This window comes from Bradyrhizobium lablabi (assembly GCF_018131005.1).
GTDB classification, from domain to species: domain Bacteria; phylum Pseudomonadota; class Alphaproteobacteria; order Rhizobiales; family Xanthobacteraceae; genus Bradyrhizobium; species Bradyrhizobium lablabi_D.
The window spans coordinates 1-55,917 of record NZ_JAFCJK010000013.1 but is presented as its reverse complement, the minus strand read 5'-3'; the positions used below and the strand labels follow the sequence as shown (position 1 = coordinate 55,917).

General features: G+C 64.0%; 55 protein-coding genes (1 of these 55 only partly in view). 42 read left to right on the top strand and 13 right to left on the bottom strand.

Annotated features, from left to right (window positions below):
- The 11 genes from JQ553_RS30030 to JQ553_RS29980 all read left to right on the top strand — a co-directional run.
- Window positions 1–1,046 carry the 3' portion of a zinc-binding dehydrogenase gene (locus tag JQ553_RS30030; protein ID WP_212503676.1) on the top strand. The gene continues 91 nt to the left of window position 1, outside the view, so 1,046 of the gene's 1,137 nt are visible here — the last part of the coding sequence; its start codon lies off the left edge, out of view; the stop codon is at window positions 1,044–1,046.
- A gap of 176 nt (window positions 1,047–1,222) precedes the next feature.
- A complete protein-coding gene (locus JQ553_RS30025) occupies window positions 1,223–1,774 on the top strand; it encodes an NADPH-dependent FMN reductase (protein ID WP_212503675.1) in 552 nt (183 codons plus the stop codon).
- A 155-nt stretch (window positions 1,775–1,929) separates the two neighbouring features.
- Window positions 1,930–2,247: a septum formation initiator family protein gene (locus tag JQ553_RS30020; RefSeq protein ID WP_212503791.1), complete on the top strand. Its 318-nt coding sequence runs from the start codon at window positions 1,930–1,932 to the stop codon at window positions 2,245–2,247.
- A gap of 159 nt (window positions 2,248–2,406) precedes the next feature.
- Window positions 2,407–3,423 (top strand): pyruvate dehydrogenase (acetyl-transferring) E1 component subunit alpha, encoded by a 1,017-nt coding sequence (gene pdhA / locus JQ553_RS30015; RefSeq protein WP_212503674.1) that lies wholly within the window; start codon window positions 2,407–2,409, stop codon window positions 3,421–3,423.
- A 48-nt stretch (window positions 3,424–3,471) separates the two neighbouring features.
- Entirely contained in the window at window positions 3,472–4,857 is a 1,386-nt protein-coding gene (locus tag JQ553_RS30010) for a pyruvate dehydrogenase complex E1 component subunit beta (protein WP_212503673.1), read from the top strand.
- A 5-nt stretch (window positions 4,858–4,862) separates the two neighbouring features.
- Complete coding sequence (locus tag JQ553_RS30005) at window positions 4,863–5,168, top strand: DUF5076 domain-containing protein (protein ID WP_212503672.1); 306 nt, start codon at window positions 4,863–4,865, stop codon at window positions 5,166–5,168.
- A gap of 2 nt (window positions 5,169–5,170) precedes the next feature.
- Entirely contained in the window at window positions 5,171–6,523 is a 1,353-nt protein-coding gene (locus tag JQ553_RS30000; protein ID WP_212503671.1) for a pyruvate dehydrogenase complex dihydrolipoamide acetyltransferase, read from the top strand.
- A 49-nt stretch (window positions 6,524–6,572) separates the two neighbouring features.
- On the top strand, window positions 6,573–6,782 hold the full coding sequence (locus JQ553_RS29995; RefSeq protein ID WP_312015212.1) for a hypothetical protein: 210 nt from the start codon (window positions 6,573–6,575) through the stop codon (window positions 6,780–6,782).
- A 17-nt stretch (window positions 6,783–6,799) separates the two neighbouring features.
- Window positions 6,800–8,221: a dihydrolipoyl dehydrogenase gene (lpdA, locus tag JQ553_RS29990; RefSeq protein ID WP_212503669.1), complete on the top strand. Its 1,422-nt coding sequence runs from the start codon at window positions 6,800–6,802 to the stop codon at window positions 8,219–8,221.
- A gap of 162 nt (window positions 8,222–8,383) precedes the next feature.
- Complete coding sequence (locus JQ553_RS29985) at window positions 8,384–9,625, top strand: threonine synthase (RefSeq protein WP_212503668.1); 1,242 nt, start codon at window positions 8,384–8,386, stop codon at window positions 9,623–9,625.
- A 56-nt stretch (window positions 9,626–9,681) separates the two neighbouring features.
- Entirely contained in the window at window positions 9,682–10,653 is a 972-nt protein-coding gene (locus JQ553_RS29980; RefSeq protein WP_212503667.1) for a tripartite tricarboxylate transporter substrate binding protein BugD, read from the top strand.
- Between the two features lie 7 nt (window positions 10,654–10,660).
- Here JQ553_RS29980 and JQ553_RS29975 read toward each other — a convergent pair whose 3' ends face one another.
- Window positions 10,661–12,889, bottom strand: coding sequence for a lytic transglycosylase domain-containing protein (locus JQ553_RS29975; protein ID WP_212503666.1), 2,229 nt, complete (start codon window positions 12,887–12,889; stop codon window positions 10,661–10,663).
- 217 nt (window positions 12,890–13,106) lie between these two features.
- Between JQ553_RS29975 and JQ553_RS29970 the strand changes: the two genes are divergently transcribed.
- The 3 genes from JQ553_RS29970 (at window position 13,107) to JQ553_RS29960 (ending at window position 16,825) form a co-directional block, all read left to right on the top strand.
- A complete protein-coding gene (locus tag JQ553_RS29970) occupies window positions 13,107–13,967 on the top strand; it encodes an SMP-30/gluconolactonase/LRE family protein (RefSeq protein ID WP_212503665.1) in 861 nt (286 codons plus the stop codon).
- 307 nt (window positions 13,968–14,274) lie between these two features.
- Window positions 14,275–15,999, top strand: coding sequence for a dihydroxy-acid dehydratase (ilvD, locus tag JQ553_RS29965; RefSeq protein ID WP_212503664.1), 1,725 nt, complete (start codon window positions 14,275–14,277; stop codon window positions 15,997–15,999).
- Window positions 15,986–16,825: a tetratricopeptide repeat protein gene (locus JQ553_RS29960; RefSeq protein WP_212503663.1), complete on the top strand. Its 840-nt coding sequence runs from the start codon at window positions 15,986–15,988 to the stop codon at window positions 16,823–16,825. Before ilvD ends, JQ553_RS29960 begins: the two co-directional genes overlap by 14 nt.
- Window positions 16,826–16,938: 113 nt before the next feature.
- Here the strand turns inward: JQ553_RS29960 and xth are convergent, their stop codons facing one another.
- Complete coding sequence (xth, locus tag JQ553_RS29955; RefSeq protein WP_212503662.1) at window positions 16,939–17,730, bottom strand: exodeoxyribonuclease III; 792 nt, start codon at window positions 17,728–17,730, stop codon at window positions 16,939–16,941.
- 155 nt (window positions 17,731–17,885) lie between these two features.
- Between xth and JQ553_RS29950 the strand changes: the two genes are divergently transcribed.
- From JQ553_RS29950 to JQ553_RS29940, 3 genes are read left to right on the top strand one after another with little or no spacing between them, the layout of a single operon-like run.
- Entirely contained in the window at window positions 17,886–19,016 is a 1,131-nt protein-coding gene (locus tag JQ553_RS29950) for an efflux RND transporter periplasmic adaptor subunit (protein WP_212503661.1), read from the top strand.
- 4 nt (window positions 19,017–19,020) lie between these two features.
- Entirely contained in the window at window positions 19,021–22,149 is a 3,129-nt protein-coding gene (locus tag JQ553_RS29945) for an efflux RND transporter permease subunit (protein WP_212503660.1), read from the top strand.
- A gap of 2 nt (window positions 22,150–22,151) precedes the next feature.
- Window positions 22,152–22,988: an amidohydrolase family protein gene (locus JQ553_RS29940; protein WP_249144692.1), complete on the top strand. Its 837-nt coding sequence runs from the start codon at window positions 22,152–22,154 to the stop codon at window positions 22,986–22,988.
- A gap of 6 nt (window positions 22,989–22,994) precedes the next feature.
- On the opposite strand, the gene erpA is transcribed toward JQ553_RS29940, so the two are convergent.
- Window positions 22,995–23,324 (bottom strand): iron-sulfur cluster insertion protein ErpA, encoded by a 330-nt coding sequence (erpA, locus tag JQ553_RS29935; protein WP_212503659.1) that lies wholly within the window; start codon window positions 23,322–23,324, stop codon window positions 22,995–22,997.
- A gap of 146 nt (window positions 23,325–23,470) precedes the next feature.
- Here erpA and JQ553_RS29930 point away from each other — a divergent pair, with 146 nt between their 5' ends.
- From JQ553_RS29930 to surE, 12 genes are all read left to right on the top strand, one after another.
- Window positions 23,471–24,679 (top strand): deoxyguanosinetriphosphate triphosphohydrolase, encoded by a 1,209-nt coding sequence (locus JQ553_RS29930; RefSeq protein ID WP_212503658.1) that lies wholly within the window; start codon window positions 23,471–23,473, stop codon window positions 24,677–24,679.
- A 9-nt stretch (window positions 24,680–24,688) separates the two neighbouring features.
- On the top strand, window positions 24,689–26,485 hold the full coding sequence (argS, locus tag JQ553_RS29925) for an arginine--tRNA ligase (RefSeq protein ID WP_212503657.1): 1,797 nt from the start codon (window positions 24,689–24,691) through the stop codon (window positions 26,483–26,485).
- 118 nt (window positions 26,486–26,603) lie between these two features.
- Window positions 26,604–28,091 (top strand): SPOR domain-containing protein, encoded by a 1,488-nt coding sequence (locus JQ553_RS29920; RefSeq protein ID WP_212503656.1) that lies wholly within the window; start codon window positions 26,604–26,606, stop codon window positions 28,089–28,091.
- A gap of 46 nt (window positions 28,092–28,137) precedes the next feature.
- Entirely contained in the window at window positions 28,138–29,160 is a 1,023-nt protein-coding gene (nagZ, locus tag JQ553_RS29915) for a beta-N-acetylhexosaminidase (protein ID WP_212503655.1), read from the top strand.
- Complete coding sequence (locus tag JQ553_RS29910; RefSeq protein WP_212503654.1) at window positions 29,157–29,984, top strand: ScpA family protein; 828 nt, start codon at window positions 29,157–29,159, stop codon at window positions 29,982–29,984. Before nagZ ends, JQ553_RS29910 begins: the two co-directional genes overlap by 4 nt.
- A 21-nt stretch (window positions 29,985–30,005) precedes the next feature.
- The gene (scpB, locus tag JQ553_RS29905; protein ID WP_249144690.1) at window positions 30,006–30,770 is read left to right on the top strand and encodes an SMC-Scp complex subunit ScpB; all 765 of its coding nucleotides are present in this window, start codon (window positions 30,006–30,008) and stop codon (window positions 30,768–30,770) included.
- 146 nt (window positions 30,771–30,916) lie between these two features.
- Window positions 30,917–31,150: a twin-arginine translocase TatA/TatE family subunit gene (locus tag JQ553_RS29900; RefSeq protein WP_212503652.1), complete on the top strand. Its 234-nt coding sequence runs from the start codon at window positions 30,917–30,919 to the stop codon at window positions 31,148–31,150.
- A 157-nt stretch (window positions 31,151–31,307) separates the two neighbouring features.
- Window positions 31,308–31,832, top strand: coding sequence for a Sec-independent protein translocase protein TatB (tatB, locus tag JQ553_RS29895; RefSeq protein WP_212503651.1), 525 nt, complete (start codon window positions 31,308–31,310; stop codon window positions 31,830–31,832).
- Window positions 31,829–32,629 carry a twin-arginine translocase subunit TatC gene (gene tatC, locus JQ553_RS29890; RefSeq protein WP_212503650.1) on the top strand — a complete coding sequence of 267 codons (801 nt, stop codon included), beginning with the start codon at window positions 31,829–31,831 and terminating at the stop codon, window positions 32,627–32,629. The genes tatB and tatC overlap by 4 nt, the downstream gene beginning before the upstream one ends.
- Before the next feature lie 194 nt (window positions 32,630–32,823).
- A complete protein-coding gene (gene serS / locus JQ553_RS29885; RefSeq protein WP_212503649.1) occupies window positions 32,824–34,155 on the top strand; it encodes a serine--tRNA ligase in 1,332 nt (443 codons plus the stop codon).
- Window positions 34,156–34,167: 12 nt separating this feature from the next.
- Window positions 34,168–34,620 carry a hypothetical protein gene (locus tag JQ553_RS29880; protein WP_212503648.1) on the top strand — a complete coding sequence of 151 codons (453 nt, stop codon included), beginning with the start codon at window positions 34,168–34,170 and terminating at the stop codon, window positions 34,618–34,620.
- 43 nt (window positions 34,621–34,663) lie between these two features.
- Window positions 34,664–35,431 (top strand): 5'/3'-nucleotidase SurE, encoded by a 768-nt coding sequence (gene surE / locus JQ553_RS29875; protein ID WP_212503647.1) that lies wholly within the window; start codon window positions 34,664–34,666, stop codon window positions 35,429–35,431.
- A gap of 112 nt (window positions 35,432–35,543) precedes the next feature.
- On the opposite strand, the gene JQ553_RS29870 is transcribed toward surE, so the two are convergent.
- Window positions 35,544–35,921 (bottom strand): response regulator, encoded by a 378-nt coding sequence (locus tag JQ553_RS29870; protein WP_212503646.1) that lies wholly within the window; start codon window positions 35,919–35,921, stop codon window positions 35,544–35,546.
- A 409-nt stretch (window positions 35,922–36,330) separates the two neighbouring features.
- On the opposite strand from JQ553_RS29870, the gene JQ553_RS29865 reads away from it, so the two are divergent.
- Both JQ553_RS29865 and JQ553_RS29860 read left to right on the top strand, forming a co-directional pair.
- Entirely contained in the window at window positions 36,331–36,951 is a 621-nt protein-coding gene (locus tag JQ553_RS29865; protein ID WP_409363101.1) for a protein-L-isoaspartate(D-aspartate) O-methyltransferase, read from the top strand.
- Window positions 36,952–37,060: 109 nt separating this feature from the next.
- Complete coding sequence (locus JQ553_RS29860) at window positions 37,061–38,410, top strand: peptidoglycan DD-metalloendopeptidase family protein (protein ID WP_212503645.1); 1,350 nt, start codon at window positions 37,061–37,063, stop codon at window positions 38,408–38,410.
- A gap of 135 nt (window positions 38,411–38,545) precedes the next feature.
- Here JQ553_RS29860 and JQ553_RS29855 read toward each other — a convergent pair whose 3' ends face one another.
- A complete protein-coding gene (locus tag JQ553_RS29855; protein ID WP_212503644.1) occupies window positions 38,546–39,517 on the bottom strand; it encodes an ATP-binding protein in 972 nt (323 codons plus the stop codon).
- Window positions 39,518–39,713: 196 nt separating this feature from the next.
- Between JQ553_RS29855 and yajC the strand changes: the two genes are divergently transcribed.
- The 5 genes from yajC to JQ553_RS29830 are packed head-to-tail and all read left to right on the top strand — an operon-like array spanning window position 39,714 to window position 44,000.
- Window positions 39,714–40,073 (top strand): preprotein translocase subunit YajC, encoded by a 360-nt coding sequence (gene yajC, locus JQ553_RS29850; protein WP_212503643.1) that lies wholly within the window; start codon window positions 39,714–39,716, stop codon window positions 40,071–40,073.
- Window positions 40,074–40,112: 39 nt separating this feature from the next.
- Window positions 40,113–41,714: a protein translocase subunit SecD gene (gene secD, locus JQ553_RS29845; RefSeq protein ID WP_212503642.1), complete on the top strand. Its 1,602-nt coding sequence runs from the start codon at window positions 40,113–40,115 to the stop codon at window positions 41,712–41,714.
- A 10-nt stretch (window positions 41,715–41,724) separates the two neighbouring features.
- Window positions 41,725–42,750, top strand: a complete 1,026-nt coding sequence (gene secF / locus JQ553_RS29840; RefSeq protein WP_212503641.1) for a protein translocase subunit SecF — start codon at window positions 41,725–41,727, stop codon at window positions 42,748–42,750.
- A 6-nt stretch (window positions 42,751–42,756) separates the two neighbouring features.
- Window positions 42,757–43,140: an Mth938-like domain-containing protein gene (locus JQ553_RS29835; RefSeq protein ID WP_212503640.1), complete on the top strand. Its 384-nt coding sequence runs from the start codon at window positions 42,757–42,759 to the stop codon at window positions 43,138–43,140.
- Window positions 43,137–44,000, top strand: a complete 864-nt coding sequence (locus JQ553_RS29830; RefSeq protein ID WP_212503639.1) for a squalene/phytoene synthase family protein — start codon at window positions 43,137–43,139, stop codon at window positions 43,998–44,000. The genes JQ553_RS29835 and JQ553_RS29830 overlap by 4 nt, the downstream gene beginning before the upstream one ends.
- On the opposite strand, the gene JQ553_RS29825 is transcribed toward JQ553_RS29830, so the two are convergent.
- The 4 genes from JQ553_RS29825 to JQ553_RS29810 all read right to left on the bottom strand — a co-directional run bounded on the left by JQ553_RS29825 (window position 43,997) and on the right by JQ553_RS29810 (window position 47,182).
- Window positions 43,997–44,332 carry a DUF1488 family protein gene (locus JQ553_RS29825; RefSeq protein ID WP_249144689.1) on the bottom strand — a complete coding sequence of 112 codons (336 nt, stop codon included), beginning with the start codon at window positions 44,330–44,332 and terminating at the stop codon, window positions 43,997–43,999. The two genes, JQ553_RS29830 and JQ553_RS29825, sit on opposite strands and share 4 nt — an antisense overlap.
- Window positions 44,333–44,381: 49 nt before the next feature.
- A complete protein-coding gene (locus JQ553_RS29820) occupies window positions 44,382–45,485 on the bottom strand; it encodes a serine/threonine protein kinase (protein WP_212503638.1) in 1,104 nt (367 codons plus the stop codon).
- 5 nt (window positions 45,486–45,490) lie between these two features.
- Window positions 45,491–46,924 (bottom strand): methylenetetrahydrofolate--tRNA-(uracil(54)-C(5))-methyltransferase (FADH(2)-oxidizing) TrmFO, encoded by a 1,434-nt coding sequence (gene trmFO / locus JQ553_RS29815; protein ID WP_212503637.1) that lies wholly within the window; start codon window positions 46,922–46,924, stop codon window positions 45,491–45,493.
- A 105-nt stretch (window positions 46,925–47,029) separates the two neighbouring features.
- Window positions 47,030–47,182, bottom strand: coding sequence for a DUF1127 domain-containing protein (locus tag JQ553_RS29810; protein WP_016846063.1), 153 nt, complete (start codon window positions 47,180–47,182; stop codon window positions 47,030–47,032).
- A 785-nt stretch (window positions 47,183–47,967) separates the two neighbouring features.
- Here JQ553_RS29810 and JQ553_RS29805 point away from each other — a divergent pair.
- Window positions 47,968–48,231 (top strand): hypothetical protein, encoded by a 264-nt coding sequence (locus JQ553_RS29805; protein ID WP_212503636.1) that lies wholly within the window; start codon window positions 47,968–47,970, stop codon window positions 48,229–48,231.
- Between the two features lie 62 nt (window positions 48,232–48,293).
- Here the strand turns inward: JQ553_RS29805 and JQ553_RS29800 are convergent, their stop codons facing one another.
- Entirely contained in the window at window positions 48,294–49,106 is an 813-nt protein-coding gene (locus JQ553_RS29800) for a lytic transglycosylase domain-containing protein (protein ID WP_212503787.1), read from the bottom strand.
- A gap of 234 nt (window positions 49,107–49,340) precedes the next feature.
- Entirely contained in the window at window positions 49,341–50,246 is a 906-nt protein-coding gene (locus JQ553_RS29795; protein ID WP_212503635.1) for a DUF2189 domain-containing protein, read from the bottom strand.
- Window positions 50,247–50,551: 305 nt separating this feature from the next.
- On the opposite strand from JQ553_RS29795, the gene JQ553_RS29790 reads away from it, so the two are divergent.
- Window positions 50,552–50,980, top strand: a complete 429-nt coding sequence (locus JQ553_RS29790; RefSeq protein WP_212503634.1) for a DUF3597 domain-containing protein — start codon at window positions 50,552–50,554, stop codon at window positions 50,978–50,980.
- An 81-nt stretch (window positions 50,981–51,061) separates the two neighbouring features.
- On the top strand, window positions 51,062–51,856 hold the full coding sequence (locus JQ553_RS29785) for a fumarylacetoacetate hydrolase family protein (RefSeq protein WP_212503633.1): 795 nt from the start codon (window positions 51,062–51,064) through the stop codon (window positions 51,854–51,856).
- Between the two features lie 9 nt (window positions 51,857–51,865).
- Here JQ553_RS29785 and JQ553_RS29780 read toward each other — a convergent pair whose 3' ends face one another.
- On the bottom strand, window positions 51,866–52,138 hold the full coding sequence (locus JQ553_RS29780; RefSeq protein ID WP_212503632.1) for a GNAT family N-acetyltransferase: 273 nt from the start codon (window positions 52,136–52,138) through the stop codon (window positions 51,866–51,868).
- Between the two features lie 264 nt (window positions 52,139–52,402).
- Between JQ553_RS29780 and JQ553_RS29775 the strand changes: the two genes are divergently transcribed.
- From JQ553_RS29775 to JQ553_RS29765, 3 genes are all read left to right on the top strand, one after another.
- Window positions 52,403–52,804, top strand: a complete 402-nt coding sequence (locus JQ553_RS29775; protein WP_212503631.1) for an SPW repeat protein — start codon at window positions 52,403–52,405, stop codon at window positions 52,802–52,804.
- Window positions 52,805–53,110: 306 nt separating this feature from the next.
- The gene (locus JQ553_RS29770; protein WP_212503630.1) at window positions 53,111–54,754 is read left to right on the top strand and encodes an acyl-CoA synthetase; all 1,644 of its coding nucleotides are present in this window, start codon (window positions 53,111–53,113) and stop codon (window positions 54,752–54,754) included.
- 4 nt (window positions 54,755–54,758) lie between these two features.
- Window positions 54,759–55,616, top strand: a complete 858-nt coding sequence (locus JQ553_RS29765; RefSeq protein ID WP_212503629.1) for a PCC domain-containing protein — start codon at window positions 54,759–54,761, stop codon at window positions 55,614–55,616.
- A gap of 88 nt (window positions 55,617–55,704) precedes the next feature.
- Here JQ553_RS29765 and JQ553_RS29760 read toward each other — a convergent pair.
- A partial coding sequence (locus JQ553_RS29760) for a hypothetical protein (RefSeq protein ID WP_212503628.1) occupies window positions 55,705–55,917 on the bottom strand: 213 nt, incomplete at its 5' end.

Here is a 55,917-nt window from a genome sequence, read left to right as displayed (position 1 = left end):
AGCCCGAGCCCAATGAGGTCGTGGTCCGCGTCGAGGCGACGCCGATCAATCCGTCCGACCTCGGGCTTCTGGCCGGTCCCGCCGATTTGTCGACCGCGAAGGTCTCGGGCACCCGCGAACTGCCCGTCGTCACCGCCAAGGTGCCAGAGGCTGCGATGGGTGCGATGGCCGCGCGGCTCGACGAGTCGATGCCCGTCGGCAATGAAGGCGCAGGCGTCGTGATCAAGACCGGTTCGTCCGATGCCGCGAAGACACTGATGGGCAAGACCGTCGCGATGATCGGCGGCGCGATGTATGCGCAGTATCGTACGCTGCGGGTCAATGAGTGCCTGCCGCTGCCGGATGGCACCAAGCCGGCTGAAGGGGCATCCTGCTTCGTCAATCCGCTCACGGCGCTCGGCATGACCGAGACCATGCGGCGCGAAGGCCACAAGGCGCTGGTGCACACCGCGGCGGCGTCCAATCTCGGCCAGATGCTCAACAAGATCTGTCTCAAGGACGGCATCGGGCTCGTCAACGTCGTGCGCAGCAAGGAGCAGGCCGACATTCTGCATGGGATCGGTGCCAAGCATGTCGTCGATTCCACCGCGCCTGGTTTCATGGATCACCTTACCAATGCGCTGGTGGAGACGGGAGCGACAATCGCTTTCGATGCGATCGGCGGCGGCAAGCTCGCGGGCCAGATCCTGGTGGCAATGGAGGCCGCGATCAACAAGACCGCCAAGGCTTACAGCCGCTACGGCTCGAGCGTGCACAAGCAGGTCTATGTCTATGGCAGCCTCGACAACCGCGCGATCGAACTGCCGCGCGGCTTCGGCATGGCCTGGGGTGTCGGCGGCTGGCTGCTGTTTCCGTTCCTGATGAAGATCGGCCCGGAAGCAGGCGCCAAGCTGCGCCAGCGTGTGGTGGCGGAGTTGAAGACCACTTTCGCGAGCCATTACACCAGGGTGGTGTCGCTGCAGGAAGCGCTACAGCTCGAAAACATGGCCGTCTATTCCAAGCGCTCGACCGGCGAGAAATTCCTCATCAACCCGAACAAGGAATGATGACGAGTCTGTGAACGGCCGTCCCGCGAGGGACGGCCTGTCACGGCGCCATCCATCAAATCTGCAAATGGTGGATTTACAAATTTGCACTGTTCATGCACTTGCATCTTTATTGCTGGGCCGGTAGCTGAAAGGGACAGAATCCAGTTTCACAACGAAGACTCCGAGGCAATCCCATGGCTCACAGCATCGTCACAATCGTCGGCAGCCTGCGCAAGGAGAGCTTCTCGCTCAAGGTCGCCAGGGCAATCGCCAAGCTTGCGCCGACCTCGCTGAGGCTCGACGTCACCACGCTGCACGAGATTTCCTTCTTCAATCAGGACCTCGAAGCGGCGCCGCCGGCGGACTGGCTCGCCTTCCGCGAGAAGATTCAGAAGTCGAACGGCGTGCTGTTCGTCACTCCCGAATACAACCGTTCGATTCCGGGCGTGCTGAAGAACGCGATCGATGTCGCCTCGCGTCCCTACGGCAAGAGCTCGTTCAACGGCAAGCCGACCGGCATCGTCTCCAGCTCGCCGGGGCCGCTCGGCGGCGTCAGCGCCGCCAAGCACCTGCAGAACATCCTTCCGGGCATCGCGGGTCCTATCCTGCAGCAGCCGGAAATCTACTTGAATGGTGTCGGTGACGCTTTCGACGACAAGGGAGAGCTCACCAAGGAGGCGCTGAAGACCGTGTTGCAGCAGTACATTGCTGCGTTCGCGGCTCATGTCGAGGCGCACAACAAATAGGCGAGGCCAGGAGCCTTTAGATCATGATGCGATTATGTGGATCGCATCATGATCTCTCTCTTTGTTTGAGCATGATCCCCGCAAACGCTGCGCGCCCTTTCGCACCATGCTTTGGATTAGGAGTCCATTAACCAGGCCGCCCCATGGTGTCGGCCATGGTTTCCCGCACACGACTCAAGTCGATCCTGACAGGGCTCGCCCTCTATACGATAGCCGCCCTCATGGTCAGCTATTTCGGGGTCAATGCGTATACCGGCAAATACGGTCTGAACGCGCGTCAGGAGCTCGACCAGGAAATCGTCGCTCTGACGTCGGAGCTGGCGCGGCTGAAACAGGAGCGGGCCGAAGGAGAGCAGCGCGTGTCGTTGTTGCGGTCCGACCGCGTTGATCCGGACATGCTGGACGAACGCGCGCGCTTCCAGCTCGACTACGCCAGCCCGCGTGATCTGGTCCGGATCAACAAGGCGAATTGACGCGTCTTCAAATTTCAAAATGTGTCGCGCTCCATCACAAAAATGTCGCGCCGCGTTGCAGTGCGGCATAGCAATAGTCCGTCCCGCGAATGCAATCCTTTAAAGGCGATTTGAGTTGGGCTAGAGAGGGTTCATTGGCTCCTCTCATCCGGAATTGTCATGGCCGCACCCAAGAAAAGCGTCGCGAAAGAATCAGGGCAGGAGGCGAGCTCTCCCCCCGAATTCACCAGGGAACAGGAACTCAAGGCGCTGCGTGACATGCTCTTGATCCGGCGCTTTGAAGAGAAGGCCGGACAACTCTACGGCATGGGCGCAATCGGCGGCTTCTGCCATCTCTATATCGGACAGGAGGCCGTCGTCGTCGGCATGCAGATGGCCTTGAAGCCGGGCGACGAGGTCATAACCGGCTACCGCGATCACGGCCACATGCTGGCCTGCGGCATGGACGCCAAGGGCGTGATGGCCGAGCTTACCGGGCGCCGCGGCGGCTACTCCAAGGGCAAGGGCGGCTCCATGCACATGTTCAGCATGGAAAAGAACTTCTTCGGCGGTCACGGTATCGTTGGCGCGCAGGTGTCGCTCGGCACCGGCCTTGCCTTCGCCAACCGCTATCGCGGTAACGATTTCGTCAGCGTGACCTATTTCGGCGACGGCGCCGCCAACCAGGGACAGGTCTACGAGAGCTTCAACATGGCCGAGCTGTGGAAGCTGCCGGTGATCTACGTCATCGAGAACAACCGCTACGCCATGGGCACCTCGGTGTCGCGCGCTTCCGCGCAGCAGGATTTTTCCAAGCGCGGCGTCTCCTTCAACATTCCGGGCAAGCAGGTTGACGGTATGGATGTCCGCGCCGTGAAGGCCGCGGCCGACGAGGCCACCGCCTGGTGCCGTGCCGGCAAGGGGCCCTTCATCCTGGAAATGCAGACCTATCGCTACCGCGGCCACTCGATGTCCGACCCCGCGAAGTACCGCACCCGCGAGGAAGTCGAGAAGGTCCGCCACGACCAGGATCCGATCGAACAGGTCCGCAACCGCCTGCTCGCGGCAAAAGTGAGTGAGCAGGAGCTGAAGGCGATGGACGCCGAGGTGCGCGACATCGTCAACGCCGCTGCCGACTTCGCCCAGCACGATCCCGAGCCCGATCCGTCGGAGCTCTATGCCGACATCTACCGCTGACCCACCGCCGCTCAGAAGAAACTTCAAGAGCGATTTTCGGGAGCCGATATGCCCATTCAAGTGCTGATGCCCGCGCTGTCGCCCACCATGGAGAAGGGCAACCTCGCCAAATGGCTGAAAAAGGAAGGCGAGACCATCAAATCCGGCGATGTGATCGCCGAGATCGAGACCGACAAGGCGACGATGGAAGTCGAGGCGACCGACGAAGGCACGCTCGGCAGGATCCTGATTCCGGAAGGGACCGCTGACGTGGCGGTGAACACGCCGATCGCCACCATCCTTGCCGATGGCGAAAGCGCCGCCGACCTCGCCAAGGCGCCTGCGCCGGCGAAGGCCGAGGCGGCGCCCGCCGAGGCAAAGGCCGAAGCGCCCGCGCCCAAACCCGCGGCGCCTGCACCGGCCGCCCCCGTCGTCGCCGCGGCGCCCGATCCCGAAGTGCCCGCCGGCACCGAGATGGTCACGCAGACCATTCGCGAGGCCTTGCGCGACGCGATGGCCGAGGAGATGCGGCGTGACCCCGATGTCTTCATCATGGGTGAAGAGGTCGCGGAATATCAGGGCGCCTACAAGGTGAGCCAGGGCTTGCTGCAGGAATTCGGCGCGCGGCGCGTCATCGACACGCCGATCACCGAGCACGGCTTCGCCGGCGTCGGCATCGGCGCGGCCATGGCGGGGCTGAAGCCGATCGTCGAGTTCATGACCTGGAATTTCGCCATGCAGGCGATGGACCAGATCATCAACTCGGCCGCCAAGACACTCTATATGTCCGGCGGCCAGATGGGCTGCTCGATCGTGTTTCGCGGTCCGAACGGTGCCGCCGCGCGCGTCGCCGCCCAGCACAGCCAGGATTATGCTGCATGGTATTCGCAGGTCCCGGGCCTGAAGGTGATCGCGCCGTATTCCGCGGCCGACTACAAGGGCCTGCTGAAGGCCGCGATCCGTGATCCCAATCCGGTGATCTTCCTCGAGAACGAGGTGCTGTACGGCCATAGCGGTGAGGTACCGAAGCTCGACGATTTCGTGGTGCCGATCGGCAAGGCGCGGGTGGCACGCGCGGGCAAGGATGTCACGATCGTCTCGTGGGCGATGGGCATGAGCTATGCGTTGAAGGCCGCCGACGAACTTGCCAAGGAAGGCATCGAGGCCGAGGTGATCGATCTGCGCACCATCCGTCCGATGGACACCGAGACGATTGTCGCGTCGGTGAAGAAGACCGGCCGTGCGGTCACGGTCGAGGAGGGCTGGCAGCAGAGCGGTGTCGGCGCCGAGATCGCCGCGCGGATCATGGAGCATGCCTTCGATTATCTCGATGCGCCGGTCACACGGGTCTCCGGCAAGGACGTGCCGATGCCCTATGCCGCCAATCTCGAAAAGCTCGCCTTGCCATCGGTTGCCGAGGTGGTCGCGGCCGCCAAGGCCGTGTCCTATCGGTAGAGCCCATGGCCGGTCCCAAGGAGCAGCCGCTGCCGCCCGACGTGATAGGTCGCGACGATGCGATCGAGGTGCTGCGCGCTTTCGTCGTCGATGGCGGCCTGTCGATCGCGTTCCAGCGCGCTTTCGAGGACCCGGACATGTGGGGGCTGATGCTCGTCGATATCGCTCGCCATGCCGCGCGCGCCTATTCGCGCGAAAGCGAATACACCGAGGACGAGGCGCTTGCGCGCATCGTCGAAATGTTCGAAGCCGAAATCGCCCGGCCGACAGACATGGGCAAGACCATGCCGCGGTCGCAAAAAGGTCACTGACGATGCCGATCAACATTCTCATGCCCGCGCTGTCCCCGACGATGGAAAAGGGCAACCTCGCCAGGTGGCTCAAGAAGGAAGGCGACGCGGTCAAGTCCGGCGACGTCATCGCGGAAATCGAGACTGACAAGGCGACGATGGAGGTCGAGGCGGTCGACGAAGGCACGATCGCGAAGATCCTGGTGCCCGAGGGCACACAGGACGTCGCCGTCAACGATGTCATCGCCGTCATGGCCGGCGATGGCGAGGATGTGAAGGCGGCAGCCAGCGCAGGCGCTGCGCCCGCGACAAAGCCCGCCGAGGCAGCGAAGCCGGCGGCTGCACCGGCGCCGGCCGCCGCACCTGCGCCTCCGGCCAAGCCCGCCGCCGCACCTCCGCCTGCACCTCTGGCCGCTGCCGCGCCGGCGGCGCGGGCCAATGGCCACGCCCGGATCTTCTCGTCACCGCTGGCGCGGCGTCTGGCGAAAGAGGCCAGCATCGATCTGGCGCGCATCACCGGCACCGGTCCGCATGGCCGCGTCGTCGCCCGCGACGTCGAGAGTGCGAAGTCCGGCAAGGGGGGCCTGAAAGCACCGGCTGCCGCACCCGCGGCCGGGCCGAGCATCGCGCCGTCGATGTCGGACAAGCAGATCCTGGCGCTGTTCGAGGAAGGCTCCTACGAGGTCGTGCCGCATGACGGCATGCGCCGCACTATCGCCCAGCGCCTGACCGCGTCGGTGCAGAGCGTGCCGCATTTCTACCTCACCATCGACTGCGACATCGGCAAGCTGCTCGCCGCGCGCGAGGAGATCAACGCCGCCGCGCCAAAGGACAAGGAGAAGAAGCCGCTCTACAAGATCTCGGTCAACGATTTCGTCATCAAGGCGATGGCGGTCGCGCTGCAGAACATTCCGGACTGCAATGTGAGCTGGACCGAGGGCGGCATGCTCAAGCACAAGCATTCCGACGTCGGCGTCGCAGTTGCCATGCCGGGCGGTCTCATCACGCCGATCATTCGCAGGGCGGAGACCAAGACGCTGTCGGCCATCTCCAACGAGATGAAGGATTTTGCCGCCCGCGCCCGCGCCCGCAAGCTCAAGCCGGAAGAGTACCAGGGCGGCACCACGGCGGTGTCCAATCTCGGGATGTACGGCATCAGCCACTTTACCGCCGTGATCAATCCGCCTCATGCCACGATCCTCGCGGTCGGCACCTCCGAGGAGCGCCCTGTGGTGCGCGGCGGCAAGATCGAGATCGCGCACATGATGAGCGTGACCTTGTCCTGCGATCACCGCGCGATCGACGGCGCGCTCGGCGCCGAACTGATCGGGGCGTTCAAGCGGCTGATCGAGAACCCCGTGATGATGATGGTCTGAGACGCTGGCGAAGGGGGCAACGTTGCATGTCCGAACCCGCTGGCCCTGGATCTCGCTGGTGCTGTCGGCCGCGCTGGTGCTCAATCCGGTCGGGCTCGATTTTCTGTATTCCGCGTTCTTTGCCGGCGAGCAGCTGGCACGGAACATCGCCCGGCCGATCGTGCTGACCGCATTGGCCATCATGGCCGTGGTCGCGCTGCTCGAATGGCTGGTCCGGTCGTTTATCGCAAGACGCCGCGCCCGCGGCGCAATGAGTTAGGTTGAACGGGAGCCGCCATGGCCGATACATCCTTCGACGTCATCATCATCGGCTCCGGTCCCGGCGGCTATGTCACGGCGATCCGCTCGGCCCAACTCGGCTTCAAGACCGCGATCGTCGAGAAGGCCTATCTCGGCGGCATCTGCCTGAACTGGGGCTGCATCCCGACCAAGGCGCTGTTGCGCTCGGCCGAGATCTACCACTACATGCAGCACGCCAAGGACTATGGCCTGTCCGCCGAAAAGGTCGGCTACGACGCCAAGGCCGTGGTGCAGCGCTCGCGCGGGGTGTCGAAACGCCTCAACGACGGCGTCGGCTTCCTGATGAAGAAGAACAAGGTCACGGTGATCTGGGGCGATGCCACAATCGACGCGCCCGGCAAGATCACGGTGAAGAAATCCTCGGTCGAGGGGCCGAAGGGCGCGAGCGGCGAGGGCACCTATCAGGCCAAGCACATCATCGTCGCGACCGGCGCGCGGCCGCGCGTGCTGCCGGGGCTCGAGCCGGACAAGAAGCTGGTGTGGACCTATTTCGAGGCGATGGTGCCGGAGCGGATGCCGAAGTCGCTGCTGGTGGTCGGCTCGGGAGCGATCGGTATCGAGTTCGCCTCCTTTTTCCACACCATGGGCGCCGATGTCACCGTCGTCGAGGTGCTGCCGCAGATCCTCCCCGTCGAGGATGCCGAGATCGCCGGCCTCGCCCGCAAGCGCTTCGAGAAGATGGGTATCAAGATTCTCACTTCGACCAAGGTGATGAAGCTCGACAAGAAGGCTGACAGCGTGGTCGCGACCATCGACGACGGCAAGGACAAGCCGCAGACGGTCGAGTTCGAGCGGGTGATCTCGGCGGTCGGCGTGGTCGGCAATATCGAGAATCTCGGCCTGGAAAAGCTCGGCGTGAAGACCGATCGCGGTTGCATCGTGATCGACGGCTACGGCAAGACCAACGTCCCCGGCATCTATGCGATCGGCGACGTCGCCGGTCCGCCGATGCTTGCGCACAAGGCCGAGCACGAGGGCGTGGTCTGCATCGAGGCGATCAAGGGCCTGCATCCGCATGCCACGGACAAGAATCTGATTCCGGGCTGCACCTATTGCAACCCGCAGGTTGCTTCCGTCGGGCTTACCGAGGCGAAGGCGAAAGAGAATGGCCGGGAGATCCGCGTCGGCCGCTTTCCCTTCGTCGGCAATGGCAAGGCGATTGCTCTCGGCGAGGACCAGGGCCTGGTGAAGGTGGTCTTCGACAAGAAGACGGGGCAGCTTCTCGGCGCGCATATGATTGGCGCGGAGGTCACCGAGCTGATCCAGGGTTACGTGGTCGCCATGAACCTGGAGACCACGGAGGAAGAGCTGATGCATACGATCTTCCCGCATCCGACCCTATCGGAGATGATGAAGGAAGCCGTGCTCGACGCCTATGGGCGTGTGTTGAATATCTGACTCCGTTCCGTCATCTGGGGCGCTCGCGGCGCGGGAGCCTCGAAGGATGCACGGCCGGGATCGAGCAGCGGGGCCTGTCGCCCTTCGAGACGGCCGCCTTGCCGCCTCCTCAGGGTGACGGGTCTCATACTGGTGAAAATGAAAAGCAAGAAAGAGTACACCGTGAAAGACAGCGACAACCTCACCATCGAACGGCCGACTTTCGTCACCCATCTGGAATGCGCGATGGAGGGCGACCGTTATCCGGCCGACCAGGTCCACAACCTCTCCAAGGCCGGCAAGCCGCTGCTGGTGCGCTACGACCTCGCCGGCGTGAAGAAGGCGCTGACCAAGGATTCGCTGGCCGGGCGGCCCGCCGACATGTGGCGGTATCGCGAACTCCTGCCGGTGCGCAAATGCAAGGATATCGTGAGCCTCGGCGAGGTGACGACACCGCTGATCCGGCTGCCGAAGCTTGGCGCCAGGCTCGGCGGCGGTGAGATCATCGTGAAGGACGAGGGGCGGTTGCCGACCGGTTCGTTCAAGGCGCGCGGCCTCGTGATGGCGGTGTCGATGGGCAAGGCGCTCGGCATCAAGCACATGGCGATGCCCACCAACGGCAATGCCGGCGCCGCGCTCGCGGCCTACGCTACCGCCTGCGGCATCAAGACCACGATCTTCTGCCCGGCCGATACGCCGGAAGTCAACGTCAGCGAGATCGAGCTCCAGGGCGCGACGGTCTACCGCGTCAACGGCCTGATCGATGATTGCGGCAAGATCGTCGGCGAGGGCAAGGCCAAGGTCGGCTGGTTCGATACGTCCACCCTGAAGGAGCCCTACCGGATCGAGGGCAAGAAGACGATGGGACTGGAACTCGCCGAACAGCTCGGCTGGGACGTGCCCGACGTGATCTTCTATCCGACCGGCGGCGGCACCGGACTGATCGGCATGTGGAAGGCTTTTGACGAGCTCGAGAAGATCGGCTTCATCGGAAGCAAGCGCCCGCGAATGGTCGCGGTGCAGGCGTCAGGCTGCGCGCCGATGGTGCGCGCCTATGAGGCCGGCACGGAACATGCGACGCGTTGGGAGGACGCCCACACCATCGCTTCCGGCATCCGTGTGCCGCAGGCGATCGGCGATTTCCTGATTCTTCGCGCTGTGCGCGAGAGCAAGGGATTTGCCATCGCGGTGGACGATGACAAGATTTCGGCCGCGCTCAACGAGGTTGCCCGCGAGGAGGGCCTGCTGCTGTGCCCGGAGGGCGCTGCGACCTATGCCGCCTACAAGCAGAGTCTCGCCGACGGCCGCGTCACGAAAACTGATCGCGTGATGCTGTTCAATTGCGCTACCGGCCTCAAATATCCGTTGCCGCCGGTTACCCGGACGCTCGATCGCCACAAGCCGATCGACTTCGGACAGTTTTAGCGGTCGTTCGCGGGCGCCCGCGCAATGACGATGGTGAGAGGGGTCAGGAGAGTGTGATGCGGAAATTGGCTGTTGTTGTCCTGGCGATGCTCGTGCTGACCGGTGTGGCAGCTCGTGCAGAGACCTATCCTTCGCGTCCCATCACCATTATCGTTCCGTTCTCCGCCGGCGGCCCATCGGATGCGATGGCGCGCATCCTTGCCGAGCGCATGAAGCGGTCGCTCGGGGAAGTTCTGCTGATCGAGAACGTGACGGGAGCGGGCGGCTCGATCGGCGTCGGCCGCGCGGTGCGCTCGGCGCCTGACGGCTACACGCTCAGCTTCGGCCATCTCGGCACCCATGTCGCGAACGGCGCGATTTACAAGCTTGGCTACGATCTGGTCGATGATCTCACGCCGGTGCTGCTGCTGCCGAGCAACCCGATGATCATCGTCAGCAAGAACGCCGTGCCGGCAAAGTCGCTCAAGGAGCTGCTGGAGTGGCTGAAGTCGCGGCCTTCGCCGCCGACCGCAGGCACTGCGGGAGCCGGCAGCGGCAGCCACATCGCCGGCCTCTATTTCGAGAGCGTCTCCGGCATCAAGCTGCAATATGTGCCGTATCGCGGCACCGGACCGGCGCTGAACGACCTCGTCGCCGGGCAAATCGACATCATCGTGGACCAGACGTCGAACTCCATCAACCAGGTTCGCGCCGGCACCATCCGCGCTTACGCCGTTACCGATTCCAAGCGGGTGCAGAACGCCCCCGACATCCCGACCGTTGACGAAGCCGGCCTGCCTGGATTCCACATGACGCTATGGTCAGGCCTCTGGGTGCCGAAGGGCACGCCGAAGGAGATCGTGGCGAAGCTCAACGCCGCCGCCGTCGAGGCGCTGAACGATCCCGATGTGAGGAAGCAGTTCGAAAATCTCGGCCTGGAGATGCCGCCGCAGGACCAGCTCACGCCGCAGGCGCTCGGCGCCTGGCAGAAGGCCGAGATCGCAAAATGGTGGCCGCTGATCAAGGCGGCGAATGTGAAGGTGGATTGAGGCTAACTCACTGCGCCCCGGCCGTTGCCGGCGACGCGTTGGTCTCCTTTGTCACCCTCTGCTCGCCGGCCTTCGCCGCGACCGACGCGCCTTCGTCGTCGAACCGCGCGCGGTAGACTTGTAAATTCTCCATCACGCGCTGGACGTAGTTGCGCGTCTCGGACAGCGGGATCCGCTCCACCCAATCGACGGGATCGACCTTGGGATCGCGCGGATCGCCGTAAGCCTTGACCCAGTCACGCACGCGGCCGCGCCCGGCGTTGTAGCCGGCAAACGTCATGATCAGGTTGCCGCGATATTCCGCGAGCAACGCGCTCAGTTCGGCGGCGCCCATCTGTGTATTGTAAATCGGGTCGCTCACCATGCGGTCCCAGTCGTAGCTGACCTTGAACCTCTTTGCAGTGTCGCGTCCGGCTTCCGGTGTCACCTGCATCAAGCCGACCGCGTTGGCGGGCGACTTGTCGCGCTGGTCGAACGCGCTTTCGGTCCGCGCCACCGAATAGGTCATGCTGCGCCCGATATCGGGCGCGATCGGGGTGTGCCGGGGAATGCCGATGGTCGGGAATGCGTAATGGTCGAGCGCCAGCCCGCGCGAGAGCGCGGTCTTGCCGATCTGCAGCATGGTGCGCGCGTCGTTGCGGCGGAAGGTCAGCTCGCCGAGCGCTTCGAGCACGGCAACGTCCGACGTCTGTTCGGCGAGATCGGTGGCGAAATAAAGCACGACATCGCGCTCGCCGATGTCATACAGGATCTCCGCGGCGCGCACGCGCTCGTCCACTGCTGACGGCGTGGCATCGGCCGAGGCGAGGGTGATCGGCGAAAGCGTGGTCGGGGCGCGGAGCTCGATCTTGTCGATGCCGAGCTTGGCGCGCGCGAGCTGGCCATAATAGGCGGTCGGATAACGCGCGGCGGCCTCGTAGTCGGCCCGCACCGCCGCGGTGTTGCCGAGTGCCTCGACGGCCCGTCCGCGCCAATAGGCTGCGCGCGACAGCACGGTTGGATTGATCTGGCCTTCGTCGATCCGCGCGAAATGCGTCGCCGCGGTCCTGGCGTCGTCGAGATAGCGCAGCGCGATCCAGCCGCTCATGAAGTGCAGATCGGAGCGGTAGTATGGGTTGTCCGGCGGCGCGGCGGGGCGGATCACGTCATAGGCGGTCTGGAACTTGTCCTGATCGAGCAGCTTCCGCGCCAGCGTGCGCCGTTCGCGCCACCATTGGTCGGTGTCCTGCTGCGCCATGGTCTCGGGTGCCGCCGCGATCGTCACGCGGGCCGCGTCGTCGATCTTGTTCTGCGCGAGCAGAAACTGGATACGGCAGAGGGTGTAGCCGAGATCGCCGCGTGCTTCTGTCGGGACATTATCGAGCGCATCCTGCGCCTTCGACTGCCCGCGAACCGCCGCGCAGGCCTTCACAATCGCAAGCTCGTCGCTGCCAAGCCGTTGCGCCGCGCGGCGGGCGCCGGCGAGATCCTTCGCTCCGATGCGTCTGTCCATCCGCGCGCGATGGTCGTCGCGTGTGAGCAGATCGCGGAACGCGTCGTAGGCGTCGGCTTCGATGCGATCGGACAATTCCTCCGAACGCCAAGCCTCGCGCACAAGCCGCGCAGCGCCGTCGCGGTCGTCCTCGGCGAGCAGCACGCGCGCCAGCGCGAACTTGCCCTTGGCGCTGATCGGCCGGTCGGCGGTGAAGGCGTGCACCTTGGCGGCGCCGCTACGCTCCTGCCACAGCCGCGCCTCCGCCCGCCGCCGCAACAGCGTCAGACTCGGCCAGTCCGGGTTGGCGGCAATGAAGGCCGCGTAGCGGCTGAAGTTCGCGTCCGACTCGGAGTGGCGCAGGATGTACCACTCGACGAGCTTCTGTCCGGCGGTGTCCGCGATCCTGGCCTGGATTTCGGTGGCCTCGCCGATCTTGCCCCTGCGCGCAGCGAGGATCGCGTCCTTGACCGTGGCGAGATCGCCCGTGAGTTGTGGCGCGTTCGCCTGTTCCGGCACGGACGGCTTCGTGGATTTCGCTGATTTCCGCTCCTCGGCGCCGCGCTTGGCGTTCCGGTGCTTGCCGGTCGCCTTGGCGTCGCGCTGATGGCGCGTCTCCTTCTTGGCATCGTGCGCTTTCTTGCCGGCGCCGTGGCTCTTCTTGGCTTGATGCTGGTGACTCGGCTTTGCGGTCGCATCCATCGAGAAGAGGGCGAGCGCAGCCAAAGCGGCGACATACGTCAGTGGACGCAAGCAACGGTTCATTCCATGGTCCCCCTGCGAAAACCATCAGCACAAACCAAGATCGCAATACATGCGGCTTGAGCAACCGCACGCTACCACATTGTTGATTCACAACTGTCGCGCTTGGGCAACAACGCGAGGAAAACGCCGCGGAAATGGAACTCCCGAGCAATGGAACTTTGCTGACGGGTTCCGCAATGTTCAAGTCCACAGTGTGAGAGTGAAGGACGCCGACACGATGAATGAGGCTAATGAGGCGCAACCGAAAACCATCCTCGATGGCGGTCGTTATTTCGAAGGCCCGCGCTGGCACGACGGCCGGCTGTGGTTTGTTGACTGCATGGCGAAGAGGCTGCTCAGCATCAGCCCATCGGGCGATCTGCGGGAGCATGCCGTTATCACCGACGACACGCCGTGCGGTCTCGGCGTGCTGCCGAACGGCGACATCGTCGTGCTGACGATGTTCAGAAAGCGCCTCCTGAGATTCGCGGGCGGAAGACTCTCGCTCTATGCAGATCTCTCAGCGATCGCCACCGGTACGATCGATGACATGATCATCGACGGGCAGGGGCGTGCCTATGTCGGCGATCTCGGCTTCGATCTGCCGCCGCCGGATAGCCGCGGCGCTGTTGGCCGCATCATCCTCGTGATGCCCGACGGCACCACGCGCATTGTCGCCGCAGGATTGCGCTTTCCCAACGGCATGGCGGTATGCTCCGATCACAGCCGGCTCGTCGTTGCCGAAATGGATGGCGCGTGCCTTGCCGAGTACGACATCGCTCCTGACGGCGGTCTGCGCTTGCGCGGGCGGTTCGGCCGCATGACCGATCCCGACGGCATCTGCCTCGATCGCGACGGCGCGGTTTGGGTCGCATCCTTCACCAGTGACGCCTTCATCCGGATCGGTCGCGACGGCGAGGAGTGCGGGCGCATCGCTGTCCCTGGCCGCCGCGCGCTCGCCTGTGCGCTGGGTGGCGCGGACAGGCGGACGCTGTTCTGCCTGAGCGCGGCGACGTCCTATGAGGAGTTGCGGAAGGGCAAGTCCGTGTCGCGTATTGATGTGGTGCGCGTTGAAACGCCAGGCGATGGCTATCCGTGACCGAGGCAATCCCTGCGGAACCTGCCTATTCAACCGCCAAGAGCGCATTCTGAGTGCGATCTAATCGCCGGTGAATTTAATAAGACTTAGTAATAGATGGTTGCATCACAGCCACGGTCGTTGCGTCGCAGCCACACTTCGTGAAACATTTGACCTTGGCCACAGCCGGAGGGGCCACGCGCCGCTTTTTGGCCACACCCTTCTATGAGATCATGTTCCATAAGGTTGATACGCCAAAGCGTCACGACGACGGAAGATTTTTGATGTTCCGGCGTTCTAAGAAGACGGGCTGGCAAACAGGTGCGCGATGGACGCCAAGACGAACATCAAAGGCAGGTTGCCGAGCCGTCACGTGACGGAGGGGCCCGAACGCGCGCCGCATCGCTCCTATCTTTACGCCATGGGGCTGACAACAGCCCAGATTCATCAACCCTTTGTCGGCGTTGCTTCATGCTGGAACGAAGCCGCGCCCTGCAACATCTCGCTGATGCGTCAGGCGCAGGCGGTGAAGAAGGGGGTTGCCGCTGCCGGCGGCACGCCGCGCGAATTTTGCACCATCACGGTCACCGATGGCATCGCCATGGGCCATGACGGCATGCGCTCCTCGCTGCCGTCGCGCGAATGCATCGCCGACTCAGTCGAGTTGACCGTGCGCGGTCACGCCTATGACGCCCTCGTGGGGCTCGCCGGCTGCGACAAGTCGCTGCCGGGCATGATGATGGCCATGGTCCGTCTCAACGTGCCCTCGATTTTCATCTATGGCGGCTCGATCCTGCCGGGCAGCTTCCGCGGTCAGCCGGTCACGGTGCAGGACATGTTCGAGGCGGTGGGCAAGCATTCGGTCGGGGCGATGTCGGATGCCGATCTCGACGAGATTGAGCGGGTAGCGTGCCCCTCGGCCGGCGCCTGCGGCGCCCAGTTCACCGCCAACACCATGGCGACCGTCTCGGAAGCCATCGGGCTCGCGCTCCCGTATTCTGCCGGGGCGCCTGCGCCTTACGAGATCCGCGACTCCTTCTGCGCTGCCGCAGGCGAGCAGGTAATGGAGCTGATCGCCAAGAACATCCGTCCGCGGGATATCGTTACCCGCAAGGCCTTGGAGAATGCAGCGGCCGTGGTGGCGGCCTCCGGGGGCTCGACCAATGCTGCATTGCACTTGCCGGCGATCGCGCACGAGTGCGGCATCAAGTTCAACCTGTTCGACGTTGCCGAAATCTTCAAAAAGACTCCTTACGTCGCGGATTTGAAGCCGGGTGGCCGTTATGTTGCCAAAGACATGTTCGAGGTTGGTGGCATTCCGCTGCTGATGAAGACGCTGCTCGATAATGGCCACCTGCACGGGGATTGCTTAACCGTCACGGGCCGGACGATCGCCGAAAACCTCAAAAGCGTGAAATGGAATTCGCACCAGGACGTGGTGCGGCCCGCCGACAAGCCGATCACCGTGACAGGTGGCGTTGTCGGGCTAAAGGGTAATCTCGCTCCGGAGGGTGCGATCGTGAAGGTCGCGGGAATGTCCAATCTGAAGTTTACGGGCCCGGCCCGTTGCTTCGACCGCGAGGAAGACGCCTTCGAGGCCGTTCAGAAGCGCACCTACAAGGAAGGCGAAGTCATCGTCATCCGCTATGAGGGCCCGAAGGGCGGCCCCGGCATGCGGGAAATGCTGGCGACCACGGCGGCGCTGACCGGGCAGGGCATGGGCGGCAAGGTCGCCCTGATCACAGATGGCCGGTTTTCCGGCGCCACCCGGGGCTTCTGCATCGGCCATATCGGGCCGGAAGCGGCGGTCGGCGGACCGATCGGACTGTTGCAGGACGGCGACATCATCGAGATCGACGCCGAGGCCGGATCTCTTAACGTAAAATTGAGCGATGCCGAGCTCGCAAATCGTAAGACCAAATGGGCCCCTCGCGCGACAAACCACACGACTGGTGCGCTGTGGAAATATGCCGAGCAAGTGGGGCCGGCGGTGGATGGCGCTGTCACCCATCCGGGTGGCGCGCACGAGAAGCAGTGTTATGCGGACGTTTAGGCGTACGATATTGGCGTTTGCGTTAGGGGCCATCCCGATGGCGGGCCCCGGATTCGGATTCGACGGAGCCCCGCTCAATCCGCAGGATGCAGCAACTCTTCCCGTTGTTTCGCCCCAGCCGGGTGCGGCTGTGCCCCTGAAGCGGGCGGTTGCAGCACCTGTCGCACCCGTGGCGACCTCGCCCAACTCCCTGACCTCGCTGCAATACGCCGCCGAGGGCGGTCACCCGGTGGCGCAGTGGAAGCTCGGCAAGATGTACGCCGACGGTGACGGTGTCGCCCAGGATGACCTGCGGGCGTTCGAATATTTCAGCCGCATCGCCAATGCGCATGCCGAGGATAACCCCACGGCGCCGCAGGCCTCGGTCGTGGCCAACGCGTTCGTTGCGCTCGGCCGGTACTATCTGAGTGGCATCCCGAACTCCAAGGTGAAGCCAGACACCGAGCGCGCGCGGGAGATGTTCTCTTATGCCGCTTCCTATTTCGGGAATGCAGACGCCCAATACGACCTTGCCAGGCTGTATTTAAAGACGCCTGACGCTTCGCGGGACGATTTCCGCTATGGCGCGCGCTGGCTCGGCCTCGCCGCCCAGAAGGGCCAGCATCAGGCCCAGGCGCTGCTCGGCCAGATGCTGTTCAACGGCGACCGCCTGCCGCCGCAGCGGGCGCGCGGCCTGATGTGGCTGACACTAGCGCGCGACAGCGCTGCAGCTGACGAGACCTGGATCAAGGAAAGCTACAACCGCGCCTTTGCCAAGGCCTCCGACGACGATCGGGCGACAGCGCTGCAGATGCTCGAGCACTGGGTGCAGGGCCGCCGAGACTAGGGGGTTATCGGTTCTGATTGAATCAGAACCGAAGCTCTGGGGTCTTGTTCTGGCGCGTTTTCTTCACGCGAACCGGTATCCACTCCGCTTGAAGCGCTATTGGGGGCGACAGCTCACGCAGTCTCGAAATCGAGGTCGGCCCAGACCGGGACGTGGTCGGAAGGCTTTTCCCAACCGCGGACATAGCTGTCGATCCCGACGCTCATCAGGCGGTCGGTCGCCTGCGGCGACATCAGCAGATGGTCGATCCGGAGGCCCCAGTTCTTCTGCCAGGCACCGGCTTGGTAATCCCAGAACGTGTACTGACCGGGCTCGTCATTGACCGCGCGCAAGGCGTCGGTGAGGCCAAGGCCGAGCAGCGATTGGAAGGCCTCCCGGGTGGCCGGACGGAACAGCGCATCGTCGATCCAGCCTTGGGGATTGTAGACATCCCGGGCGGCGGGGATGACGTTGAAGTCGCCGGCCAGAACCAGCGGCTCCTCGGCCCTAAGCCGTTCTCTTGAGTACTCAACAAGCCGGGACATCCACTTGAGTTTATATGGATATTTGTCCGTATTCGGCGGGTTGCCGTTGGGCAGATAAAGGCAGGCGACCCGCATTACGCCTTGCTTCAGCGTGACGACGCCCTCCAGGAAACGTGCATGGGCATCCTCGTCGTCGCCGGCGAGCCCCGACTTGGTCTCGTCGAATGGCAACTTGGAGAGCAGCGCTACGCCGTTGAAGGTCTTCTGGCCGTGCGTGGCCACGTTGTAGCCTAGCGCTTCGAGTTCAAACCGCGGAAAGGCGTCGTCGACGCATTTGGTCTCCTGCAGGCAGACGATGTCGGGGGAGCATTCTTTAAGCCAGCTCAGCAGCGGTTCGAGCCGTTGCCGGATCGAATTGACGTTCCACGTAGCGATGCGCATGCAAATGATCCGGATGGTAGCCGCACAATTTCACTTAGGTGGCATACCATGTGCGGTCAGCCTGTGCTAACCCTCTAGAAATAAGGCGCAACAATCGCGTCAAAGGGGGAGTGACGAGCCGTCCCGGTCTGCATGGGCGACGGACGTGAAAAACTATGAAAAAAAGACGTACTTTGGTTTTGATTGTTGCCGTGCTCGGCATTGCGGCCGGGGCGGCTTACACCCGATTGTCATGGATGGGCGGCACCGCCACTGCACAGGGGCCACAGCGGCCTCGTCTCGTTTCCGTTGAACTCGCCAAGGCGGAACGGAAGTCAGTGCCCGTCGATGTCGATGCCATCGGGATGGTGACGCCGATCTCCAGCGTCGCGCTGAAGTCGCGGTTGGAGACGACCATCGTCTCCGTTCATTTCGAAGACGGCGCCAAGGTCAACGAGGGTGACCTCCTGTTCATGCTCGACGCGCGCCAGATCGACGCCCAGATCGAGCAGGCGGAGGGCGTCCTCGCCAGGGACCGTGCACAGCTCGAAGGCGCGCAACGCGACCTGCGTCGCTACAGCGATCTCGTCGGCAAGGGCGCGACCACCCAGGTCAACGTCGACAACGCCAAGACCCAGTCCGACATCCTGATCGGCACCATCAAGGCCGACCAGTCGGCGCTGGACAATCTGCGCGTCCAGAAGAGCTACACAGTCATCCGCGCACCGTTCGCGGGCCGGATCAGCGCCGCCAATGTCAAGGTCGGGAACTTCGTGCGCCCCGCCGACACCCAGCCGCTCGCCGTCATCAACCAGATGGCGCCGGTCTACGTCACCTTTGCCATTCCCCAGCGCGCGCTGGTCGACCTGCGCGAAGCCATGGGCAAGGGCGCTTCAAGGGTGATCGCCACCATTCCGGGCCACCAGCGCTCCGAAGACGGCAAGGTCGCCATGGTTGAAAACACCGTCGATGCGACCACTGGCATGGTTACTGTGCGCGGCGTCATGAACAACGCCAGCGAAACGCTGTGGCCGGGCACGATCGTGCAGACCAAGCTGATCATCCGTAGCGAGGACTCGGTCGTGGTTCCAACGGTCGCGGTCCAGCGCAGCCAGAACGGCAATTTCGTTTTCGTCGTCACGGACGGCGTCGCCAAGGTGCGGCCGGTCAAGGTCGATCGCACCTCCCAGGGCAATTCGGTGATCTCAGAGGGATTGTCGGGCGACGAAAGCGTCGTCGTCGACGGCCAGCTCCTGCTGTCGGACGGCACGCGCGTCGAGCCGCGCGCGAAGAAGGCCGGAGCTTAGAGCCATGACGCTCTCCGAGCTCTGCATCCGCCGCCCGGTGATGACGACGCTGATTACGGCGTCGATCATCGCATTCGGCGTGTTTGGCTTCCGCCTGCTGCCGGTCTCCGCGCTGCCGAGGGTGGACTTTCCGACCATCGCCGTAACCGCGACCCTGCCGGGCGCCAGTGCCGATACGATGGCGGCCTCGGTCGCCGGCATCATCGAGCGCCAGCTCTCGACGATCGCCGGCATCTCCTCGATGTCCTCGAATTCCTCGCAGGGTACGAGCGTCATCACCATCCAGTTCGACCTCAACCGCAACATCGACGCCGCCGCGCTCGACGTGCAGACCGCGCTGACCATCGCGCAGCGCCGCCTGCCGATCGAAATGACGATCCCGCCGAGCTTCCGCAAAGTGAATCCGGCGGATTTCCCGGTGCTGTTCGTGGCCCTGAGTTCGGCGACCCTGCCGCTGTCGGCGGTTAACGAGTATGGCGACATCACGATCGGGCAGGCGCTGTCGCAGCTTCCAGGCGTCGCGCAGGTGCTGATCTACGGCGCGCAAAAGTTCGCCATCCGCGTCCAGGCCGATCCCGAGGCGGCGGCCGCGCGCGGGGTCTCGATGGAAGACATCCGCGCCGCGGTCTCGCGCGCCAATTCCTCGACCCCGGTCGGTACGCTGAACGGTCCGAAGCAGGACGTGGCGTTGCAGGCCTCCGGCCAGATGGACAAGGCGGCCGACTACCGCCACATCTACGTCGCCTGGCGCAACGGCTCGCCGGTCCGGCTGGACGAGATCGCCAAGGTCTATGACAGCGTCGAGAACGACAAGATTGCAACCTGGATGAACGACGAGCGCGCCATCGTGCTCGCGATCCAGAAGCAGCCGGACGCCAATACCGTCGCCGTGGTCGACTCCGTGCTGGCAAAACTGCCGACGCTGCGCGCGGCAATCCCCCCGTCGGTGACCATGCGGGTCATGATGGATCGCTCGATCTCGGTCCGGCAGGCCGTTAGCGACGTCGAGGAGACTCTGCTGATCGCGGTCGCGCTGGTGATCCTGGTGATCTTCCTGTTCCTGCGCTCGGCTTCGGCGACGTTCATCCCGGCACTCGCGGTGCCGATCTCGCTGTTCGGCACCTGCGCGGCGATGTACGCGCTGGACTATTCCATCAACAACATGACGCTGCTGGCGCTCACACTCTCGGTCGGCTTCGTGGTCGACGACGCCATCGTCATGCTCGAGAACATCGTCCGCCATATCGAGCACGGCATGAAGCCGTATGAGGCGGCGCTGAAGGGCGCCCGGGAAATCGGCTTCACCATCATCTCGATCACCTTCTCGCTGATCGCCGTGTTCATCCCGGTGCTGCTGATGGGCGGCATCGTCGGCCGCGTGTTCCGTGAATTCGCCGTGACGATTTCGGTCGCGATCATCGTCTCCGGCTTCGTGTCGTTGACGCTGACGCCGATGCTGTGTGCCCGCGTGTTGCGCGTCCATGATGCAAGCAAGCGGCCGAATATCGTGCTCCGCGTCTTTGAGCGGATGTTCGAATCCTGGCTGCGCGCATATGAATGGGCGCTCGACTGGGTGCTGGCCAAGAAGGCCTTGATGCTCGCGGTGACGCTCGCAACGCTCGGCGGCACCATCTATCTCTACGCGATCGTGCCGAAGGGCTTCTTCCCCCAGGAAGACACTGGCTTCCTGATCGGCGTGACCGAAGCCGCGACCGATACCTCCTTCGAGGCCATGAAGGTGCGCCAGCAGGCGCTGGTCGACGTGCTGAAGACCGATCCGGCGATCGACTACATCAACTCCACCGTGGGTTCCGGCGGCCCGAACCCGACCGCGAATTACGGCCGCCTGTTCATCGCGCTGAAGCCGCAGAAGAGCCGCGACAGCGCGGCCGTCGTCGTTGGCCGGCTGCGCGCCAAGGCTCGCCAGATTCCGGGCATGCAGGCGTTCTTCCAGAGCATTCAGAACCTCAATATCGGCGGCCGCATCTCCAAGAGCCAGTACCAGTATGTGATGCAGAGCGGCGATACCGAAGCGCTCTACCGCCTGGCGCCGGAGATGCGCGACAAGATCGAGAAAATTCCGGGCCTGCTCGACGTCACCACCGACCTCTACATCAAGAACCCGCAGATGACGGTCGACATCGACCGCGAGAAGGCGGCGGTCTATGGCGTCACCGTCGACCAGGTTCGCAACCAGCTCTACAACGCCTTCGGCTCGCGGCAGATCGGCACCATCTACATGCCGTCGAATGACTACCAGATCATTCTGGAGGCGCAGCCGCAGTTCCGCGTCGACCCGTCCGATCTCTCCAAGCTCTACATGAAAACCGGAAACGGCCAGACCATCCCGCTGGACGCGGTGGCGAAGCTCGTGCCGTCGGTCGGTCCGCTGCAGATCAATCACCAGGGCCAGCAGCCGGCGGTGACGATCTCTTTCAACCTCGCGCCGGGCTACTCGCTGGGCTACGCGGTCGACCAGGTCACCGAGCTCGAGCAGAAGTCGAACCTGCCGGCGACGATCTCGACGGGCTTTTCGGGGACCGCGCAGGTATTTCAGGATTCGCTGCGCGGGCAGGGCGTGCTGATCCTCGCCGCGGTGTTCGCAGCCTTCGTGATCCTCGGCATCCTCTACGAGAGCTTCATCCACCCGATCACCATCATCTCCGGACTGCCGTCGGCCGGCATCGGCGCGATCCTGACGCTGATGCTGTTCGGTATGGAGCTGTCGGTCATCGCGATGATCGGCATCGTGATGCTGGTCGGCATCGTCAAGAAGAACGCCATCATGATGGTCGACTTCGCGCTGGAGCGCCGCCGGGTCGGCTTGAGTGCCGAGCACGCGATCCGCGAGGCCGCACTGCTCCGCTTCCGGCCGATCATGATGACGACTTTCGCGGCGATCTTCGGCACGTTGCCAATCGCGCTCGGCGCGGGCGCCGGCGCCGAACTGCGTCAGCCGCTCGGCGTTGCCGTGGTCGGCGGCCTCTGCGTATCGCAACTGCTGACGCTGTTCATCACGCCCGTGATCTACATCTATCTCGACCGTATCGACCGCAGGCTGCGGCGCAAGCTCGAGCCGCAGCTCGAGACCGGCGGCGACGTCGAGCGGCCGCAAGTGGCCGCCGCGGAATGACGATGTTTCGCAGTGTGACTCGCGCCGGATGCGTCCTTGCCCTGGCGATGGTCGCATCGTTCACGGCTTACGCCGGTGAGCCGATCGAGATCTTTGATGCGCATCTGCACTACAATTGGGAGCCGAAGCCGTTCTATCAGCCGGACGAGGTGCTCGCGCTGCTCAAGAGGAATCGCGTCACCGGCATTCTGGCGACCAGCCGCCCCAATACCGGGACGCATGTGCTGGTAGACGCGAAGGCGGAGGGTCTGCAGGTGGTGCCGTTCATCCGGCCATACCGGGTCCGGCCGGACATCCAGACCTGGTTCAACGACCCCACGATCTTCGATCTCGTCAAGGACGAATTCAAGCGCGGCTATTACCGCGGCATCGGTGAATTCCACCTCTCCGGCAAGGCGGCCGAGAGCGAATGGGTGAAGAAGGTGGTCGACTTCGCCGTTGCCAACGATCTCTATTTGCACGCCCATTCCGACGCCGAAGCCGTCGATATCCTGATGCGTCACAATCCGCGCGCGCGGATCATCTGGGCGCACACCGGATTCGGGCTCGCGACCGAGAGCGTCGCAGCGATGCTGTCGAAATATCCGAAGCTCTGGGGCGAACTGTCCTATCGAAGCGGTATCGTGGACGGGGCCGGCGCGCTGACGGCGGAGTGGCGCGCGCTGTTCGAGCGATATCCCGATCGATTCCTGCTCGGCTCGGACACCTGGATTCCCGAGCGCTGGGCGAGCTACAGCGAGATCATGGCAGGCTACCGCGCCTGGCTCGACCAGTTGCCGCCGGATATTGCTGCAAGGATTGCGTACCGCAACGCCCGCACGATGTTCGCGGCGCGTTGATCCGGCTCAGATCGAGAAACTGGTGCCGCAGCCGCAAGAGGCAGTGGCGTTCGGGTTGACGACACGGAACGAGGCGCCGATCAGATCATCGACAAAATCGACCTCCGAGCCGGCGAGGAACGGGACCGAGGCTGGGTCGACCAGCACCACCGCGTTGTCCCGCTCGATCACGAGGTCGTCATCGGCCTGGTTGCGTTCGACGTCGAATTTATACTGAAACCCGGAGCAGCCACCGCCCTCGACTGAGATGCGCAACTTGGCGCCGTCCCCCTCGTTTTGAAGGATCTGCCCGATGCGGCGGGCGGCCCGCGGGGTAATGGTGACAGCGGCGGTCATCGCAAAGGTCTCCAAGGCCTTGACTTGAGCATGAAGCCGATCACGGATCACGCCCCGCGCGTCATACCCAATTCATTTGGTATCCCGCACCCGCCATAGTTAAGTGCGTCGGCCCATGGAATCAAATGGATAAGGACTAAAATACCGTGTCGGTCGGAATGGCTGCCCCCCGCGCGAAATATGCCTGCGATCCCGACCGCAGCAGGGGTCGGCTGTTCGCCGAGCCTCCGAGCAAGACCCGCAGCCCCTTCCGGCGCGACTGCGACCGGGTGATCCATTCCACGGCGTTCCGCCGCCTGAAGCACAAGACCCAGGTCTTCATCTTCCACGAGGGTGACCACTACCGCACCAGGCTGACCCATTCGCTCGAGGTCGCCCAGATCGCCCGCGCGCTGGCCCGGCAGCTCGGGCTCGACGAGGACCTGACCGAGACATTGGCGCTGGCACATGATCTCGGCCATCCGCCGTTCGGGCATGCGGGGGAGCGAGCCCTCGACGCATGCCTGAAGGACTGCGGCGGCTTCGATCACAATGCGCAGACGCTGCGGGTCGTGACCTCGCTGGAGCACCGCTATCCCGAATTCGGCGGGCTGAACCTGACCTGGGAGTCTCTCGAAGGCATCGTCAAGCACAACGGTCCACTGACCGAGCACAGCGGAGCGCCCATCGCGCGCTATCTCGAAGGCGGCGTTCCGGTCGGGATCGCCGACTACAACGCAATCCACGATCTCGAGCTCTGGAGCTACGCCTCGCTGGAGGCGCAGGTCGCGGCCTTCGCCGACGACATCGCTTATGACGCCCACGATATCGACGATGGTCTGCGCGCCGGACTGTTCGTTGTCGACGACCTCAAGGAGATGCCGCTGACATCGGAGATCATCGGCGACATCGACCGCCACTATCCCGGGCTTGACGAGGTGAGGCGAGGCGCCGAACTGGTGCGCGAGCTCATCTCCCATTTCATCAGCGCGGTGTTTTCGGAGGCGAGCAATCGGCTCGCCGCGGCCAAGCCGCAATCGGCCCATGACGTGCGCCGTCACCACGCGCCGCTGATCGCGTTTCCTGCTGACGTGGCCGGCGAGGAGGCGGCAATCAAGGCGTTCCTGTACCGCCGGATGTACCGACACCCCCGCGTGATGGAGATCATGGGGGATGCGGAACAGGTCGTGCGGAACCTCTTCGAGCGCTACCGGCAATCGCCGGGCGACCTGCCCGCCGAATGGATCGAGGGGACCGAGCGCGAGACCGAGGGCGCGCGGAGCCGGCGGATCGGCAATTTCATCGCAGGGATGACCGATCGTTTCGCCCTGATCGAGCACCAAAGGCTTTTTGACTCGACCCCGGATTTGCGTTAGGCGGCGGCCATGGCCGACAATTCAGCTTCACCGCATCTTTTCGCCGACGTCCTGGCGCGCGTGCACGCCATTTGTGCGGCGATCGCAGCCGAGGACAACTGGCCCGCCGGCATCGATTTGTCCCGCGTTGTGGTCGAGCCGCCGCGCGACGCGAGCCATGGCGACATGGCGACCAATGCCGCTATGGTGCTCGCCAAGGATGCCAAGGCAAAGCCGCGTGAACTCGCCGACAAGATCGCAGACCGGCTGCGCGCCGACGCTCTGGTGGACTCTGTCGATGTCGCGGGACCGGGCTTCATCAATCTTGCGCTGAAGCCGGAGGTCTGGGCCGACGCTCTGTGCGCCGTGCTCGCCGCGGGCGCGACCTACGGGCAGAGCGGCATCGGCAAGGCCGAGAAGGTCAATGTCGAGTATGTTTCGGCCAACCCGACCGGGCCGATGCATGTCGGCCACTGCCGCGGTGCCGTGTTCGGCGACGCGCTTTGCAGCTTGCTGCAATTCGCAGGCTTCGACGTCTGCCGCGAATACTACATCAACGACGCCGGCGCCCAGGTCGACGTGCTCGCGCGTTCGGCGTTCCTGCGTTATCGCGAGGCGCTCGGGGAAGACATCGGAGCGATCCCGGAAGGCTTGTATCCCGGAGACTACCTGAAGCCGGTCGGAGAGGCGCTGGCGAACGAATTCGGCGACAAGCTGCGCGGCATGTCGGAGGCCGAGTGGCTGCCGATCGTGCGCGACAGGGCGATCACCATGATGATGGAGATGATCAAGGGCGATCTCGCCGCGCTCAACATCCATCACGACGTGTTCTTCTCCGAACGGTCGCTGATCGCATCGGGCAACAACAAGGTCGCCGAGACCATCGACTTTCTGCGCGCGAAGGGCGACATCTACGAGGGACGCCTGCCGCCGCCGAAGGGCAAGCCGGTGGAGGATTACGAGGACCGCGAGCAGTCGCTGTTCCGCGCCACGGCTTACGGCGACGATGTCGACCGCCCGCTGATCAAGTCGGACGGCAGTTATACTTACTTCGCCTCCGACATCGCCAATCACAAGAACAAGTTCGACCGCGGCTTTGCCAATCTGATCGACGTGTTCGGAGCCGATCACGGCGGCTACATCAAGCGGATGCAGGCGGCGGTGAAGGCGGTCACCGCAGGCAAGGCGACGCTCGACGTCAAGATCGTGCAACTCGTCAGGCTGTTGCGTGACGGCGAGCCGGTGAAGATGTCGAAACGATCAGGCGAGTTCGTCACGCTGCGCGAGGTCGTCGACGAGGTCGGCTCGGACGCCGTGCGGTTCATGATGTTGTTTCGCAAGAACGACGCGGTGCTCGATTTCGACCTCGCCAAGGTGATCGAGCAGTCCAAGGACAATGCCGTATTCTACGTCCAGTACGGGCATGCCCGCGGCCACTCGATCTTCCGCAATGCGCGGGAGGAGGCGGTTCCGGACCTGCCCGAGGCGGATGGCGCCCGGCTGGCCTATCTGCGGAACGCCGCCGTGGAACGGCTGATCGACCCGGCAGAACTCGATCTCCTCAAGCGCCTGGCGCTTTTTCCCCGGATGATTGAGGCGGCCGCCATCGCACATGAACCGCACCGAATCGCTTTTTATCTGTATGATTTGGCCAGTGAATTCCACGCGCTTTGGACCAAAGGGCGCGATTTGCCCTATTTACGCTTCATTATCAATAATGATGCAGAACTCACGAAGGCGCGGCTGGCAATGGTTCAGGGCGTTGTCTCGGTTCTGGCATCGGGCTTAGCTGTGCTAGGCGTCCACGCCCCGACCGAGATGCGGTAGGCAGGGGCATTGGCCCTCACAAATGGGGGTTTGTGAGGGGTATCTGGCAGGTGCCAATTCGTTCGTACCAGTCCGTACTGGCGATTTGGCGCTGTCCCGTAGGGGATACATGATCACTATGGCTGATCGATATCAGAACCGACCTTTTCCCGCCGCCGACGATTACGATCGCGGATCGTATTCCGATGCGGCCGGCAAGGCCGAGAGCGACCCGCTCGCCGAACTGGCCCGGCTGATCGGCCAGAGCGATCCGTTCGGCTCCGCCACCAAGGCGGCGCTTGCTCCGCAGCCGCTGCAGTCGCGCGCCAATATCCGGCCGCAGCCGTACCAGCCGCTGGCGGAGGACGAGGAAGAGGACGCTGCGCCTGCGCCGGCGGGTCCGCCGCAATGGATGCAGCGCGCGCGCCATGAACCGGCTCCGCCGCCGCTCAAGCATGATTACGAAGAGCCCCAGCAGGCCTACCAGCCGAGCCCCGTCCACCCGTTGCACCGTTATGCAGCCCAACCGGCACAACCCGCGCCCGAGCCGGACTTTCGCGAGGAAGATCTGCCGTTCCACGACAACGGCCATCACAGCGACCCGTCGCATTATGACGATGCGCTGTATGGGCAGCTGGAAGGCGGCGAGCAGGATCTGCAGCGCGACCCGGCCTATCCGGACGATCCCTACGCCTATCAGGGCTATGAGGAAGAGCCCGAGCCACGCAGGCGCACGAGCGGCTTGATCACCGTTGCCGCGGTGCTGGGGCTTGCGGTGGTCGGGACCGGAGCGGCATTCGCCTACCGCACCTATGTCGGGTCGCCTCGCACCGGCGAGCCGCCGATCATCAGGGCCGACAATACGCCGACCAAGGTGATGCCAGCGCAGACTGATGCGCCGGCCAAGACGCCAGACCGCTTGGCCTCAGGCGACGGCATGGAAAAGATCGTGTCGCGCGAGGAAACGCCTGTCGACGTCAACGCGAAGGCGGGCGGACCGCGCGTCGTTTTTCCGCCCCTTAACGCCAATGCTAACCCGCCGTCGATCGCAAGCGTAGCGACGGCTGCGCCCCCTCCTGTTACGCCGCCAGCCAATGGCACGCTCGCGAACGGCGAGCCGCGCAAGATCCGTACCTTGTCCGTGAAGGGTGATGCGTCTGACGCCGCCGCGCCGCCGACCACGGCCAAGCTACCGGCGAGCGCGACGGCCGCCAAACCGCCGGCTGCGCACGGCAACCCTGCCTCGGCCAATGCAAGTGCGAACACGCCGCTGTCGATTGCTCCCGGCGGACAGCCCGAGCAGGCCCCGGCAGCGCTTCCGACCCGGGTGGCATCGACGGCGCCCGCGCCGGCCGCCGCCACGAGCGGCGGAGGCTATCTCGTCCAGGTGTCCTCACAGAGGACCGAGGCCGATGCGCAGGCGTCGTACCGGGCCCTGCAGGGCAAGTACGGCAACGTGCTCGGCTCGCAGGCTTCAGTGGTGAAGCGCGTCGACCTGAGCGACAAGGGCAAGGGGATCGTCTATCGCGCCTTTGCCGGTCCGTTCAATTCCGTGGAAGAAGCGACGCAGGTGTGCAGCAGCCTCAAGGCCGCCGGCGGACCGCAGTGCCTCATCCAAAGAAATTAATGGCCGTTTCCTTGACCCGTGAGCCCTATGCGGCCTAATCGGCCGGATGACGAACCGCGCATTCATCACTGGCGTATCCGGACCGGTCCTCAGCGACGCTGAACGCGACTTCATCCGCGCTGAGCGGCCATGGGGCTTCATCTTGTTCAAGCGCAACATTGAGGCGCCGGCGCAAGTTGCTGCTCTTGCCGAACAGTTGCGGAAGGCGGCGGGGCAGGCGGATGCGCCGATCCTGATCGACCAGGAGGGTGGGCGGGTGCAGCGGCTTGGTCCGCCCCACTGGCCGGTCTATCCGCCGGGCGCGAGCTTCGGAGCGCTCTACGACATCGATCGGAATCTCGGCCTGACGGCGGCGCGGCTGAGCTCCCGTCTGATCGCGGCCGATTTGATCGATCTCGGGATCACGGTCGACTGCCTGCCGTTGGCCGATGTTCCGGTCGCAGGTGCCGACGCTGTGATCGGTAATCGTGCCTATGGAACCGAGCCGGACAAGGTCGCGGCGATTGCCCGGGCGGTCACCGACGGGCTGGAACAGGGCGGTGTGCTGCCGGTTCTCAAACACGTACCCGGTCACGGAAGGGCCACGGCGGACAGCCATTTCCGGCTTCCCACGGTCGATGCCGCGAAATCCGAGCTGGAACGGACCGATTTCGCCGCGTTCCGGCCGCTCGCGAATCTGCCGATGGCGATGACCGCACATGTTGTGTTTAGCGCGCTCGACCCCGCCCAACCGGCGACGACTTCTGCGACAATCATTGAACAGGTGATTCGCGGCGCGATCGGGTTCCAAGGTTTGTTGATGAGTGATGATGTGTCGATGAATGCGTTGGCCGGATCGATGGCGGAGCGGGCTCAGGCCATCGTCAGCGCCGGTTGTGACATCATCCTGCACTGCAACGGCAACATCGACGAAATGCGCGCGGTCGCCCGGGAGGCGCCGGAGCTCACTGGCAAGGCGCTGGAGCGCGCCAATCAGGCGCTGGCGGCGCGGAAGCAGCCGGAGCCGCTGGACCGGCAGGCGGCGCGGGCAGAGCTGGACGCGTTGATGGATCGGATCGGAACGGCATGACCGCTGAGATTCTATCGTTTGAAACGGGACGTCCGGCGGAGGTTGAGGTCGCGGAAGGCGAGCCGGCGCTGGTGGTCGACGTCGAGGGTTATGAAGGTCCGCTCGACCTGCTGTTGACGCTGGCGCGTCAGCAGAAGGTGGATCTGGCAAAGATCTCGATCCTTGCGCTTGCCGACCAATACCTCTCGTTCATCGAGGCCGCGCGCAAGATCCGCCTCGAGCTTGCCGCCGACTATCTCGTGATGGCGGCGTGGCTTGCGTTCCTGAAGTCGCGGCTCTTGCTGCCGGAGCCGCCGAGCGCGGAAGGGCCCAGCGCGGAGGAGATGGCGACGGCGCTTGCCAATCGGCTACGCCGCCTGGAAGCGATCCGCGAGGCGGCGAACCGCCTGATGAACCGGCCGCAGTTCCAGCGCGATATCTTTCCCCGCGGCAATCCGGAGACGATCGCCGAGATCAGGCACCCGAGATTCACCGCAACGCTGTACGACCTGCTGTCGGCCTATGCCGCGCAACGCCAGCAGCGCGTCCTGGCCTCGGTGCATCTCGCCAAGCGAACAGTGTGGTCGCTTGCGGAGGCGCGCGCCTCGCTGGAGCGCCTCGTCGGCATCGCCGAGGACTGGAGCTGCCTTGACGAGTATCTGATGAACTACGTCGCCGACCCCTCGCAGAAGGCGACGGTCTTCGCGTCGAGCTTTGCCGCAGCCCTCGAATTGGTTCGCGAAGGCGAGATGGAAATCAATCAGAAGCAGGCGTTCGCGCCGATCTATTTCCGGAAGCGTCCGCCGCAAGCCGCGATGGCTGCGCCGGACCTGTCGGTTGAGTAAGTGGAAGAAGGAGAGCAAGCCATGGCAAGCTTGGCGGAAAAGCGCATAGAAGAGGCCGAGGAGGTTGCTCCGGCGGATCCGATGGCGCGTCCCGAAGAGTTGCGGCTGCTGGAAGCGCTGCTGTTCGCCTCGGCCGAACCGGTCGATCAGGCGACGCTCGCAAAGCGGATGCCCGACGGCGTCGACGTCAAGGCAGCGTTAGCGCAACTGCAGGCGGAATACGCGCCGCGCGGCGTCAACCTGGTGCGCGTCGCCAACAAGTGGACATTCCGCACCGCCGGCGATCTGTCGTGGCTGATGACGCGCGAGAGCACCGAGACGCGGCGGCTGTCGCGAGCGGCGATCGAAGTGCTCGCGATCATCGCCTATCACCAGCCGGTGACACGCGCCGAGATCGAGGAGATCCGCGGCGTGGTCACATCAAAGGGTACGCTTGATGTGCTGCTGGAGACCGGCTGGATCCGCCCGCGCGGCCGCCGCAAGACACCGGGCCGTCCGCTGACTTTCGGAACGACGGACGGGTTCCTGTCGCAGTTCAGCCTGGAAGCGCTCGGAGATCTGCCGGGGCTCGAGGAGCTCAAGGGCACCGGTCTTCTCGACTCGCGCCTGCCGACCGGCTTCAGCGTTCCCTCGCCATCTGATGATGCGGCGCTCAGGGAGGATGAGGAGCCGCTCGAGCCCGGCGATACGTTGGAACTGCTGCTCGCGCCTGGAGCCGAACTCGAGCCCAGGACAAGCGATGCCGGAAGCGGTGACGATGCGGGCAGCGAGGAGAAGGGCGAATAGCCCGGATATTCCCGGTTAACGGTAGCAATATTGCGTAGCCGCGACAGCGATTTGCCGCGGCCGAAGTCCTTGTTTTTGACACCCCGCGGGCCTACTTTTCGTGGAAGTTCAGGCCGGTGAGCCGGCCATTTCTGGAGGGTTGCAGGATGGGTTCACTTAGCATTTGGCACTGGATCGTCGTGATCGCAGTGGTCCTGCTGCTGTTCGGGCGCGGCAAGATTTCGGACCTGATGGGCGACGTGGCCCAGGGCATCAAGGCGTTCAAGAAGGGCATGCAGGACGACGACAAGGCTGCGGACAAGCCCGAACCTGCCAAGGCCATTGACCACAATGCGACGCCGACGGCCGCGCGGTCCGATGTCGGCAGCAAGGCCGTCTAAGGTCCTTGTATTGACGGTTATTTCGACGTTTTTCTTTTGCGCGAACCGGTGACGCCGTCGCTCGAAAGCGCTATGCCGGTTGAGAAAAGACGCCGGCGGCCCCAACTTATGTCAGGACGAATTGGGGCGTCAGTGGCGCGCTGAGGCGGAAGAATTCATGTTCGATATCGGGTGGAGTGAACTGGTTGTCATCGCGGTCGTCGCGCTGATCGCCATCGGCCCGAAGGAACTGCCGGGCGTGCTGCGCATGGTCGGGCAATGGATGGGCAAAGCCCGCAAGATGGCCGCCGAATTCCAGGGCCAGTTCCAGGAGGCCATGCGCGAGGCCGAGATGGCCGATCTCAAGAAGAGCTTTGACGAAGTCAAGGACGCCGCCACGGGGCTTGCCAGCGGCAACATCATGACCTCGCTGCAGAAGGACGTCAGCGACGCGCTGCAGATCGAGAAGCCCGCGGATGCGCAGGTGGCATCGGCGATCGATGCGCCGGCGACGTCGGCAGACGATGCGGCGGTGGTGCCGACGACGCCGGCCGCACCTGTGCCGGAGACCTTCGTCGAGGCCGAGACCCACGCGGCAGCCAGCGAGCCGCTTGCGATTACCAGCGAGGTGCAGCCGCATCCTGGGCCCGAGGACGTGACGCCAGCGCACCCCGACGTGATCAAGGACGCGAGAGCGTCATGAGCGCCGAAGACATCGAGGCCAGCAAGGCCCCCTTGATGGATCATTTGATCGAGCTGCGTTCGCGGCTGATCAAGGCGCTGCTCGGTTTCGGCGTGGCCTTCATCTTCTGCTTCATCTTCGCCAAGCAGATTTACAACGTCCTCGTCTGGCCATTCGTCTGGGTGGCGGGGCCGGAGAATTCGAAGTTCATCTACACGGCGCTGCTGGAATATTTCATCACCCAGCTCAAACTCGCGCTGTTCGGCGCCGCGTTCATCTCGTTTCCGATCGTCGCGACCCAGATCTACAAATTCGTCGCGCCCGGCCTTTACCGGCATGAACGCAACGCCTTTCTGCCTTACCTTGTGGCGACGCCAGTGTTTTTTGTGCTTGGCGCGATGCTGGTCTATTTCGTCGTGCTGCCGATGCTGATCCGCTTCTCGCTCGGCATGCAACAGGCCGGCGGCGCGGAGACCGCGCAGATCGCCCTCCTGCCTAAGGTCGGCGAATATCTCTCGCTGATGATGTCCCTGATCTTCGCGTTCGGGATCGCGTTCCAGCTTCCGGTGATCCTGACGCTCCTTGGCAGGATCGGCATCGTCACGTCGAAAATGCTGCGGGAGAAACGGCGCTATTTCATCGTCATCGCCTTCGTCATCGCGGCCGTACTGACGCCGCCCGACGTGCTGAGCCAGGCCTCGCTCGCGATTCCGCTGCTCGCACTCTATGAGGGCGCCATCTTCGCCGTGCAGATCGTGGAAAAGAAGGCTGCGAACGCCTCGTCCGGGGCCCCGTCGGCGACCAATCCGGCCGAGTAGGACGTCACACATCCGGTGTCAGGCCCCGCGAAGGCTTGGGTATCCGGTACCCTGCGGCCTTCCGATTTTGTCACTGATGTCTCCGGAATACCGGATCGCCCGCTTTCGCGGGCGAGGACCGGTGTGGTAGTTGGGACGTTGGCCGTCGGCATGACGTTTGATGGTCGACGCGTAGCTGCCAGGACCGACCCCCAATGCACGACATCAAAGCCATCCGCGAAAACCCGTCGGCCTTTGACGGCGGCCTGAGGCGCCGCGGGCTTGGTCCGTTGTCGCCTTCGCTGCTCGCGATTGACGAGAAGCGCCGCGCCGCGATCCTGGCGTCGGAGCAGGCGCAGGCTCGGCGCAATGCGGCGTCCAAGGAGATCGGCGACGCCAAGAAGGCCAAGGACGAGGCGCGCGCAGCCAAACTGATGGCCGAGGTGGCCGAACTCAAGACCACGATGCCGGAGCTTGAGCTGGCAGCCAGGTCCGCTGACGAGGAACTCGCGAAGCAACTGTCCGCGATCCCAAATCTGCCGCTTGATGAAGTGCCCGATGGCGCCGATGAGCATGCCAATGTCCAGCATCACGTCTTCGGCAAGCAGCGCGACTACGGTTTTGTGCCGAAGCTGCATGACGATCTCGGCACCGCGCTCGGCGACATGGATTTCGAGGCGGCAGCGAAACTGTCCGGCGCGCGCTTCGTCGTGCTCAAGAAAGGCCTGGCGCGGCTCGAGCGCGCGATTGGCCAGTTCATGCTCGATCTGCACACGGGTGAGCACGGCTACATCGAGATCAATCCGCCGCTTCTGGTGCGCGACGCCGTGATGTACGGCACCGGGCAATTGCCGAAGTTCGAGGACGATCAGTTCTGGGCGATCAAGGGCGAGTTACTTGCAGCGGCCGATGCGGATTTGCGCAGCGAGCGCCTCGGCCTCATCCCGACAGCCGAAGTCTCGCTGACCAATCTCGTGCGCGAATCCATTGTCGACGAAAAAGAACTGCCAATGCGGCTCACGGCGCTGACGCCATGCTTCCGCGCCGAGGCGGGTGCCGCCGGGCGCGACACGCGCGGCATGATCCGCCAGCATCAATTTACAAAGGTCGAACTGGTGTCAATCACAACACCGGAGACCAGCAAGGACGAGCTCGAGCGCATGCTGGCCTGCGCGGAAGAAGTATTACGCCGTCTCGACCTTCATTACCGCGTGATGACGCTGTGCGCCGGCGACATGGGATTCTCCGCGCAGAAGACCTACGACATCGAGGTGTGGATGCCGGGGCAGGGCGATGGCGGCGCTTATCGCGAGATCTCGAGCTGCTCGGTGTGCGGCGACTTCCAGGCCCGCCGCATGGATGCGCGCTATCGTGGACCAGACGGCAAGCCGCGCTTCGTGCACACACTGAACGGTTCGGGCACGGCGGTCGGTCGGGCGCTGATCGCTGTGATGGAAACCTATCAGCAGCAGGACGGCTCGATCGCGGTCCCCGATGTCTTGCAGTCCTATATGGGCGGCCTCAAGGTCATCGATCACGGCATGTAAGGAGTTCGCGCAATGGCACTGCACCGTGACATCCACTGGCTTGGGCGCCAATGGGCCGTCACGGGGCACGGGCTGCAATTGATCGATCAGAGGCTGAAGGGCGACTTCGACATCGAGATAGCGCGCCTGTGGGAAACGGACCTGGTCCCGACGATGCATGCCAAGGTGTGGCTGAACAAGCCGGATTTCGACAAGGCGCTCGACGTGGCGCGGGCGCGGTTTGCCAAGGCGGCGCCTGGAGCGGGGCCAGAGACCGCCGCGGTTGCGCCGCCGCCGCCATCCACACCCACCGCTGATGAACTCCTCGCGAAGTTGAAGCGGACGCCGGTTCCGGTGGCGCAGGGCAAGCCGTTTTCGCCGGCATTCAATGGCAAGATCGCGGGCAGCGCCCGATTTGTCCATCCGTGGCGCGCCAAACTGACACGCTGGCACAGGAATTTGCCGGGTTTGCCTCCGCGGTCCTAGCCGGCTAAGACGTCGGCTTTGCAATCAAAGGGCAATTTGACGGATGCGAATTCTCTGCACCAATGATGACGGCATCCACGCTCCGGGACTGGAGATCGTCGAGCAGATCGCGCGGGCATTGTCGGACGACGTCTGGATCGTCGCGCCGGAGCTTGATCAGTCCGGTGTCTCGCATTCGCTGTCGCTGAACGACCCGCTGCGGCTGCGCGAGGTCGGTCCGCGACATTTCGCGGTGCGCGGCACGCCGACCGACTGCGTCATCATGGGGGCGCGTTATATTCTGGGCGACAAGCTGCCGGATCTCGTGCTGAGCGGCGTCAACAAGGGCCGCAACGTCGCAGAGGACGTCGTGTATTCCGGCACCATCGCCGGCGCGCTGGAAGGCACCATTCTTGGATTGCCGTCGTTTGCGCTGTCGCAGGAGTTCAGCGCGGACACGCGCGAGAAGCCGTTATGGGAGACGGCGCTGAAATTTGGACCGGACATCGTGCGCAAGGTCCTCGAGGCCGGCATTCCCAGGAATACCGTCGTCAACGTCAACTTCCCGTCCTGCATGCCTGATGACGTCGTGGGCATCCGCGTCACGCGGCAGGGCAAGCGCAATCTCGGCTTCCTGAAGGTCGATCGCCGCCATGACGGACGCGGCAATCCGTATTTCTGGATTGGCTTCGAGCGCGCCGCGATGATGGATACGCCAGCGGAAGGCACCGATCTCGCTGCGCTCGCCGCACGCTATGTCTCGGTGACGCCGCTGCGCCTTGACCGCACCGATGAGGCGTTTTCGCAAACGCTGGATGCGGCGCTGAAGTGATGCCGGCCCAAGCGTGATCGCTTCGGTTCTGATTCAATCAGAACCGAACCGAAGCTCCAGATTTTGACTCGTTTTCCTTACGCGAACCCGCACCGCTTCGCTCGAAACCGCTTCAGGCCGGCCCTTCCTTCATTGCGCTTGTGATCACCTGGGCCAGCGTTTCGAGCTGGAACGGCTTCTGCAGCGCTGGGCGGTCGCGATATTCCGGCGGCAGGCCCGAGGAGCCGTAACCGGTTGCGAAAATGAAGGGGCGGTTGCGCGCGTTGATCAGTTCGGCGACCGGGGTGATGACCTTGCCGTTGACGTTGACGTCGAGGATTGCGAGGTCGAAATCGGTGGATTGCGCGAGCTTGACCGCCTCGCCGATCTCGCCGGCCTCGGCCGCCACGCTGTGGCCGAGTTCCTCCAGCATATCGGCGACCATCATGCGGATCATGACCTCGTCCTCCACGAGGAATACAGAACAGCCCGCCGGCCGTGTCGCAGTCATGATCAAATCCTTGCCCGTCAAAAATCAAGGCTCGCAAATAACGTCAGGCCGTGCAACGCAAACCTTGGAGGGATTGCCGCAATTTCGGATACAGCGAGACGTCTTCCGCGATCCGCCGCCAGGTCAATATGGGTCTTCTTGACTGACCGGCGAGCGGCGTCGCAACGCGGTGGCCGCCATTCAAGCTCAGGGCCGTTGATCGCGCGCCATTGCCGATCATATGGGAGGATGGCGGTCGCTAAATGCGAAAGCGGGCGCCCTTGTTCCGCTCTGGGAACAATTTTCTGGGGAAATTTTCCCTTAACGCGGCGTTTCGATTTCAAATGGCATGAAGCTGTCCGGAAATCCTGCGCTACTGCCCAAGGACGCCGACGAAAGCATCGCCGTGACTCAAACTCCGCCCGAGAAAATGATGTTTCAGCTCACCCTGCGGCGGCGGGGGATCAGCGACCGGGCCGTGCTGCGGGCCATGGAAGAGGTGCCGCGCGACGTCTTCGTCGAGGCGCGCGACCGCACCGAGGCCTATCGCGACAGTGCGCTTGCCATCGCTTGCGGCCAGACCATCAGCCAGCCCTTCGTGGTCGCCTACATGACCGAGCAGCTCCAGCTCCAGAAGCAGCACCGCGCACTCGAGATCGGCACCGGATCCGGCTACCAGGCTGCGATCCTGTCCCGCCTGTGCCAGCATGTGCTGACCGTCGAGCGGTACCGGACACTGGCCGACACCGCCCGCAAGCGGCTTGAAACGCTCGGCTATTACAATATCGAGGTTCTGCTCGGGGACGGTTACGACATGCCGGCCGGCGCAGGGGACTTCGACCGCATCATCGTGACCGCAGCGATGGAGCAGATCCCGGACAAGCTCCTGCAGCGGCTCGAGCCCGGCGGCGTGTTGATTGCCCCCGTCGGACCGCATCACGGCACCCAGACGCTGGTTCGCATGGTCAGAACGGAGGCCGGATTCGACCGCAAGGATCTGGTCGATGTGCGCTTTGTGCCGGCGTTGCCCGGCATTGCCCGCGAACTCTAGGTCAGCGGATTGCCGCTTGCGGCCAACATCTTATTCCAAGGGTTAAGCGGTTATTTACTCGGCGCGTGTTTACTCAAAGTGATCGTTAGTTGCGTACGAGTGAGTAACCATGTCAGGTATCGTCGAGTTGCTTCGCTCGCGTCGCGTGCCGCAGATCGCGGTGCTGGCGCTGATGTCCGCCGCTTTTGCCGGCTGCAGCGCCGACATGTCGTCGCGCTTCTCGCAAAGTTCCTACTCGCAGAATCCGTTCGCGTTTGATCCGCAGCCGACGAGCAGCGTGCCGGCGCAGCCGGTCGAGCGTCGCGAGCAGCCGCAATATACGCGGCCGCAGTCGCCGCCTCCGCAGCAGTCTTATCAGTCACAGCCGCTGCCGCCGCCGGTCTCGGCGCCGCAATCCTATCCGGTGTCCGGAAAGGGCGTGTCCGGAGGCGGCCGTGGGGTTGCGTCCTACGCGCCACCCCCGGCACGCCCTCAGCTTGAATCCACCGGCACGGTTCCGCGTTCGGTCGCAGCGGCGCACGGCAGCAGCAGCACCACCATCATCGTGGGTACCAGCGATACGCTGGAAGTGCTGGCCAAGCGCTACAATGTCACGACCGCCGAAATCCTGCGGGCCAACCGCTACAAGGGTCCGCGCGCGCTGTCGCCCGGACAGCAGCTGATTATTCCGCGGCCGACAGCGACGGCTGCGGCACCCGCGCCGGTGGCGCCAGCCGGCAAGCCGGTTGCCGTGGCGGCCGGTCCGGCCACCGTCCACTTCGTCAATCGCGGCGACACGCTGCGCAGCATCGCGCATCAGCATCACGTCTCCGTGGCCGAACTCGCCAGAGCCAACAATCTCGACCAGTCGGCCAAGCTCAGCCTCGGCATGAAGCTGATCGTCCCCGGCGCCAAAACCGCAGCTGCTGCGCCGGTTGCACCGGCCCCCGTGGCCGCGCCGGCGATGCCGGCTCCAAAGGTTGTCGCGAACGCCCAGCCGCAGCAGAGCGCGCGGCTGGTCCAGCCGACCGCCAGTATCGAGGATCTGCCGGCGGCCGCTGAAACGCCGGCGGTGAAGTCCAGCGAGGCCACCGGCGCACTGCCTACCTTCCGCTGGCCGGTGCGTGGCAAGGTCATCACGAGCTATGGCGCGAAGACCAACGGCAAGGCCAATGACGGCATCAACGTGGCGGTGCCCGAGGGGACACCGATCAAGGCCGCCGAGGACGGCGTCGTCGCGTATTCCGGCAACGAGTTGAAGGGGTATGGCAATCTGGTCCTGGTCCGCCACTCCAACGGCTACGTTACCGCCTACGCCCATGCGAGCGAGCTGCTGGTGAAGCGCGGAGACACGATCAGGCGCGGTCAGGTAATCGCCAAGTCGGGGCAATCAGGCGAGGTCGGATCACCACAGCTCCACTTCGAGATCCGCAAGGGCTCGTCGGCGGTCGATCCGCTGCAGTTCCTCAACGGCGCGTGACCACAAGACCGCCGCCGTTCGGCTTACCCGGACGACCCGGCACCCCGAGACGTTGGTTTGAACCGGAGCACCGCGACGTGCCGGATCTTCCGCCTTCGTGCGGAAGATGACAGCGGCACGGCGGCGCAGGTTACGCTACATCCCGCTCAGCCGCACGCCGAGCCGTCCCGCCAGTTCCTGGGTGAACTGCCAGGCGACGCGGCCGGAGCGGGAGCCGCGAGTGGTGGACCATTCCAGCGCCTCGCGCTCGAGCTCGTCATCGGCGATCTTGATGCCGAAATGGTCGCAATAGCCCCTCACCATCGCCAGGTATTCGTCCTGGCTGCAGCGGTGGAAACCGAGCCACAGGCCGAAGCGATCGGACAGCGAGACCTTCTCCTCTACCGCTTCACCGGGATTGATCGCGGTCGAGCGCTCGTTTTCGATCATCTCGCGCGCGAGCAGGTGCCGCCGGTTCGATGTCGCGTAGAGGATGACGTTATCGGGGCGTCCCTCGATGCCGCCCTCAAGCACCGCTTTCAGTGACTTGTAGGAGGCGTCGTTGCCGTCGAAGGAGAGGTCATCGCAGAACACGATGAAGCGGAACGGCGCGCCGCGCAAAAGCTCCATCAGGGCCGGCAGGCTCTCGATGTCCTCGCGATGTATCTCGATCAGCTTCAACCGCTCGGCCGGCTTGCGATCGCGGTTGATGCTGGCATGCGCGGCCTTCACCAGCGAGGACTTGCCCATCCCGCGCGCGCCCCAGAGCAGGGCATTGTTGGCGGGCAGGCCATTGGCAAAGCGTTCGGTGTTCTCGATCAGGATGTCGCGCATCCGGTCGACGCCCTTGAGCAGGCCGATCTCGACGCGGCTGACGCGCGGGACGGCTGAGAGACGGCCATCCGGATGCCAGACGAACGCATCGGCCAAGCCAAACGACTCGGCGGCATCGGGGGACGGGGCGGCCGCTGCGAGGTGGCCAGCAATGACCTCCAGCGCCGTGGCGATCCGCTCAGCGGTCGCGCCGTCGAGCTCCCTTGCCGGGCGTTTTGTCGCGGCATTTGCAGACGTTCTGGCGATCGCCTTGAACGCGGCCTTGCTGGTTGTTTTCTTGGCTTTTTTCGGCATTTTTCCAGTTCCTGACGGCGCAGCCTTATCGGGCCTTGGCGGCTCCCGCAAGCGGCCTAAATGAGAGGCCGGGCAACGTTGCAATTGGGACCGCGGCCGCTATAGTCCGCGCGAATTTGCCCGGACCGCCATATCGCCCAAGGGACCACTTGAGGGCGCAGCCGGTTCTTTCCCGTCTTACCCGAGGATTGTCCGAATGCTGATTACTCCTGCGTTTGCCCAGGCTGCTGGAGCCGGCGGCGATGCCAGCAGTATGTTGATGTCGCTGCTGCCGTTCGCGCTGATCTTCGTCATCATGTATTTCCTGATCCTGCGCCCGCAGCAGAAGAAGGTGCGCGATCATGCCGATCTGGTGAAGAACATCCGGCGCGGCGACACGGTGGTGACCTCGGGCGGCCTCGTCGGCAAGGTCACCAAGGTGGTCGACGACGACCAGATCGAGTTCGAGATCTCCGACGGCGTTCGCGTCCGGCAGATGCGGCAGATGATTTCCGGCGTGCGCGCCAAGGGTGAACCGGCGAAGGGCGACGCCAAGGACGAAGCGTCCGCGAGCTGATCGCCGCGGCGCCTTTTTGGAATCTGATAGGTCAGCTCGATGTTGTATTTCACGCGGTGGAAGGCGCTGGGGATTATCCTGACGGCGCTGATCGTGTGCCTGTTCGCGGTGCCGAACTTCTTCCCCGAGGCGCAAGTCAAGACCTGGCCCACCTGGGCGCAGCGCCGCATCGTACTCGGCCTTGACCTGCAGGGCGGCTCCTACCTGCTGCTCGAGGTCGATTCCAACTATGTGAAGAAGGAGAAGCTCGACCTCGTTCGCGACGATGTACGGCGTGTGCTGCGCGACGCCAAGATCGCCTATACCGGGCTGGTCGTGCGCAACGAGGCCGTCGAGGTGCGCATCACCAAGGAAGCCGATTTTCCGGCCGCGCTGTCCAAACTGCGTGAGCTGGCGCAACCGATCGGCGGCCTGATGGGATCGGGCGGTCAACGCGACCTCGAGGTGGCGGATGCCGGCGGCGGGCTGATGCGCCTTACCATCCCCCAGGCGGCGATGCTCGACCGCATGCGCAAGACCATCGAGCAGTCGATCCAGATCGTCGAACGGCGCGTCAACGAACTCGGCACGGTCGAGCCGGTGATCCAGCGCCAGGGATCGGACCGCATCCTCGTGCAAGTGCCGGGACTGCAGGACCCGACGCGGCTGAAGGAGCTGCTCGGCAAGACCGCCAAGATGGAATTCCGCATGGTGGACACCTCGGTGCCGCCGGATCAGGCCCAGCAGGGCCGGGTGCCTCCCGAATCCGAAGTGCTGATGAGTTCGTCGCCGCCGCCAGTCCCGTATGTGGTCAAGAAACAGGTGTTGGTCTCCGGTGGAGACCTGACCGACGCCCAGCCCGGCTTCGACCAGCGCACCGGCGAGCCGATTGTCAGCTTCCGCTTCAACACGTCGGGCGCGCGCAAATTCGCGCAAGCGACCACTGAGAATGTCGGGCTGCCGTTTGCGATCGTGCTTGACAACAAGGTGATCTCGGCGCCCGTGATCCGCGAGCCGATCACCGGCGGCTCCGGCCAGATCTCGGGCAGTTTCACCGTGCAGGCCGCCAACGACCTCGCGATTCTGCTGCGCGCCGGCGCGCTGCCGGCGCCGCTCACCGTCGTCGAGGAGCGCACGGTCGGTCCGGGCCTCGGTCAGGACTCGATCGAGAAGGGCGAGCTTGCCGCCTATGTCGGCTCGATCCTGGTCATCGTGTTCATGCTGCTGACCTATCGCCTGTTCGGAGTGTTCGCCAACATTGCGGTCGCCATCAACGTCGCCATGATCTTCGGCCTGCTGTCGCTGCTCAACGCCACGCTGACGCTGCCCGGCATAGCCGGCATCGTGCTCACAGTCGGCATCGCAGTCGACTCCAACGTGCTGATCTACGAACGCATCCGCGAGGAATTGCGCGGCGGGCGCAACGCGATCTCGGCGATCGATGCCGGCTTCAAGCGGGCGCTGGCGACCATCCTCGACTCCAACATCACCACCTTCATCGCTGCCGCGGTGCTGTTCTATATCGGCACCGGGCCGGTGCGCGGCTTTGCCGTGACGCTCGGTATCGGCATCATCACCACGGTTTTCACCGCCTTCACCTTGACGCGACTGATCGTCGCCGGGTGGGTGCGCTGGAAGCGGCCGCAGAGCGTGCCGATCTGAGAGGCCCATTGTGACCCATTACGTTCTCATTGGCCTTGGCATTCTGATCGCCGTGCTGACCGTGGTCGCGGCGCTCGGCATCCTGCCGTCGCTGCGCATCGTTCCCGACGACACGCATTTCGACTTCACGCGCTTCCGCCGCATCAGCTTCCCGATCTCGGCGCTGCTGTCGATGTTCGCCATCACGCTGTTCTTCACCCACGGCCTGAATTTCGGCATCGACTTCAAGGGCGGCACGCTGCTCGAGGTGCAGGCGAAATCGGGCAACGCCGACATCGCGTCGATGCGCGCGACGCTCGGCAATCTCGGGCTTGGCGAAGTCCAGCTCCAGCAGTTCGGCGGGCCGGCCGACGTGCTGATCCGCGTCGCCGAGCAGCCCGGCGGGGACAAGGCGCAACAGGATGCCGTGCAGAAGGTGCGGGGTGCGCTCGGCGATTCCGTAGACTATCGCCGCGTCGAGGTGGTCGGTCCGCGCGTCTCAGGCGAGCTTCTCGCCTTCGGCATGCTCGGCCTGATGCTCGCGATCCTGTCGATCCTGATCTATCTCTGGTTCCGCTTCGAGTGGCAGTTCGCGCTCGGCGCCATGATCGCCAACGTGCATGACATTGTGCTGACCATCGGCTTTATGTCGATCTCGCAGGTGGATTTCGACCTGACCAGCATCGCGGCGCTTCTGACGATTCTCGGCTATTCGCTCAACGACACCGTCGTCATTTACGACCGTATCCGCGAGATGCTGCGCCGCTACAAGAAAATGCCGATGCCGCAGCTCTTGAATGAATCGATCAATTCGACGTTGTCACGCTCGATCATCACCCATGTCACGGTGACGCTGGCGCTGCTCGCGTTGCTCTTGTTCGGCGGGCACGCCATCCACAGCTTCACCGCGGTGATGATGTTCGGCGTCGTGCTGGTCGGCACCTACACCTCGATCTTCATCGCGGCGCCGATCCTGATCTATCTCGGGGTCGGCACCACGCGAGCCGACACATCGGATACGCCGGGAAAGAAGCCGGACGCAGCAGCCAAGAAGTAGTCGAACATGTCCAGGTCCTCGGACGCTCCGCATCTTCCGAGGTCGGCGCCGATCGAAGCCTACGGCAAGGGGGGCTTCGCGTTCGCCGATATGTCGCATCGCGGCTCGCTGTTGTGCCTGCCGGATGCGATCTGGGCCTGGCCAGTAGCGAAACCGGAAGAGATCGACGAATATTCGCTGGCGCGGGTCTTTGCGGCCGCGAACGCGATCGACACGCTGATCATCGGCACCGGGACGGAGGTGTGGGTGCCGCCAAAAGCCCTGCGCGAGGCCTTGCGCGCGGTGCGGGTGGTGCTCGATGCCATGCAGACAGGCCCCGCGATCCGCACCTACAACATCATGCTGGGCGAGCGGCGGCGCGTGGCGGCAGCACTGATCGCGGTGCCATGAGCACGGACGGCACGCCGAAGGACGGCGCGGCCTTCTGCGCCGAGCTGGTGCGCACACATGATTTCGTCCGCTACGCGTCGACCCTGTTCATGCCCGAGCCGGAGCGCCGCGCGCTGCTCGCGATCTACGCCTTCAACGTCGAGATCTCGCGCGTGCACGAGGTGGTCAGCCAGCCGCTGCCCGGCGAGGTGCGGCTGCAATGGTGGACCGACATGCTGGCCGGCGCCGGACATGGCGGCGGCGAGGGCAATCCGGTCGCGGCCGAGCTGTTGCGCACGATCCGCACCTGCCGCCTGCCGGTCGAGCCGCTGTCGCGCCTGATCGAGGAACATCAGTTCGATCTCTACAACGACCCGATGCCGACGCTCGCCGCGCTCGAGGGCTACCTCAACGACACTGCCTCCGCGCTATTCGCGCTTGCCGCGCGCGTGGTGGTGCAGTCATCGCAGGAGATCGACCATCTCGCGCGCCACGCCGGGCTTGCCCAGGGGATGGCGCAGGTGCTCGCCAATTTGCCGCGGAACGCCTCCCGGCAGCAACTCTTCCTGCCCCTGCAACTGCTCCAGCAGCACGGCAGCAGCAAGGAAGAGATCTTTGCCGGCAAGCAAACACCTAACGTCCGCGCGGCTTTCGATCAGCTCGTGGGTGAGGCGCAGGGGAATCTCGAAGCGGCACTTGCGCTGCTTGCCGAAACACCGCCGGAGGTGCGGCCGATCTTCCTGCCGCTTGCCCAGGTCCGGCGCGAACTGAACCTGATGGCGAGGGCGGACAACGATCCCTTCCATCCGAAAGCAGCATCTCGCCTGCGCATTCTATGGACGCTTTGGCAAGCCTCCCGCAGGCGGGAGTTCGGTGGTTAGCCTCGTTTGGCGATGTGCTTCGTGAAGATCCGGATCGTCGCGCCCTTGACCATGGAGCCGCCGTCATGGAGGTCGGAGGCGATCTTCTCGACGGCATCGCGCAGCGCGACGAACTGGGCCTGACGTGCCATGCTCGGCGTTCCCCGCGTGCCGGCCAATTCATCCATTGCAGCGTCGCTGATCTGGCATTCGATTTCCTGGTCGCCGTTCAGCATGGTGAATCCGAACGCCATCCGTTCGGAATCATATCCCCCGATACGGCCACGCGCGAGTGGCATCAAAAGTGTCCCTTTGAGCGATCCCTCGCGCGAGAGTGCGGCGTCGAGGCGCATTTGTCGAGGGCCCAGAGGTGTGTCCCGATTCGATCAGAACGGACATTGCCTAGCGGGCAAGCTTGTCCATCTCGGCCACTTCGAAGTTGAAGCGGTCGCGCAGATTCTTGCGCTGTTCGAGAATATCCTTGAGGAATTCGCGATCGGCGTCGCTCCGCATCATTGGTTCGATCAGGTCGATCTGATTCATGGCGACGAGCTGAAGGATTTCGGTGCGCGGCTTGCCCGCTGTGTCGCGCGGCAACGCGTGCACGACCTGAATATGCTCGGGCGGCTTGATGCCCCCCGCCGCGGCGAGTTCGTTCCGCAGCGTCTTCTCGAGCGCGGCCTGATCCGCTTCGACAAAGGCGTACAGGCCGACGCCGACGCGGCGGTCGGCAAAGGCGACGATCGCGGTATCGCGCACACCGGGGTTTTTCCGGATCAGGTCGATCAGCACAGGCGCGTCGTTGACGAGCCGCCGGCCGCCGCCTTCGCGGTCGGTGAAATTGAAGATGCCGCGCGTGATCGCCTGGTAGAGCTTCTTGCCGGTCTTGAGCCAGACGCTCGCGAACGCCGATTTCGTGGCGATCACCTTGCGCTCCCTCGGTGTCAGCGCCTCCGGCGCGTAGCTGCGCTTGTGCTTCAACAGGTGCCGCAGGTCCTCGTAGGCCGCGATGCGGAACAGCCGGCTCCGGGTCTTGAAGCAGGCGGCGAGCTGGAAATCGGTCAGATAGGCCCGACCGTCGCGGCCGACGAGCCAGTTCTGCTCTTTGGCGAGATCGTTGTGGCAGATGCCGGCGCGGTGCAGCCTGTGCAGCGCCGCCTTCGCGGAACGGAAATAGGCGACGTCGCCATGCGGCTTGGCCAGATGCAGCGCCACGCCGTCGATGAAGCCGCGCACCAGCGCGCGCCTGCCGGCCCATAACAGCCTTGGGCCGACATCGAGGTCACGCGCCAACGCTAGCGCGCGGCGCTCACGCGCAAACAGATGCAGCGCCAGCCCAAACGACCAAAACGGCACCTGGTCGAGCCGGCGCAACACGCCGTCAACCTCGCCATTGTCGGCGCGGAAGCGGCCGCGCTCGACGGTTGAAAACACGTCCCGCTTGAGCAGGACGCCCTGGCTCCATCGCGCCGAGAGTGTGGCAGCGTCGTCTTTCGGCAAGCTCATGGTGTTCAGGCCGCGGCTGCAACGCGCAGGTGATCGGCGATCCAGCGATCCAGATCGGCGAGCGCCCGGGCGCTGATCGCCTGCTTCTTGGCGACGGTCTTCTCGTTGCCGCGCAGCCGCGAGCCATCCGGCTTCTTCGTCGGAGGATTGGCGAGCGGCGGGAACAGGCCGAAATTGATATTCATCGGCTGGAATGAGCGCGGTCCCGCCTCGATCGTCTCGATGTGGCCGCCGGTGATATGGCCGAGCAGGGCGCCGAATGCCGTGCTCGACGGCGGCGGCGTCAGCGACAGCCCGCGCGCATCGGCAGCGGCGCAAAGCCCCGCGATCAGCCCGACGCTTGCCGATTCAACATAGCCCTCGCAGCCCGTCATCTGCCCGGCGAAACGCAGGCGCGGCTCGGCACGCAGGCGCAATTGGCCGTCGAGCAGCTTTGGCGAGTTCAGGAAGGTGTTGCGATGCAGGCCGCCGAGACGGGCGAATTCCGCCCTCTCGAGGCCGGGAATGGTGCGGAACACGCGCTGCTGTGCACCGTGCTTCAGCTTGGTTTGGAAACCGACGATGTTGTAGAGCGTGCCGAGCCTGTTGTCCTGTCGCAGTTGCACGACCGCATAGGGCTTTACGGTGGGATTACGCGGGTTGGTCAGACCAACCGGCTTCATCGGCCCATGGCGCAGCGTCTCCTGCCCGCGCTCGGCCATCACCTCGACCGGCAGGCAGCCGTCGAAATAAGGCGTGTTGGTCTCCCACTCCTTGAAGTCGACCTTTTCACCGCCAAGCAGGTCCGCGACGAAGCCGTCATACTGTTCCTTCGTCATCGGACAGTTGATGTAGTCGGCGCCGGAGCCGCCCGGCCCGACCTTGTCGTAGCGCGACTGAAACCACGCCACCGACATGTCGATGGAATCCTTGTGCACGATCGGCGCAATCGCGTCGAAGAACGCCAGCGCGCTCTCATCGGTCAGTTTCCGGATCGCCTCCGCCAGCGGTGCCGAGGTGAGGGGGCCCGTCGCGACGATCACGTTGCTCCAATCGGCGGGCGGCAGGCCGGCGACCTCCTCGCGACTGATCTCGATCAGCGGATGGTCATTCAGTGCCTTGGTGACGGCAGCCGAGAAACCGTCGCGGTCGACTGCCAGCGCGCCGCCGGCGGGCACCTGGTTGGCATCCGCCGAACGCATGATCAGCGAACCCAGACGGCGCATTTCGGCGTGCAGCAGGCCCACGGCATTGTTGGCGGCATCATCGGAGCGGAACGAGTTGGAGCAAACCAGTTCGGCGCATCCTTCGGTCCGGTGCGCCTCGGTCATCCGGACCGGGCGCATCTCATGCAAAACCACCCGGACGCCCGAATTGGCGACCTGCCAGGCGGCTTCCGAGCCGGCGAGCCCCGCGCCCACGATGTGGACCGGTTGAGAGGCGGAATGGGGAGAAGTCATCGCGCAGCGTTAGCGCGTTTTCATCCTGCGCGCATCTGAAACTGAACTGGATACGACAACGCCCGCTCATGAGCGGGCGTTGTCCGTTCATCAGATGGCCGACGATCAGCCGTTATAGGTGCCGGCTGCAACGCGCGGAATGTCCGAGCGATCAAGGCCGATATCGGCCAGTTCGCGATCGCTGAGCTGGGACAGTTCGCTGACATTGCGCTGGTAGTCCCGGAAGGCCTGGATCATGCGGATGAGCGAGAGCAGCATTGGTAGTCTCCTAGTAGTTCCGATTCAGCTTTTCGGAAAGCAGCATCGTTGAAATGAATATAGATCACTTGATGCAGTGCGGAAGTTACAATGCTGCGATGCAGCTAGACGGAAAATGCATAGCCAGAGTAAGGGCCGATTAACCGTTCGCACTTTGTCGAGCAGGGGCAGCGGAAGCCGATAAGTCAGTTCAACTGACTGCTTAACCACCAGTAAAGTCTACATTTACCGTCCCTTGCAATCAGCTAAATGGTAGTCTGGAACCGTAAATCAAGGATAAGCCGCAAGGCGAGCTAGTGGCCGAGGCAGACGAAGGTAAAATGCATGAATTGCATGCGGCCGGCCCTCTAGAAGTGAAGTTTCGCTCATCTTATTGTGATGCGTTGCCCGGCTTCGGCCGTGCTCACAGACCGTCACATCGTTTGCGATGGTAACCGTTGCCGCGCGCAAGCATCGGCGCTCATTCGATCGCAATCAGGCGTTGGGACCCGGATCCTCGTTCGCGAATCGGCGTCGAACGACGGTCAACTCCGTGGCGCGGGTATTTCTATCAATACAACCACGAGGCAATGCTGCCTGCGCCACAGTGCGAATGCATCCAGCGGCACGCTGCGTTCTCTTACCAACGTGTAATGAAAAAGCGACGCAACGCATGCGGGCTTGCATGGTGCGCGTAACACATCGCGCGAAGTTCATTCAGGCCGCTGCGGGAATAGCGAATAATTGTACGGCAGATTCCGCAATGACGCTGGTTTCTGTTCAAAATCAGAAGATGGAAAAATCCCATGATAAAAGCATTGATTGGAGCGGCCGCGATGGCTGCCGTCGCTTACGCCGTCGTCCCCGCCGAGGCCGCCAAGGTGAGCGCGGGCTGCAGTGGCGCCAATCTGGAAAAGACCGAGTCCATGATCGAGGGCATGGCTGACAGTGACGGGAAATGGATGGCCCAGAAAGAAATCGCTGCGGCCCAGGACGCGATGCTTAACGGCAAGATGGGTGTGTGCAGCATGCATCTCGGCAAGGCGATGCAGGCCGGCGCTGCGAAGTAAGTCGAATTAGGCACTATAATAATAGGGGCCGGTCGCCCGGGGCGATCGGCCCTTTGATATTCTTAGGGTGCGTGCGCAAGTTGCGTGGCGAAGTAGCCGATGGTCCTGGCGTAGACTTCGCTCTTGTTCCACTGCTGGATGACAGCAAAATTCGCGCTGCCGGGCTCCCACTCCTTGCCGCGCTTCCAGCCATAGCTCGCCAGGAAGTTCGCCGTGGAGGCGAGCACGTCGGGCACGCTGCGTAACAGATCGCGCTTGCCGTTGCCATCGAAGTCGACGGCGAATTTGATGTAGGAAGACGGCATGAACTGGGTCTGGCCGATCTCGCCGGCCCAGGCGCCGCGCATCTCCTGTGGCGCGAGGTCGCCGCGTTCGATGATGCGCAGCGCGTCCATCATCTCGGCCTTGAACATCTCGGAGCGACGGCAATCATAGGCGAGCGTCGCCAGTGATCGAATGGTTGGAAACTTGCCAGTGTTGGCTCCGAAATCGGTTTCCAGGCCCCAGATCGCCACGAGCACCTCGCCGGGCACGCCATAGGCCTGCTCGATGCGCGACAGCACCGAGCCGTATTGCTTCAGCATGTTGGAGCCGCGGCTTAGTCGCGGCGGCACCATCCGTCCTGAGAACTGTTCGAAGGTCTGGTTGAAGACCTGCTGCGAATGGTCGCGCGACAGAATGGCCTTGTCGGGGGTGACGCCGGCGAGTCCGGTCTGGATCGCGTTATTGGAGATTCCCTTGGCGGCAGCTTCCTTCTTGAAATCATCAAGCCACGTGTCGAACGGGCTCGTGCCGCAGGGGGCGGCAAACCCCGCTGCCGAACTCAGCAGCCATAAGCCAATTGCGAGCGTCCGAGGGGAGAAGCGCGGAATCATCTGGCCGTTCACTCCGGGGTCGGCGATCTCATCAACGTCGGTCGGGAACCTGGAATAAATGTTCGGGGCAACAGCGGCTAAAACAAGGCTGATGGTCGGCCGGTCGGTTGGCCATTCCGGTGCCGCACCATCCTATATCCGTCAGACCGCCGGCGCCGTATCGGGCAAAGGAAACCGCCGGCCGAGGCTTGGCCGGCGGTGGGGCTGCATATTCAAGAGCGCTCGTCCCTAGGCTCACTCGCTGCCGCTTCGCCGCCAGGGAAACAGATTCGCCGGAAAGTCCGCAGCGGGTTTGCGTGCGCGGGGCGCGGGGATCACTGGGTGCGCATTCGGGTCCTTCACGATCGCTTCGCGGTACAGATGCCATGTGGCGTGACCGAGCAGCGGGACCACGATGGCAAGACCGAGGAAGAACGGGATCGTTCCAAGCACAAGCAGCGCCGCGACGATGAGGCCCCACGCCGCCATCGTGACTGGATTCCTCGCGACGACGCGCAGTGATGTCACCATGGCCTCGCCGGCGGTGGCCTGACGATCCAGCATCATCGGAAAGGCGATCACGCTGATGCACAGCGCCACCAGCGCGAACAGGAAGCCAACTCCGCAGCCGACCACGATCAACCACCAACCTTCCGGGGTGGTCAGGACCCGCTCGGCGAAATCCGGAATGTTCGCCGCGGTCTGGTAACCGAAGGCGGCTGTATAGATCGCCTGGGCAGTCGCAATCCAGGTGACGAACAGGGCAAACAGCAACGTGCCGACCCCGAGCATGGCGCCGAACGAGGGTGACCGGAACACGTCCATCGCATCCCAGGCGGAGGCTTGTTCGCCATTCTCGCGGCGGCGGCTCAGCTCATAGAGGCCGATCGCGGCAAACGGGCCGAGCAGGGCGAAGCCCGCGGCCAACGGAAACAGCAGGGGCAGCACGGAATAGCCGTGCACCGTGCGCGCGAGCACGAGGCCGAGCACGGGATAGATCGCGCACAGGATGATGGCGTGGCTCGGCACCGCCTTGAAGTCTTCCCAGCCGAGTTGGAGCGCCCGATGCAAGTTGGATAGGCCGATGGTGCGAATCACGGGCGCAGATGCGGCGGCCTGTTCGCTCTGCGTCACGGATGTGACATTGCCTTGGGTAGCCATGGTCGTTGTCTCCCTCTCTGCACGGCCGCTTTCTGCGCCCGACGCACGGGCGCTAACGTGCCGCTTCTCGAAGCGATCACGAGCCGGCCAGACGCGAAAGACAGAGCAGGGAACTGGCCATGTCGCGAGCTGTACTCCGTCAAGCTACTCCCAAACCCGGACAAAAGCACTTTCACGCTTCAGTGAATGTCGCATTGGCAATGTATGGAGGGGGCGGTAAAGTTGCTCGGCGACCCCGGTCAGGTGCTCCGGTCCACCAGCACCGCATGAACCGTAAACCATCAAAAGTCCCTTGGGAGCGAACGATGAGCATTTTCGGAAAAATCATGAGCTCGATCTTCGGCAGCAGCGCGAGCGCCGCATCGGCTGGTGGAGCGGCCACGAGCGCGGCTCCGGCCGGCGGATCGCCCGGCGCATCGTCATCTCCGGCTGCGACAGCTTCTGCCACAGCTGCCGCAGCGCCCGCCGCGGCGCAGACCGTCGATGTGGCTCCCATCCTCGACAAGGCGGTCGCCGCGAAGAAGGAGAAGCTGGAGTGGCGTACCTCCATCGTCGACCTGATGAAAGCACTCGATATCGATTCGAGCCTCGGTGCGCGCAAGGAGCTCGCCAAGGAGCTCGGCTACACCGGCGATACCAACGATTCCGCCAGCATGAACATCTGGTTGCATAAGCAGGTGATGGCGAAGCTCGCCGCCAATGGCGGCAAGCTGCCGCCCGAAATCAAGCACTGACGCGATTGCAGCAGAAGCAAACAGGGCCCGCGCGACCGCGGGCCCTTTCTCATGAATCAACGAACAACAAGGAGAATGCCCATGAAGACTGAACTTGATCGCCGGACGGTATTGACGACCGGTGCCCTCGCGCTCGCTGGCGCCGCCGCGCAATCCGTGCCGGCCGAGGCGCAAGCCGCGCCGAAGGCGATCTTTGCAGTGCCGGCGACGACGATCCCGATCGTCGGCGAGGCAGAGGTCTTCCAGGTCCGGCGCATCTACTGCATCGGCCGCAACTATGCGGCGCATGCGATCGAGCGTGGCGCTGATCCGACCCGTGAGCCGCCGTTCTTTTTCCAGAAGCCGACCGACGCGATCCAGAATGTCGCTGTCGGCACGGTCGCGGACCATCCGTATCCGTCGCTGACCAAGAACTACCACCACGAGGTCGAGCTGGTGGCGGCGTTGAAATCCGGCGGCACCAACATCCCCGCGGAGAAGGCGCTCGATCATGTCTATGGCTACGCGCTCGGCCTCGATATGACCCGGCGCGACCTGCAGAACGGCATGGCCGCCGAGAAGAAGCCGTGGGAGATCGGCAAGAGTTTTGACCATGCCGCGGTCATCGGGCCGATTCACCCCGCGGGCAAAACCGGCCACTTCACCAAGGGCGCCATCTCGCTCGCGGTCAACGGCACGGTTAAGCAGAGTTCGGACCTGCAGAACATGATCTGGAGCGTTGCCGAGCAGATCGCAAAATTGTCCGAGGCTTTCGAGCTGAAGGCCGGCGATATCATCTATTCGGGCACGCCGGAGAATGTCGGCCCGGTTGTCAAGGGCGACGTCCTGCTCTGCAAGCTCGACGGCCTGCCTGACATGTCGATCCGGATCGTCTGACGGGCCGCGTCAGCCCACAAGATCCGCGTATTCCGGGTGCTTGTGCAGGTAATCGACCACGAAGCCGCAGCCGGCGACCACCTTCTGGCCGTCGGCGCGGATCAGATCCAGCGCGCCCTTCACCAGTTTCGACGCGATACCGCGGCCCCGCAGGGCATGCGGTGTCTCCGTATGGGTGATGATCACCGCCGACGGCGTCAACCGGTAATTCGCAAAGGCGATGCCGCCCCCGGTATCGAGCTCGAAGCGCCTTTGCGCCTTGTTGTCGCGGACGTCGGCCATCGCAAAATCCCGGTTGATTTACTGGCATTGATGTAAGCGCGTGAGCCGTTTCATGCAAAGGCGCGACCAGTGCAACGCGATAGAAATGGCCGCCCCGGCGCCATCGCCGCACCACAGCCCATCTGCAGGCTCTTGCAAGCCGACACGGTTCGATTAGGCTTGAGATCAGACATACGCCTTCAACGGCGGCCGAACGGTCGTTTGATAAGGAGTGTCGTGATCGACGGCCGCTGACGTATGCCTCTTTTCGGAAGGAGGTCTATCATGTCGGGCATTCGCTTCTTCAACATCCACCGTCCCTGGGAGGACTGGTTCGGCATGCTGCTCGGCGTGCTGATCATGGTCTCGCCCTGGTTCCCCATGCAGGCAAGCGACGTCGTTGATGTCGAGCGCAGCCACCTGATCCTGAACAGCTTCGTGGTCGGCATGCTGGTGCTGGGTCTCGCCCAGCTCGAATATGTCGCCCTGCATCGCTGGGAGGAGGTTGCGAGCATTCTGCTTGGACTCTGGCTGATCGCGTCGCCCTTCATCTTCGGCTATGCCGGCGACCAGATGCTGCAGATTTGGCATGCCACCCTCGGCGCCTTGGTCGCGATCGTGGGTGCGCTCCAGCTCTGGCAGGACTGGAACCTGAGCGAGCAGGAACTGGCCAACCATCCGCAATAGCGCGCACTCGGCCACGCCAACCGGACGCGTCGGCACGGCCGCCGCTTAGGTCGTCGCGCAGCGGCCGGCGATAGTCCGGTCGGTCCCGCAATTGCCAATGCGGGGCTGATTTGATGCTGTGCGTTCGACCTCAAAATGCCGAACTGAAGCAGGACCTTGCCGGTCTTGCCGAAACCTGCGGCTTGGCGATAAACCGGGGACGACGATCCAATTTGCGGCGCGTGAAGTCGCCCGGTTCTGACCGAGGAAACCCCTGATGACCGTCCTGACCTTGCCTGTTGTGTTGCGCGTACTGGCGGGGCGGCGATGAGCGGGGCGGCCACCATCGCGGTACCGCGCGGCGGCCTGTCGCGGATCTCGCGCCGGGTCATGAACCTCGCTTATCTCGTGACCCAGAATGCCCGCCGTCATGGCGACCGTCCCGGTTTCCTCTGGGGCGAGAAGAGCTGGTCGTGGCGTCACATCGACCAGAACGTCTCGGCGCTGGCGGCGGCGCTCGCCGCGCGCGGTATCGCCAAGGGCGACCGCATCCTGGTCCATTCCAGGAATTGCGACGAGATGTTCTGGTCGATGTTCGCAGCCTTCCGGCTCGGCGCGGTCTGGGTGCCGACCAATTTCCGCCTGATGCCGGATGAGGTCGCCTATCTCGCCGCTGCTTCCGGCGCCAGGGCATTTCTGTGCCACGGCGATTACCCCGACCACGCGAAAGCCGCGGCCAATCCCGCGCTCGAATTCATCTGGCGGATCGGCGAAGCCGGCACGTTTGGCGAGGCGACGGTCAGCGACGCCATCGCCAGGCATTCCGGTGCGAATGTCGAGAATGCCGCGGTCGAGTACGACGATCCCTGCTGGTTCTTCTTCACCTCCGGCACTACCGGCCGCTCCAAGGCCGCGGTGCTGACCCACGGCCAGATGGCCTTCGTGGTGACCAATCATCTCGCCGACCTGATGCCCGGCACCACGGAGGAGGACGCCTCGCTCGTGGTCGCGCCGCTGTCGCATGGCGCCGGCGTGCATCAGCTCGTGCAGACCGCGCGCGGCGTGCCGACCATCCTGCTGCCGTCGGAAAAGTTCGACATCGCGGAAGCCTTCCGCCTGATCGAGAAGCACCGCGTCAGCAACATGTTCACCGTGCCGACGATCCTGAAGATGATGGTCGAGCATCCCGCCGCCGACCGGCACGATCATTCCTCGCTCCGTTACATCATCTATGCGGGCGCGCCGATGTATCGCGAGGATCAGAAGGCGGCGCTGAACAAGCTCGGCGGCGTGCTGGTGCAGTATTTCGGGCTCGGCGAGGTGACCGGCAACATCACCGTGCTGCCTCCCGGCTTGCACGATCCCGAGGACGGCCCGCATGCGCGGATCGGCACCTGCGGCTTCGAGCGCACCGGAATGCAGGTCTCGATCCAGGCGGATGACGGGCGCGAGTTGAAGCCGTTCGAGACCGGCGAGATCTGCGTGATCGGCCCGGGGGTGTTCGCGGGCTACTACGACAATGCCGAGGCCAACGCGAAGGCGTTTCGCGACGGCTGGTTCCGCACCGGCGATCTCGGCCACGTGGACGAGCAGGGGTTCGTCTACATCACCGGCCGCGCGTCCGACATGTACATCTCCGGCGGCTCCAACATCTATCCGCGCGAGATCGAGGAGAAGATTTTGACGCATCCCGCGGTGGGCGAGGTCGCCGTCCTCGGCGTGCCCGATCCCTTCTGGGGCGAGATCGGCGTCGCGATCTGTGTCGCGCGTGAGGGTGCGAGCGCCGTGGATGAAGCCGAGCTTGCTGCGTATCTCGCGCCAAAGGTGCCGCGCTACAAGATGCCGAAGCGCTTCTTCTTCTGGGAGGCGTTGCCGAAGTCCGGCTACGGCAAGGTGCCGAAGCGGTTGATCCGCGAAGAGCTCGAGGCACGCGGGCTGCTCGAGCTCATCGCCAAGTCGGCCGGCTCGTAGGACGATGCGCAGCATCGCCCAACCCGGCGTGCCTGTCGCCGAGCGCATTCAATGGGTCGAAGCGCGCGGCCGTGCCTTCTCATTCATGCTGGAGGCGGGCATTCCGCTGCTCGAATCTGTCAGGCGTGGATTTGCGGCGGAGGGCTTTGCCGGCGGCGTGCTGAATGCGAAGGGCGGAGCGCTCGGGCCTTTCGCCTATGTGATGCCGGCGCTGTCCAGGGATGGCGCCAACGCGGCCTTCTACAGCGACACATTCCGCCCCGAGGGCGTGACGCATCTCAGGCTCGCGGCGCTGACGCTCGGGATGCGCGACGATGCGCCGTTCTTCCATTGCCATGGCCTGTGGACCGAGGCCGATGGCCGCTTCAATGGCGGACACATGCTGCCGGAGGAGACGGTCGTTGCCGAGCCGTTCGAGGTTGATGCCTTCGGGATCGACGGCGCGGCATTCCTGGCCGAGCCCGATAGCGAGACCGGGTTCAGGCTGTTCGGCCCGGTCGCTCGCCCGCTCACCGGCGCAAGATCAACGAGCCGCGCTTTTGCGCTGAGGCTGCGGCCGAACCAGGATTTCGCCTGCGCGCTCGAGGGCTTCTGCCGTCAGCGCGGCATCCTCCGCGCCCGGCTGCATGGCGGCGTCGGCTCGACCATCGGCGCCGTCTTCACCGACGGACGCAGCGTGGTGCCGTTCGCGACCGAGCTTGCGGTCACGACGGGCGGCATCGCAACCGATGCCGACGGCTGGCCGCAGGCGGATCTCGACGTCGCGCTGGTCGACTATCTCGGCGGCATCGCGGAAGGGAAGCTGGTGCGTGGCGACAATCCGGTTCTGATGACGATGGAACTCGTGCTGGAGGTGCTGTGAGCACCGTCCGGCGCGATTGCCGCGGGCATGAATTACCGATTCAATCGTCAGACATTCAGAGCAACGGGCCTCACGCCTTTTTACTCCTTCATCCTTTGCCTTCGTACGAGCAAGGGCCGGCCATCGCTCGGCGGAAGCTCATGTCACGCTGACGTGTAGTTGGCCCGCGCCGATTGATTGCAGCCGTAGCGACAAAGACTTTCATCGTGACGTCGGTAACCGCGTCGACATCATCCAGTAGCGCCGCTCTGCGAGCCTCTACTGTGTTGAGACACAGTGAGTGTTGAAACACGAACAGAGT

Excerpts from the sequence above, each read along its gene's own strand:
- JQ553_RS30025 (WP_212503675.1), top strand. The coding sequence starts at position 1,223 with ATGGCTCACAGCATCGTCACAATCGTCGGCAGCCTGCGCAAGGAGAGC.
- JQ553_RS30020 (WP_212503791.1), top strand. The coding sequence starts at position 1,930 with ATGGTTTCCCGCACACGACTCAAGTCGATCCTGACAGGGCTCGCCCTC.
- pdhA (WP_212503674.1), top strand. The coding sequence starts at position 2,407 with ATGGCCGCACCCAAGAAAAGCGTCGCGAAAGAATCAGGGCAGGAGGCG.
- JQ553_RS30010 (WP_212503673.1), top strand. The coding sequence starts at position 3,472 with ATGCCCATTCAAGTGCTGATGCCCGCGCTGTCGCCCACCATGGAGAAG.
- JQ553_RS30005 (WP_212503672.1), top strand. The coding sequence starts at position 4,863 with ATGGCCGGTCCCAAGGAGCAGCCGCTGCCGCCCGACGTGATAGGTCGC.
- JQ553_RS30000 (WP_212503671.1), top strand. The coding sequence starts at position 5,171 with ATGCCGATCAACATTCTCATGCCCGCGCTGTCCCCGACGATGGAAAAG.
- lpdA (WP_212503669.1), top strand. The coding sequence starts at position 6,800 with ATGGCCGATACATCCTTCGACGTCATCATCATCGGCTCCGGTCCCGGC.
- JQ553_RS29980 (WP_212503667.1), top strand. The coding sequence starts at position 9,682 with ATGCGGAAATTGGCTGTTGTTGTCCTGGCGATGCTCGTGCTGACCGGT.
- JQ553_RS29975 (WP_212503666.1), bottom strand. The coding sequence starts at position 12,889 with ATGAACCGTTGCTTGCGTCCACTGACGTATGTCGCCGCTTTGGCTGCG.
- JQ553_RS29970 (WP_212503665.1), top strand. The coding sequence starts at position 13,107 with ATGAATGAGGCTAATGAGGCGCAACCGAAAACCATCCTCGATGGCGGT.
- ilvD (WP_212503664.1), top strand. The coding sequence starts at position 14,275 with ATGGACGCCAAGACGAACATCAAAGGCAGGTTGCCGAGCCGTCACGTG.
- JQ553_RS29960 (WP_212503663.1), top strand. The coding sequence starts at position 15,986 with ATGCGGACGTTTAGGCGTACGATATTGGCGTTTGCGTTAGGGGCCATC.
- xth (WP_212503662.1), bottom strand. The coding sequence starts at position 17,730 with ATGCGCATCGCTACGTGGAACGTCAATTCGATCCGGCAACGGCTCGAA.
- JQ553_RS29950 (WP_212503661.1), top strand. The coding sequence starts at position 17,886 with ATGAAAAAAAGACGTACTTTGGTTTTGATTGTTGCCGTGCTCGGCATT.
- JQ553_RS29945 (WP_212503660.1), top strand. The coding sequence starts at position 19,021 with ATGACGCTCTCCGAGCTCTGCATCCGCCGCCCGGTGATGACGACGCTG.
- JQ553_RS29940 (WP_249144692.1), top strand. The coding sequence starts at position 22,152 with ATGTTTCGCAGTGTGACTCGCGCCGGATGCGTCCTTGCCCTGGCGATG.
- erpA (WP_212503659.1), bottom strand. The coding sequence starts at position 23,324 with ATGACCGCCGCTGTCACCATTACCCCGCGGGCCGCCCGCCGCATCGGG.
- argS (WP_212503657.1), top strand. The coding sequence starts at position 24,689 with ATGGCCGACAATTCAGCTTCACCGCATCTTTTCGCCGACGTCCTGGCG.
- JQ553_RS29920 (WP_212503656.1), top strand. The coding sequence starts at position 26,604 with ATGGCTGATCGATATCAGAACCGACCTTTTCCCGCCGCCGACGATTAC.
- nagZ (WP_212503655.1), top strand. The coding sequence starts at position 28,138 with ATGACGAACCGCGCATTCATCACTGGCGTATCCGGACCGGTCCTCAGC.
- JQ553_RS29910 (WP_212503654.1), top strand. The coding sequence starts at position 29,157 with ATGACCGCTGAGATTCTATCGTTTGAAACGGGACGTCCGGCGGAGGTT.
- scpB (WP_249144690.1), top strand. The coding sequence starts at position 30,006 with ATGGCAAGCTTGGCGGAAAAGCGCATAGAAGAGGCCGAGGAGGTTGCT.
- JQ553_RS29900 (WP_212503652.1), top strand. The coding sequence starts at position 30,917 with ATGGGTTCACTTAGCATTTGGCACTGGATCGTCGTGATCGCAGTGGTC.
- tatB (WP_212503651.1), top strand. The coding sequence starts at position 31,308 with ATGTTCGATATCGGGTGGAGTGAACTGGTTGTCATCGCGGTCGTCGCG.
- tatC (WP_212503650.1), top strand. The coding sequence starts at position 31,829 with ATGAGCGCCGAAGACATCGAGGCCAGCAAGGCCCCCTTGATGGATCAT.
- serS (WP_212503649.1), top strand. The coding sequence starts at position 32,824 with ATGCACGACATCAAAGCCATCCGCGAAAACCCGTCGGCCTTTGACGGC.
- JQ553_RS29880 (WP_212503648.1), top strand. The coding sequence starts at position 34,168 with ATGGCACTGCACCGTGACATCCACTGGCTTGGGCGCCAATGGGCCGTC.
- surE (WP_212503647.1), top strand. The coding sequence starts at position 34,664 with ATGCGAATTCTCTGCACCAATGATGACGGCATCCACGCTCCGGGACTG.
- JQ553_RS29870 (WP_212503646.1), bottom strand. The coding sequence starts at position 35,921 with ATGACTGCGACACGGCCGGCGGGCTGTTCTGTATTCCTCGTGGAGGAC.
- JQ553_RS29865 (WP_409363101.1), top strand. The coding sequence starts at position 36,331 with ATGATGTTTCAGCTCACCCTGCGGCGGCGGGGGATCAGCGACCGGGCC.
- JQ553_RS29860 (WP_212503645.1), top strand. The coding sequence starts at position 37,061 with ATGTCAGGTATCGTCGAGTTGCTTCGCTCGCGTCGCGTGCCGCAGATC.
- JQ553_RS29855 (WP_212503644.1), bottom strand. The coding sequence starts at position 39,517 with ATGCCGAAAAAAGCCAAGAAAACAACCAGCAAGGCCGCGTTCAAGGCG.
- yajC (WP_212503643.1), top strand. The coding sequence starts at position 39,714 with ATGCTGATTACTCCTGCGTTTGCCCAGGCTGCTGGAGCCGGCGGCGAT.
- secD (WP_212503642.1), top strand. The coding sequence starts at position 40,113 with ATGTTGTATTTCACGCGGTGGAAGGCGCTGGGGATTATCCTGACGGCG.
- JQ553_RS29835 (WP_212503640.1), top strand. The coding sequence starts at position 42,757 with ATGTCCAGGTCCTCGGACGCTCCGCATCTTCCGAGGTCGGCGCCGATC.
- JQ553_RS29830 (WP_212503639.1), top strand. The coding sequence starts at position 43,137 with ATGAGCACGGACGGCACGCCGAAGGACGGCGCGGCCTTCTGCGCCGAG.
- JQ553_RS29825 (WP_249144689.1), bottom strand. The coding sequence starts at position 44,332 with ATGCGCCTCGACGCCGCACTCTCGCGCGAGGGATCGCTCAAAGGGACA.
- JQ553_RS29820 (WP_212503638.1), bottom strand. The coding sequence starts at position 45,485 with ATGAGCTTGCCGAAAGACGACGCTGCCACACTCTCGGCGCGATGGAGC.
- trmFO (WP_212503637.1), bottom strand. The coding sequence starts at position 46,924 with ATGACTTCTCCCCATTCCGCCTCTCAACCGGTCCACATCGTGGGCGCG.
- JQ553_RS29810 (WP_016846063.1), bottom strand. The coding sequence starts at position 47,182 with ATGCTGCTCTCGCTCATCCGCATGATCCAGGCCTTCCGGGACTACCAG.
- JQ553_RS29805 (WP_212503636.1), top strand. The coding sequence starts at position 47,968 with ATGATAAAAGCATTGATTGGAGCGGCCGCGATGGCTGCCGTCGCTTAC.
- JQ553_RS29800 (WP_212503787.1), bottom strand. The coding sequence starts at position 49,106 with ATGATTCCGCGCTTCTCCCCTCGGACGCTCGCAATTGGCTTATGGCTG.
- JQ553_RS29795 (WP_212503635.1), bottom strand. The coding sequence starts at position 50,246 with ATGGCTACCCAAGGCAATGTCACATCCGTGACGCAGAGCGAACAGGCC.
- JQ553_RS29790 (WP_212503634.1), top strand. The coding sequence starts at position 50,552 with ATGAGCATTTTCGGAAAAATCATGAGCTCGATCTTCGGCAGCAGCGCG.
- JQ553_RS29785 (WP_212503633.1), top strand. The coding sequence starts at position 51,062 with ATGAAGACTGAACTTGATCGCCGGACGGTATTGACGACCGGTGCCCTC.
- JQ553_RS29780 (WP_212503632.1), bottom strand. The coding sequence starts at position 52,138 with ATGGCCGACGTCCGCGACAACAAGGCGCAAAGGCGCTTCGAGCTCGAT.
- JQ553_RS29775 (WP_212503631.1), top strand. The coding sequence starts at position 52,403 with ATGTCGGGCATTCGCTTCTTCAACATCCACCGTCCCTGGGAGGACTGG.
- JQ553_RS29770 (WP_212503630.1), top strand. The coding sequence starts at position 53,111 with ATGAGCGGGGCGGCCACCATCGCGGTACCGCGCGGCGGCCTGTCGCGG.
- JQ553_RS29765 (WP_212503629.1), top strand. The coding sequence starts at position 54,759 with ATGCGCAGCATCGCCCAACCCGGCGTGCCTGTCGCCGAGCGCATTCAA.